The sequence below is a fragment of the Candidatus Omnitrophota bacterium genome, from assembly GCA_040755155.1.
Taxonomy (GTDB): domain Bacteria; phylum Hinthialibacterota; class Hinthialibacteria; order Hinthialibacterales; family Hinthialibacteraceae; genus JBFMBP01.
In genome coordinates, this window is the sequence record JBFMBP010000070.1 from 57672 (window position 1) to 115342 (window position 57671).

At 50.2% G+C, this 57671-nt stretch carries 26 protein-coding genes and 1 CRISPR repeat array (1 of these 27 only partly in view); of the genes, 14 read left to right on the plus strand and 12 right to left on the minus strand.

Translation table 11 applies throughout. The annotated features are described in order from the left end of the window. Window positions 1–15 precede the first annotated feature (15 nt). The 4 genes from AB1656_08965 to AB1656_08980 all read right to left on the minus strand — a co-directional run bounded on the left by AB1656_08965 (window position 16) and on the right by AB1656_08980 (window position 2842). The gene (locus tag AB1656_08965) at window positions 16–408 is read right to left on the minus strand and encodes a type II toxin-antitoxin system VapC family toxin (protein MEW6235502.1); all 393 of its coding nucleotides are present in this window, start codon (window positions 406–408) and stop codon (window positions 16–18) included. A 5-nt stretch (window positions 409–413) separates the two neighbouring features. After that, window positions 414–647, minus strand: coding sequence for a hypothetical protein (locus AB1656_08970; GenBank protein MEW6235503.1), 234 nt, complete (start codon window positions 645–647; stop codon window positions 414–416). 18 nt (window positions 648–665) lie between these two features. Further along, window positions 666–2378 (minus strand): glutamine--tRNA ligase/YqeY domain fusion protein, encoded by a 1713-nt coding sequence (locus tag AB1656_08975; protein MEW6235504.1) that lies wholly within the window; start codon window positions 2376–2378, stop codon window positions 666–668. Window positions 2379–2527: 149 nt separating this feature from the next. Beyond that, window positions 2528–2842 carry a nucleotidyltransferase domain-containing protein gene (locus tag AB1656_08980; GenBank protein ID MEW6235505.1) on the minus strand — a complete coding sequence of 105 codons (315 nt, stop codon included), beginning with the start codon at window positions 2840–2842 and terminating at the stop codon, window positions 2528–2530. A 230-nt stretch (window positions 2843–3072) separates the two neighbouring features. On the opposite strand from AB1656_08980, the gene AB1656_08985 reads away from it, so the two are divergent. Next, window positions 3073–3345: a DUF2442 domain-containing protein gene (locus AB1656_08985; GenBank protein MEW6235506.1), complete on the plus strand. Its 273-nt coding sequence runs from the start codon at window positions 3073–3075 to the stop codon at window positions 3343–3345. A 30-nt stretch (window positions 3346–3375) separates the two neighbouring features. Here the strand turns inward: AB1656_08985 and gltX are convergent, their stop codons facing one another. The 7 genes from gltX to gatA all read right to left on the minus strand — a co-directional run bounded on the left by gltX (window position 3376) and on the right by gatA (window position 12724). Next, on the minus strand, window positions 3376–5049 hold the full coding sequence (gltX, locus tag AB1656_08990; GenBank protein MEW6235507.1) for a glutamate--tRNA ligase: 1674 nt from the start codon (window positions 5047–5049) through the stop codon (window positions 3376–3378). A gap of 110 nt (window positions 5050–5159) precedes the next feature. After that, the gene (locus tag AB1656_08995) at window positions 5160–5702 is read right to left on the minus strand and encodes an STAS domain-containing protein (protein ID MEW6235508.1); all 543 of its coding nucleotides are present in this window, start codon (window positions 5700–5702) and stop codon (window positions 5160–5162) included. Window positions 5703–6010: 308 nt separating this feature from the next. Continuing rightward, window positions 6011–7933 carry a 6-hydroxymethylpterin diphosphokinase MptE-like protein gene (locus AB1656_09000; protein ID MEW6235509.1) on the minus strand — a complete coding sequence of 641 codons (1923 nt, stop codon included), beginning with the start codon at window positions 7931–7933 and terminating at the stop codon, window positions 6011–6013. A gap of 87 nt (window positions 7934–8020) precedes the next feature. After that, window positions 8021–8521 (minus strand): transcriptional regulator NrdR, encoded by a 501-nt coding sequence (gene nrdR, locus AB1656_09005; protein MEW6235510.1) that lies wholly within the window; start codon window positions 8519–8521, stop codon window positions 8021–8023. 21 nt (window positions 8522–8542) lie between these two features. Continuing rightward, window positions 8543–9814, minus strand: a complete 1272-nt coding sequence (gene glyA / locus AB1656_09010) for a serine hydroxymethyltransferase (protein MEW6235511.1) — start codon at window positions 9812–9814, stop codon at window positions 8543–8545. A 182-nt stretch (window positions 9815–9996) separates the two neighbouring features. Next, on the minus strand, window positions 9997–11022 hold the full coding sequence (locus AB1656_09015; protein MEW6235512.1) for an RpiB/LacA/LacB family sugar-phosphate isomerase: 1026 nt from the start codon (window positions 11020–11022) through the stop codon (window positions 9997–9999). 229 nt (window positions 11023–11251) lie between these two features. Further along, the gene (gene gatA, locus AB1656_09020; GenBank protein ID MEW6235513.1) at window positions 11252–12724 is read right to left on the minus strand and encodes an Asp-tRNA(Asn)/Glu-tRNA(Gln) amidotransferase subunit GatA; all 1473 of its coding nucleotides are present in this window, start codon (window positions 12722–12724) and stop codon (window positions 11252–11254) included. A gap of 725 nt (window positions 12725–13449) precedes the next feature. Here gatA and AB1656_09025 point away from each other — a divergent pair. From AB1656_09025 to cas2, 12 genes are all read left to right on the plus strand, one after another. Continuing rightward, window positions 13450–14862 (plus strand): sulfatase, encoded by a 1413-nt coding sequence (locus AB1656_09025; protein MEW6235514.1) that lies wholly within the window; start codon window positions 13450–13452, stop codon window positions 14860–14862. 423 nt (window positions 14863–15285) lie between these two features. After that, on the plus strand, window positions 15286–16515 hold the full coding sequence (locus AB1656_09030; protein MEW6235515.1) for an LL-diaminopimelate aminotransferase: 1230 nt from the start codon (window positions 15286–15288) through the stop codon (window positions 16513–16515). 231 nt (window positions 16516–16746) lie between these two features. Then, window positions 16747–18051: an aminotransferase class I/II-fold pyridoxal phosphate-dependent enzyme gene (locus tag AB1656_09035; protein MEW6235516.1), complete on the plus strand. Its 1305-nt coding sequence runs from the start codon at window positions 16747–16749 to the stop codon at window positions 18049–18051. 40 nt (window positions 18052–18091) lie between these two features. Further along, window positions 18092–19171, plus strand: coding sequence for a 3-phosphoserine/phosphohydroxythreonine transaminase (gene serC, locus AB1656_09040; GenBank protein ID MEW6235517.1), 1080 nt, complete (start codon window positions 18092–18094; stop codon window positions 19169–19171). A 242-nt stretch (window positions 19172–19413) separates the two neighbouring features. Further along, entirely contained in the window at window positions 19414–19539 is a 126-nt protein-coding gene (locus tag AB1656_09045; GenBank protein MEW6235518.1) for a transposase, read from the plus strand. A gap of 286 nt (window positions 19540–19825) precedes the next feature. Then, complete coding sequence (locus AB1656_09050; protein MEW6235519.1) at window positions 19826–20758, plus strand: WYL domain-containing protein; 933 nt, start codon at window positions 19826–19828, stop codon at window positions 20756–20758. A gap of 66 nt (window positions 20759–20824) precedes the next feature. After that, window positions 20825–23500 (plus strand): type I-U CRISPR-associated helicase/endonuclease Cas3, encoded by a 2676-nt coding sequence (gene cas3u / locus AB1656_09055; protein MEW6235520.1) that lies wholly within the window; start codon window positions 20825–20827, stop codon window positions 23498–23500. After that, a complete protein-coding gene (gene cas8c / locus AB1656_09060) occupies window positions 23497–24357 on the plus strand; it encodes a type I-U CRISPR-associated protein Cas8c (protein MEW6235521.1) in 861 nt (286 codons plus the stop codon). Before cas3u ends, cas8c begins: the two co-directional genes overlap by 4 nt. Next, window positions 24350–25930 carry a type I-U CRISPR-associated RAMP protein Csb1/Cas7u gene (gene cas7u, locus AB1656_09065; protein ID MEW6235522.1) on the plus strand — a complete coding sequence of 527 codons (1581 nt, stop codon included), beginning with the start codon at window positions 24350–24352 and terminating at the stop codon, window positions 25928–25930. The genes cas8c and cas7u overlap by 8 nt, the downstream gene beginning before the upstream one ends. Next, window positions 25927–27438, plus strand: a complete 1512-nt coding sequence (csb2, locus tag AB1656_09070; protein MEW6235523.1) for a type I-U CRISPR-associated protein Csb2 — start codon at window positions 25927–25929, stop codon at window positions 27436–27438. Before cas7u ends, csb2 begins: the two co-directional genes overlap by 4 nt. A 1-nt stretch (window position 27439) precedes the next feature. Next, entirely contained in the window at window positions 27440–29155 is a 1716-nt protein-coding gene (gene cas1, locus AB1656_09075; GenBank protein ID MEW6235524.1) for a CRISPR-associated endonuclease Cas1, read from the plus strand. A 6-nt stretch (window positions 29156–29161) separates the two neighbouring features. Further along, entirely contained in the window at window positions 29162–29452 is a 291-nt protein-coding gene (cas2, locus tag AB1656_09080; GenBank protein MEW6235525.1) for a CRISPR-associated endonuclease Cas2, read from the plus strand. A 177-nt stretch (window positions 29453–29629) separates the two neighbouring features. Beyond that, a CRISPR array of direct repeats spans window positions 29630–55355; the repeat unit is 36 nt; unit sequence ATTTCCACCGATGAAAGTCGGTGGCCCCATTGAAGC. A 193-nt stretch (window positions 55356–55548) separates the two neighbouring features. Here the strand turns inward: cas2 and AB1656_09085 are convergent. Further along, a complete protein-coding gene (locus AB1656_09085; protein ID MEW6235526.1) occupies window positions 55549–57135 on the minus strand; it encodes a transposase in 1587 nt (528 codons plus the stop codon). Window positions 57136–57511: 376 nt separating this feature from the next. Between AB1656_09085 and AB1656_09090 the strand changes: the two genes are divergently transcribed. Then, a protein-coding gene (locus AB1656_09090; GenBank protein ID MEW6235527.1) for an SUMF1/EgtB/PvdO family nonheme iron enzyme crosses the window boundary here: on the plus strand, window positions 57512–57671 show its 5' portion. Its footprint extends 38 nt past the window's final position; the window shows 160 of its 198 coding nt (coding positions 1–160); its start codon is at window positions 57512–57514; its stop codon lies beyond the right edge, outside the window.

A 57671-nucleotide genomic window follows, 5' to 3' on the forward strand; every position in this document is an offset into this window, starting at 1 on the left:
TAACTTTCGTTATCATCAAGATTCCCAATCTTCAATTTCCAAATTTGGAACTCTTTGAAATTCACGAGTATTATGCGTAATCAGAATCGCACGATTCACTACTGCAATGGAGGCAATCATCAAATCATTCGGACCTATAGGCGTACCTTGCGCCGCAAGTTGCGCGCGTATTTCGCCATACGCGTACGCCGCGGAGTCATCAAATCCAAAAGAAGCATAATTTACCAAAAAATGCCGCAATAACTCCAGATTCTGTTCCCGGCGTTGGCTTCTATATGCGCCATAGTACAACTCCGCTTTCACAACTGAACATAACCTGATGGTTTCAGGATCGGTATTATGAAAACGTTCTTTCACAGGCGAGGCAGATGGATTGAGTATTTTAATCCATATATTCGTATCCGGCATTAGAATCATTCTAGCGCCTCGCGTTCCTCATACGATCCTTGTTCTGGACGAACCAACGGCTCACCCTGCCAGGCGCCGATAAATTTATCGGCAGGATTGGCGGTTTTGCTCGTCTGCGGTTTATCCGATTCCTCTTCATCCAATGGCAGCAAGATCACTTCGACGCGGCGATTTTTTAGATGATCGGGAATCAGGATCACCGCCGGGAGATTTTCGTAAATTTTTCTAACGACATTCATCTTGCGCCTCCTATATTCTCATCCCTTCGCTTGAATCTTGCTCCAGGAATCTTTGAGCGGGACAGTGCGGTTGAAGACGGGACGATCCGGCGTACTGTCCGCGTCCTTGCAGAAATAGCCCAGCCTTTCGAACTGGCATTTGAAGCCGGGTTCGGTCTTAACCAGCATCGGCTCCAGATAACAATCGGTCAGCGTCTTGAGCGAATCGGGATTGAGGTTTTTTTTCCAATCCCGCCCTTCCTCAACATTCATCGGATCGGCTTTGGCGAATAGATAATCGTACAGCCGCACTTCCGACTTGACCGCATGGCGGGCGGAAACCCAGTGGATAGTTCCCTTCACCCGGCGGCCGTCGGGCGCGTCGCCGCCGCGCGTGGCGGGATCGTAGACGCAGCGCAGTTCGATAATCTGGCCTTGCGCGTCCTTCACCACTTCCTGGCAGGTTATGAAGTAGGCATACCGCAGCCGCACTTCCTTACCGGGAGCAAGACGGAAGAATTTCTTGGATGGAATTTCCATAAAATCGTCCCGCTCGATATAGAGTTCGCGGCAGAAGGGAACCTGGCGCGTTCCCGCCGACGGGTCTTCGGGATTGTTGACGGCATCGAGTTCTTCCTCTCGATCTTCAGGATAGTTGGTGATAACGACTTTGAGCGGATCCAATACCGCCATGACGCGGGGAGCGGCTTTGTTCAAATGCTCGCGCAGGCAATGTTCCAGCAGTTGGATATCGACGATGCCGTCGCCTTTGCTGACGCCGATGCGCTTGCAAAACTCGCAGATGGCTTCGGGAGCGTAACCCCGGCGGCGCAAGCCAAGCAATGTCGGCAAGCGCGGATCGTCCCAGCCTTGCACGATGTTCTCTTCCACCAGTTGGCGAAGATAGCGCTTGCTCAACACCGTGTAGGTCAGGTTCAAGCGCCCGAACTCGTATTGCTTGGAAGGAAAGATGCCCAGCTGCTCGATGTACCAATCGTATAACGGGCGATGGTTTTCGAAGCCGACGTCGCAAATGGAATGGGTGACGCCTTCGAGGGAATCCGATTGCCCATGCGTCCAATCGTACATGGGGTAAATGATCCATTGATTGCCGGTGCGGTAATGCTCCATGCGCATGATGCGGTACATGACGGGATCACGCATGTTGAGATTGGGATGAGCCATGTCGATCTTGGCGCGCAGGGTTTTAGCGCCGTCGGGAAATTCGCCCTGGCGCATCCGTTGGAAGAGATCGAGATTTTCTGCTACGGAACGGTTGCGGTAGGGGCTGTCCTTGCCGGGAGGAGTAACGCGCGCCCCGTTTTCGTCGAACTCGGTCGTGCCGCGATATTGCCGAATCTCTTCGTCGTTGAGATCGCAAACGTAGGCTTTGCCATCTTTAATCAGTTTAATCGCCCATTGGTAAAGTTGCTCGAAATAATCCGAAGCGAAGAAAAGACGATCCTCCCAATCGAAGCCCAGCCATTTGATATCGTTCTGAATAGCTTCGACGTATTCCATTTTTTCCTTGGCGGGATTTGTGTCGTCAAAGCGCAAGTTGCATTTCCCGCCGAATTCCTGCGCTACGCCGAAACTTATACAGATAGCCTTAGCGTGGCCGATATGCAAATAGCCGTTCGGCTCTGGGGGAAAGCGCGTATGCACCCGTCCGCCGTTCACGCTGGCTTCCACATCCGTCTTGACGATGTCGCGTATAAAATTCGAGGGGTATTTAATATCATTTTCCGCCATGAAGTTGCTCCGAGTTTGAAATATAATCAATTAATGACTCATGTCACGCAGTCTCATCCCAGCCTTGAAAGGCTGGGCGATTATCAAATGCCCCTTTAAAGGGGCAAACGACAATAGCCGTTTCAACGGCGGGTCTACTTTCAAATCGCTCACAATGGAATCCCCTCTTGGCTAACATTCTGATGGAAAGGAGTAATTTTCATTCGAGGGCGATTCCATTCTTCGCGGCTATGGATGACGGAAGAAATTACTTCTCCCATTTCCCATTCGATTTCGTAGAGACGATGGCGGATATTCATCTTCTCTTTATCATCGATCGATTTATCGACTAGAATCAAGAAGTCCCAATCGGAATCTGGGGCGGCGTCTCCCCGCGCGCGGGAGCCGAACAGAAGCACTTCGGCGTCCGGCTCCATTTCTTGCACCGTCCGTTTCACTTGTTGCAGAAATTGATCTTTATTCATAGCCAATCGAGTATTGAGTAAATGGATTGTAGATGATATTCAAAACGGCTTTCCAATCCCTCATTTTACGATATTATCTTAGGAAAAATTGGAATTCGATTATCTTTATCTTTATTCTATATCGGAACCTTGAGACCGAAAGTGGCGGAAAATTCTTGATTTGAAGGAAGACCTACATCAGTAAACTTTTAAATGACGAATCTCGCATTAAGTCCTTTGGAGTGAATCCCATGCTGGAAGTCGCGAGCGCCGAGTACGTCGAAGACTATAAAATTCGTCTTGTATTCAACAACGGCGAAACTGGTATCGTCGATTTGGAAAATTGTCTTTGGGGGCCGATGTTCGAACCGCTGAAGAATATCGACGAGTTTAAGCAATTTTCCGTATCTGAAATCCTTCATACTCTCTGCTGGAAAAACGACGCGGACTTCGCTCCTGAGTTCTTATACGAAAAAATGAGGGAATCGGCGCAAACGCCGGACGCTCTTACGCCTCGGCGATAATAAAAACGCCGAGGCTTATCCTTAATCATTCTACTCCCCAAAAAACCGTTCCAAGCAGCGCTTTATCCGGTTCACTGTCTTCGTTTTCCCCAAGATAATTAACGTTTCCACGATTTCGGGCGTAATCACGTTGCCGCTGATCGCCACGCGGATGGGCTGCGCCGTCTTTTTCATATTGATGTTATGAGTATTCAAAAAATCCTGCAAACAGGCGACGATAGAATCGTGCGTCCACTCCGCCAATGGTTCGAATGCGAAAAGCAATTGGCGCAGCGTCTGCAAACCCGCGCCATCGTTTTTGAGCAGGTTGTCCTTGACCGCTTTCTCTTCGAAGCTTACGTCCTCGTCTCGAATGGCGAAGAACTCGCCCAAATGCAGGGGATCGCGCAACGTTTTCGTCCGCTTTTGATAAACCTCGCAGAACAAGGGAAACGCCTCGCCTAATACTTCGATAACACGAGGCGCCTGTTCTTCGCAGAATCGCCGCAGCCGTTGAGCGAAATCCGGCAACGGCATTTTTTGCAAATATTCCGCATTGAAGGCAAGCAGTTTTTGACGGTCGAATCGGGCGTTGGAGGAACCGACGCGCATCAAATCGAAGCGTTCGACTAGAAAATCCAAAGAGAATATCTCCACATCGTCGCCGGGATTCCATCCCAACAGCGCCAAGTAGTTCAGCAGGGCTTCCGGAATATAGCCTGCATTGCGGAAGTCGGCGACGTCGATTTCCGGCAATTCGATCTTCAGCGCGTCGGCGATGCGAACGGCTATCGATGCGTCGTCGCTTTTCTTCTCCACGAAATCGTTCAATTCCGCAACGGCTAAGGAAGAGCGTTTCGCCAATTCATCCAACGAATGGTTTTGCAGCCATTCGCCAGCGGCGGTTCTGGCGGCTTTGGCTTTATCGCGCTTGGACATCTTCGATCCGTCAGGATTGAAGATGAGGGGAAAATGGCAGTATTCCGGATGCGGAAAGCCCAGCGCTTCCTGCAGCGGCCAATGGCGGAAGGTGTTAGTACGATGCTCCTGGCCGCGCAAAATATGCGTTACGCCCATCAAATAATCGTCAATGACGGACGCCAAATGATATGTAGGATAGCCATTAGAGCGCCGAATGACGAAATCCTCGAATTCTTCGGGCTGGCACGTTACTACGCCGCAAGCATGATCCGTGAAAAACACGGGCGCATCGGGCATTTTGAACCGTATCGCCGGTTCGCGCCCTTCGCTGCGATATTGGCGGATTTTTTCGGGCGGCGCCGAAAGCGCCCATTGACGATCGTACTTGCCTGGCTTTCCCGCCAGCGGAGCCTCGCGCCGCTTCTCGTCCAACTCTTCGTCGGTTAGAAAACATTCGTAGGCATGGCCGCTTTGAAGCAATATATCGACATACTTATTGTATATTTCCAGCCTCTGCGACTGAAAATAGGGACCATTCCCGCCCAATTGCTCCTGCATGGGATGGCTGGAATCGGGATTGGGGCCTTCGTCCCACTCAATCCCCAGCCAGCGGAAATCCTGCACGATTCCGAGCATGGAGGTTTCGGAAGAGCGAACGAGGTCCGTATCCTCGATTCTCAAGATAAACTTCCCGCCGGTATGACGGGCGAAGGCCCAGTTGAACAAGGCGGTGCGCACGCCCCCGATATGCAAATGCCCCGTCGGTGAAGGAGCAAAACGGACTACAACATTTGTTCCATACATAATTGCGATTTCGCCTTCCAGCATTCGTCAGTAAGACGATCCGTTCTACAATTCAAATACGGCGGGACTGGTTGTTCCCCGCTCAATTTATCAGCAATCGATAAATAGGATTAAAAGCGGCTGGCTTCGATCTGTTTTCTGAACAATCGGAGAACCAGATGGGTGGATTGCATAATCTCGCTGTTGAATTCGTTTAGATCGAATATTTCTTTCCGGATTAATATCTCCAAAAGACGCATCAAGATAAGGCGTTGGTTGCGTCCCGCCTGAGCTAAGGGATTGGTTTCCTCTAGCAGATTTTCCTTGCGCTTAATCAATTCGTCGAAGGCGTGAATCGCTTCGATCTTGGTTTCATATCGGTCGAAGAGTTCCAAAACATGGCCGATATTCATGAATTGCTGCACTACTTTTTTGGGACGGAATAGTTTGATGCCGCCGCCATATCCCAGCACTTCCCGATTGATGCGAAGCAGAGCGATGATCGCTTGGCTGTCCATGAAGCGGATTTGCTCGATGTCAAGGACGAAATAATACCGCTTTTCCTCCATCATTTTTTCGATAAACGTTGTCAGTTCCTTGGATTCGTTTTTACCAAGTTCTCCTTGCAGTTCAAGGATAGAGACCATATCGTGATCTTTGCGTATGATTCTCATAATGGCCTACATTTCGTTTATTCACTCAGGTTACGGGCCTGGGAGTGCGGGCGTCCCGCCCGCATCCCTCCATCCGCCGTTAAAACGGCGGGCTTTTGCCGTTTGTCCCTTTAAAGGGACATTTAGAATAGCCCAACCTTGAAAGGCTGGGATGGGAAATTTCGAGAAATTCGATTTATTTTATGCTTTTGCGATGCAAAAACGTAACAGATATCAAGCCCATTCGCTGCCCAGGATGATTATTCCACCCGCAGGCAGGATGCCTGCGCTCCCAGGTTGCGCAACACGAGTTGTTCATCGACGGCGATTTACCAGCTGGGCGCCGTCCAGGAAGCATTATCCATCGAATCGACGGTTTCTTGAATGATAAGAGAGTACTTTGCGCACAATTCCTTCATTCCCGAAAAATAATCCTGGTAGCGCTTGATGGTCATTTCTACATTTTTCGGAGTCGGTTCCGGCCCCTTGGGCCGGTTTTCCCTTTTGAGAAAAGGCGAAAGAACGCAATCGGCGGCTTCATCCAAAACGGCATAAACTTTGTGGTCTTGAGTCAGCGCTTTGTGGATTTTCAGAATCTCGTTCATCGTCTCTTCCAACAAAACCGGATTCGGAGACCGGCTGGAGGCGATGGCGCGCAAGGCGCCGACTTTTTGCAACCCTTCTTCCGCTTTTTCCACCGCTGTTTTCAAAATATCGCCAGATTGCCGTAGTAAAGCCTTGCCGCTTTCTTTATTCAATTCGAAAAAGAAGCCGACGGCCATTTGCAGCGTGCTTTGCGCCATCGCCTCATAGCGCGCGTATTCCTGTATCGTTTCCCGCAGCGTCCGGATCTCGGCGCCTTCCATTTTAGCGCCGCCTTCGGTGCAGTTAATGACGCGAGCGTTGGTTCGCTTGATCTCCTCTTCCATCGAACGTAGATAAGCCAGCCAAAATTTGTTGGTGGCGACTTCCCCTCCCAGGTTGGCGGGGACGATGATGGGATCGAATTCTTCCAGTTCCGGCTTGTCTCCCAACAATTCGACTTTCATTTTCCCCGGCGCGTCCGAGCGATAGATATTGCGGCGCAACGCGGTTCCCGACGCATGAGTCGAACCGCCATCGCGGGAAAAAGAGAGATCGAAGCCGACCAATACAATAGGATCGCAGCCCAAATAGCGCGCCAGGTTGAAGCAGGTCTGGCCGACGTTGATGCCGGGACTCATGGCGGCGCCTTCGCCGAAGAGTTGCTTCATGACGTTCAACAAACGCGACGAGGGCAATGAGATGGAGACTTTCGTTCCTTGCAATTGTTTGGGGATTTCATGGAAAACGCTTGGGGAAAACACGAGAATCGCCGCACCCAAATCCGTCACTCCCGCAAAATGGCGGGCGTTGAGCGGCGTCGGATCGGTAGTAGCGATAAGATGAGGCGTTATGCCTTTATTAAGCAAAAGTTTATAAACGGTATCGACTGCGATAATGACGCCTTTATCCCCCACCTGAGCCAACAGGTCAACGTTTTTATCCAACGACGGCCCTGCGCCCACGACGAACGCGGGAATCTTGGTCAAGGCGGAATTTAAAGCCGTCAACGATGGATTGGATAACATCTGAGGGATGTTGCGGATAATATTTTCCTGAATCATCCCCCCCAGCTGCACCTTGGTGCGTAATAGAATTTCTCCGCTTTGCAGAGACTCATCCACGATTTCCCGCACCCGGCGGTAAAAAGCTGGATCGATTTCGACGGAGGCCGGATGCTCTATAACGGTTAAACCATCCTGGATGAAAGGCGTAAGCAGCCGGTTCATGCAATCCCGCATCTCCGAATCCGTTGGTTCGATCAAAAAAAAGAAAGAACGGCTTTGCAGCAGCAAGGTCATATCAACATAAGTAAAAGCTGCATAAACAATGTCGATTTCGCGTTCGACGATAACAATATTACATAAATCCCGCTGGCATCTTTTAGCGAGTTCGAATACGTGATACAGCAAGCCCGAGCCGAAGATCATCAAATTATAAGCGATTGGCAACTCTAATCCATTTACCCAACGCTGGGCTTCCTGGATGGGATTTTTGGCGCTATGCAGCAGGCGGGCGGCGCCGCCGGATTGCAGGCGCAAGGAAGGAACGTTTGCCGGAGTTGCTATAATCTCGGCGCGATGGCAGGGAGTATATTGCCGCAAGCGATCCGCGGTCTTTGGATCGTAGGATTGCAGAATCTGTAAATTTTTCTCCAGAAAACCGCTCATAAGCCTGGTTCGAAACGCGGAAGTTCTCAGATCCGGCTATTGGTTCTCCGCGCCTTCTTCCCAAACGTGGAAAGGGAGCGGCTTGAATCAGGGGAGAGGAGTCGGCTCTTCGCCGGAAGGCGCGTCCTGCGCCTCTCCTTTCCCCATCAATTGCGAAAGTTCTTGCTGAAATTGATGCAGGTCTTTGAATTGGCGATAAACGGAAGCGAAGCGGACGTAGGCCACCTGATCCAGCTGCCGCAGTTCCTTCATAATATTTTCCCCGATGACGGAACTGGGAATTTCGCTTTCGTGCGTCATGTAAAGCCGCTGCTCGATCAACGTCGTGATCTGTTGCAGCTGCTCTTCCGATACCGGGCGCTTTTGGCAGGCGATGCGCATGCTTTTGCAAACCTTGTTCCGGTCGAACGCCTCCCGGCGTTCGTCCCTCTTGATAATCATGAGAGGAATCTCTTCATAGCGTTCGTAGGTAGTAAAACGCTGGTTGCACGCCAAACATAACCGGCGGCGGCGGATGCTCGCGCCGTCGGACATGGAACGCGAATCCACGACTTTATCTTCATCGACGCCGCAATAAGGACATTTCACAAGCTTTCCTCTCCCGGCGGCTTACGCCTGCGCCATAGGCAGTTTTCTCCATTCCGAATAGAGCGGGAAGGAGGCTGTAAGGTCTTTCACTTTCGCTTTCACCGATTCGATGACCGATTCTTCGAGTTTGGATTCGATGATGTCGGCGATCATATTGGCGACGGTTTTCATCTCAACTGGCCCCATCCCCCGCGTTGTCAGCGCCGGGGTTCCCAACCGGACGCCGCTGGCGACGAATGGAGTTTGCTTATCGAAGGGAATCATATTTTTATTGACTGTAATATAGGCGCGGTCAAGGGCTTTCTCGCAATCTTTGCCGGTTAGGCCGTTATGCCCCACGTCCAGCAGGAGCAAATGAGTATCCGTCCCGCCGGAAATCATGCGGATATTGCGCCCGGCGAACGTCTTTTCCATCGCCTTGGCGTTATCAAGAATGCGTTGTTGATAAACTTTGAATTCGGGCTGCATCGCTTCCTGAAACGCGACAGCCTTGGCGGCGATGACATGCATCAACGGTCCGCCCTGGCTGCCGGGAAACATCTTTCCGTTCACCGCTTTGGCGTGCTCCTCCTTGCAGAGGATTAGTCCGCCGCGAGGGCCGCGCAGGGTTTTGTGAGTCGTCGATGTAACGATATCCATGTGTGGTATCGGCGTGGGATGCAATCCCACCGCCGCCATTCCTGCGATATGTGCAATGTCCGCCAGCGATTTTGCGCCTACGCTGCGGATAATCTCTCCCAACCCTGCAAAATCGAGGCGGCGAGGATAAGCGGAAGCGCCCAGAATCACCAGTTCAGGCCGATACTCTTCCAATGCCTGACGGAATTCGCACAGATCGATTTGCTCAGTCTCGCGATTGACGCCGTAGGATTTCACCTGAAAGAGCTTGCCGGAAAAATTAACCGGGCTGCCATGCGTCAAATGTCCGCCTTGAGAAAGGTCTAAGCCCATAATCTTAGCGCCGGGTTCGACCAGTGCCATATAAGCAGCCATATTAGCCTGCGAACCGGAATGGGGCTGCACGTTGGCGTGATCGGCGCCAAACAGTTTCTTCGCCCGCTCGATTGCCAACTTCTCAGCGATATCGACGAACTCGCAGCCGCCATAGTATCGCTTGCCGGGATAGCCTTCGGCGTATTTATTGGTCAGAGGAGTTCCCATCGCTTCCAGAACCGCCTCGGAGACGAAATTTTCGGATGCGATCAATTCCAATTTTTCGTGCTGACGGCCTGCTTCCAACAAAATCGCATTATAAATTTCTGGATCGGCGGTCCGGACATGCTCTAACACTATTGGGTTCCTCCTTGTTTTACAATTATAATAAGTAAAGTAGTTTTAATATTTAGTCTCTTGCAAAATTCCAATATTCCTCCCCCAAGCCTGGGGGAGGTTAGGAGGGGGTTGTTTTAAGTCTAATAAAATCAACCCCCCTCTAACTCCCCCCATCTTGGGGGGAGAATTAAAAAAACCAGTCCTTACCCGGACAAATTCGAATTAGCGAACGATTTATAATAGGATTTCACTTGCATAGTTCCAGGATAGGAGACGGCGCAGGGCGCGAAATCCCGCGATTCGCACGCCATGATTTTACTGATGCGCCGCTGATATTTGCCGCCCAGGAAACAGCTTTCCATCCACGCTCTTACAATGCTGTCGATCCGGTCTCTCTCGAAATAATCCGCGCCCATCGCTAGCATGTTGGCGTTGTTATGGGTGCGCGACATTCTCGCATGTTCTTCGTCGTAGGGCATGACGCAGCGGATGCCGTGCACTTTATTGGCGGCGAGTAACATGCCATGTCCCGTCGAGCAGATCAACACGCCTCGATCCGCCTTGCCCCGCGCCACTAAACCCGCCGCCAGAAAAGCATAATCGGGATGATCGCAGGACGCACCGGAATCGGTTCCGCAATCGATCAACGCCGCCAATTCCTTTTCCCATCGCTCGATGAGGAAATTTTTCACCGCAAAGCCGCGATGATCGGCGCCGAATGCTACGACAAACTTTCGCGTCTCGTAAAATCGATGTCGGATATCGTCCCAATCATCCACGATGCGTTCGACGCCGCTCTCGATATACCCGGCAACCCGATCGAATACGGCGTCATCCCCTCCCACCGGATCGGAAATATCCAAAGGACCTTCGGGAAGCAAATATTGGCCTAAAATACGTACTTTATCCGAACATTCGGGATACATCTCATCCATAAAAAACTGTTGTTGCTGAGTCATGACGACGCAGAGATGAGCTTTATCGCACATTTCCCGCGTCAAGGATCGCGAACGGAAACCATCGAGCGAACCGCCTCTGCGGCGAACCTCATAAACCGCCCGGCTGGATGGAGCGGCGCCATCCACGGCGGAGATGCCAGCGGATTCCACGAGAACATCGTCATCCAATCCCTTTTCGGCCAAGCGCTTGCGCAATAAAGCCTCGGCGATCGGACTGCGGCAGCAATTTCCCATGCAAATCATTAAAATACGAAAGGGATCAGCGGTCATAAATCCTTAATCCTCAAATCATGTTACGCAGTTCCATTCCCTCGCCCTATGGGAGGGTTAGGGTGAGGGGGGCTAAGTTTAACCTTATCAACCCTCACTTAACCTCTCCCAATCTTGGGAGAGGGATTGGAAAAACAGCAAATTCAAAAGAAAATAGCTTTCGTGAGAAACATGAGTCATTAATATCAATTCAGCGGTTGCAATGGCTACGGTCAAAGCGAAAAACGAATCATTGGAGGGTTGGTCTCATTAGATGATGATTCGTCCCTTGCTGATAACAATAGGCAATATTCAAAAGCCGATCCTCGCTCAAAGCGGGGCCAATCAATTGAATGCTTATGGGCAATCCATCGGAGCTGAAGCCGCCGGGAATTACCAAGCCCGGCAAACCCGCCAGGTTGAGCGGCGCCGTAAACACATCCGACAGATACATCTCCAAAGGATCGTCCGTCTTTTCCCCGGCTTTGAATGGCGGCGATGGCGTAGCGGGACATAGTACGGCGTCCACCTTTTCGAAAGCGGCGTCGAAATCGTTTTTAATTAACGTCCGGACGCGTTGAGCGCGGCGGTAATAGGCTTCGTAATACCCAGCGCTTAAAACGAACGTGCCCAGCATAATCCGGCGCTTCACTTCTGGCCCAAAGCCTTCGCTGCGAGTTTTATTATACATCTCCACGATGTTGTCGTGCGGCCCTTGCGCCCGGTATCCGTAAACGACGCCGTCGTAGCGGGCAAGATTGCTGGAAGCTTCCGCCGTACAAATCATATAATACGTCGCGATGGCGTATTCGGTATGGGGAAGCGAAATCTCCAGGCATTCCGCGCCCTGGCTTTCGAAATAGCGCGCCGCCGCCAATACCGCATCTCGGATTTCCGGATTCAATCCTTCGATGAAATATTCTTTGGGGATGCCGATTCGCGCGCCTTTAACATCCCCGCTCAACAAGGCGGCATAATCGGGAACCGGCGTATCGATGGATGTGGAATCCAGGGGATCAAGGCCGGAGATAATCCGTAACAGTTCTGCGGCGTCGCGAGCGTCTTTCGCCATAGGGCCAATCTGATCCAACGACGAAGCGAAAGCGACTAATCCATAGCGCGATATGCGGCCATAGGTCGGCTTCATTCCCGTAACCGAACAAAAAGCGGCGGGTTGGCGAATGGAACCGCCCGTATCCGAAGCCAAGGCCAAAGGCGCTTCGTCAGCGATCACGGCGGCGGCGGATCCACCGCTGGAACCGCCGGGAACTCGCGAAAAATCCCAGGGATTCATCGTGCGTCCGAAAGCCGAATTTTCCGTAGACGATCCCATCGCAAATTCGTCCATATTCGTCTTGCCGATGGGGATCAATCCTTCGTTCAAGAGTTTGACGACGATGGTTGCGTCATAGGGCGGCTTAAAATTTTCCAACATTTTCGAACCGCACGCCGTCGGCGCCCCATTGTTCATGCACATATTATCTTTGATGGCGATGGGTACGCCCGCCCACTTAGGCAGCATTTCCCCCTTGGCTCGGCGTTCGTCGATCTTATCGGCTAGGGATAGAGCATAATCCCGCATAACCAAATGGTAAGCATGGATTTTCGCTTCGAGCTGGCCGATTCGATGCAAGAACGATTCGACGAGTTCCCTAGCGGAAAGTTTTTTCGCCTGCAATTCTTCCGAGGCTTGCCAAGCTGACAATTGGTAGGGTTCAGTCATTCTGTTATAGACTTTTTTCTGGAATATCCATCTCCAACGAATGGAGGAAAGATAGAACTCGCATTCCCTTTTTAAAATATTGAATCGATAGGATCAATATCTTGCTGTTCTTCAAACGAGAATCACCATATATTCCGGCTTGCCGGTTATATTAACCTGAGTTAGGGGTTTTCTGTCAATGTTTACGAACCTATCCACGGCAAATGAATCCCGAAATGGACTTTATCGCGCCATAGCCCCTACTTTTTTAATAGGATATTATCCCGGAAAGCGGAAAACTTAAGTCTTTCTTTCACTAAGCCAACGAACGTGGGGGTGGCAAGGGCAAGGTTGTTTCTGCCCTTGACTCGGCAAAAAAGTAGAAGAGCCATCTTGGCTCTTTCTTTTGACATTCAAGAGGCTGGAAATCTCTTCTACTTTGGTATTTCATAAGAGCAAGCCACTCGCTATTTGCGGGCTATATCAGGCAGAAAAAGTAGACCCGCGTGGGGAAGGATTTCTCGCTATCGCTCGAAATGACAGAGTCGCAGCTGACAGAGTCGCAGCAGGAGAAAGACCATGATTAACGATTTTTTCCCGCCGCGCCCGGCATTGCGGCATGTCATTTCGAGGGAGCGCAGCGACCGAGAAATCTTCAACCCCCTCTGTGCCATATTGGCTCTTTCCCTACTAAAGGCTGGAAGCCTCTTCTACTTTGGTATTTCATAAGAGAAAGGATTGGACTCATGAATTCATTAAATAGACGGTATTTCTTGAAAAATATCGGATACGGCGCAGGAGCGATAGCGGCGAGCGGTTTATTGACGGATGGATTAACCTTCGCCGAAGGCAAGAAGCCCAATTTCGTGATTCTCTTCGCGGACGATATGGGCTACGGCGATTGGAGCCGGGGCGGCAATCCCACTATCCGCACGCCCAACCTCAACCGTATGGCGGACGAGGGCGTACAGATGACGCAGTTCTATTGCGCCAATCCCGTCTGTTCCCCCTCGCGCTCCGCCCTACTTACGGGAAGGAATCCCATCCGCACCGGCGTCGTCCAGGTATTTTTCCCCGGAAACGGGCACGGCATGTCTTTGCAGGAAATTACGATCGCCGAAGCGCTCAAGCCATTAGGATATGCTTCCGCCTGCATCGGCAAATGGCACTTGGGAAGCACGCAGGAATACCGCCCCTTGCGCCAGGGATTCGATTATTACTACGGCATTCTCTACAGTAACGATATGGTTAATCCCGACATCTACCGCAATGACGAAATGATCGAGCATCCCGCGGATCAAACCACCTTGACGAAGCGCTACACCGAAGAAGCCGTTCGGTTTATCGAAAAATCCAAGGATCAGCCCTTCCTTCTCTATTTGCCCTACACCATGCCGCACGTCCCCATCGCCGCCTCCCAGGATTTTCTCGGCCAATCCCGACGCGGCCTCTTCGGCGACGTCATCGAAGAGATCGACTGGAGCGTAGGCCGCATCAACGAAACTTTGGATAACCTGGGACTGAGCGAAAACACCCTCGTGATGTTCACCAGCGACAACGGCCCTTGGATGATTAAAGATCAAAAAGGCGGTTCCGCCGGACTATTGCGCGGGGCTAAGGGCGATACGTGGGAAGGCGGGATGCGCGAACCCTTCGTCGCCCGCTGGAAAGGAACGCTTCCCGCCGGACGCGTCTGCATGGACGTCGGTTCCACGCTCGATTTCTTTCCCACTTGCGTTAAATTGGCGGGCGCTGAGATTCCCCAAGATCGCCCCATTGACGGCATCGATTTGATGCCAACGCTCCTGGGAAAGGAATCGCCTGAGCGAACCATCTATTTCTATCGCGGCGAACATCTGCGCGCCATCCGCAAAGGCAAATGGAAACTGCATTTCAGTTACTACGACCTCGATCATTACGATTTTCGCCTAGACGACTCCAAGAAAGGCTGGATCACGCCGGAAAAACCGCTGCTCTTCGATCTCGAGGCCGACCCTTCCGAACGCTTCGATCTCGCGAGTCAATTCCCGGAAGTTGCGAAGGATTTGACGGAAACCGCCGAACGCTATAAGGAAGAAATCCGTAAAAATGGCGAGAACCAAGACCTGATCGATTGGTTCGTTAAGGATTGGCCTACTGCATCAAGGAAAGGCGACTAATCGAAAAACGATCCATCGAGGATGCGGGGGTATTCCCTTCCCGCATCCTTCCTTTCGAAAAATAATGGCAATTATTTCCATTTTCGATGAAAGGGAAAATGACGGCATTTTCCTTTTTGCTTTTCATTAATCGCTAAAAAATCGGTTTTTTTGCAGATTTGATAAGAGATTCCCCTTTTCGCCTCTCCAACGCCACCGCGCCGCCGGTTATAATATTCGGATTATTAAGCGGTGGACGGGCGCAGCCAGTGGATTCCCGGCGAATCCCTTTCCTCTTACTCAAAGCCAATGATTTTTTGTTAGAGGCGGCGGAAACGAATTGGTTTCTTCCGAACGTTGCGCAATTACAACCAAACAAGTTGTAGTTGTAGGGTGGGATCAAAGCGAAGCGTAGCCCACCCTATAGTCTTAAAGGTGAATTCAATGAGTTTATTTATGGAGAAATTAATTTCGCAGCGTCTAGGCGGCCAACGATTCGGTAAGGACACAGCGATTTACAAGTTCGCAAAAATCAAAATCGCCAAAAGAGCCGCCATCGCTGCCCATCCCGGCGAGGAGTTGATCGATATGGGCGTCGGCGAGCCGGACGACCGGGCGGACGATTCCATCGTAGAAGTTCTTTACCGCGAAGCGCTTAAAAAAGAAAACCGCTTCTACTCCGACAATGGCATTCCCGAATTGAAAAACGCCGTTAGCGCCTACATGAAAAACCGCTTTCATGTGGATATCGATCCCGAAACGGAAGTCAATCACAGCATCGGCTCCAAATCGGCGTTGTCGCTTCTGCCCTATTGCCTCGTCAATCCCGGCGAAATCGCTTTGATGACCGTTCCCGGCTACCCCATAACCGGAACCATCAGCAAATATCTGGGAGGCGATGTTTATACTCTTCCCTTGAAAAAAGAGAATCGCTTCCTCCCCGATCTCGACGCCATTCCGGCGGAGATCAAGCGCAAAGCGAAAGTTTTATATATCAATTATCCCAACAATCCCACGGGAGCGCTGGCGCCGCAGGAGTTCTACGAAAAAGCCGTGCGCTTCGCTCAGGAAAACGGCGTCGCCGTCCTCCAGGATGGAGCCTATATGGAATTAACCTACGGAGAGAAGCCGCTTTCCTTTTTGCAAACGCCCGGCGCCAAGGATGTCGGCGTGGAATTGCATTCCCTCTCCAAATCGTTCAACATGACCGGCTGGCGCATCGGCTTCGTCTGCGGCAATCCGCTGCTGGTTAAAGCCTTCGCATCGGTGAAGGACAATAACGACTCCGGCCAGTTCATCCCCATTCAGAAAGCCGCCGTCTATGCGCTGCAACACCCGGAACTCACGGATAAAGTGCGAACGAAATATCAACGCCGCCTGAACGCTCTATGCGCCATCTTGCGAAAACTGGGATTCTTCGTCAACGAACCCAATGGAACCTTTTATCTCTATTTCGAAATTCCCAAGGGAACCAAGAGCGGACGCCAATTCCAATCCGCCGAAGAATTTTGCGACTATCTCATTCGGGAAAAACTCATATCTTCCGTGCCGTGGGACGATGTGGGCCATTTCCTGCGTTTCACCGTCACCTTCGAAGCCAAAGATATGGAAGACGAAAAGCGGGTGATTGGAGAGATCGAAAAACGGCTCTCCAGCGAGGAATTTTTATTCTGATTAGGTTTTTTCAAAATTCCTTTTTTTCCCTCCCCCAAGTTTGGGGGAGGTTAGGAGGGAGGGTCTTTAAGTCTAACCAAATCAACCCCCCTCTAACTCCCCCCAAGCTTGGGGGGAGAATAAAAAAGCAGACTTTATCAATTTTGCAATAGACTCTGCTTACCAACGAACCGCCTCTATGACGATTCGATACTATAACGCCATTCTACCAAACAAAATGGAGGAAGCGCCATGAATCCGTTGGCCAAAGAATTAAACGAAGCGATCGCCGCCGATAATCCGGCCGTACTGGAGATGCTCTCCAACCTGGGCAAAGAGCTCTTTATGCCGAAAGGGATTCTCACCCAATCGGCGGAGGCCAAAGAAAAAGCCCACAAATTCAACGCCACCATCGGCATCGCCACGGAAGGCGCCGGCCCCATGTATCTGCCCGCCATCCACGCCAAACTAAGCGCCTTCGCTCCCAAAGACCTTTTCCCTTACGCTCCCAATACGGGAAAACCGGAACTGCGCAAGTTGTGGAAAGAGAAGATGGTGAAGGAAAATCCCTCGCTGGCGGGCAAGACCATCAGCAATCCCCTCTGCACCAACGCGTTGACGCACGGCCTCAGCCTCGTCGCCGATATGTTCGTCGACCGGGGCGACTACATCGTTTTGACCGACAAGTTTTGGGGCAACTACAACCTAACCTTCGCCGTGCGCTGCGGCGGCGTCATGACGCCTTGCAATACCTTCACGCCTCAAGGCGGCTTCGACGTTCAGGCTTTGTTGAACAAAACGCGGGAATGCGGCAAGGAAAAAGGCAAAGTCATCGTCCTGCTCAATTTCCCCAATAATCCATCCGGCTACACGCCGACCGCCGCCGAAGGAAAAGCCATCGCCGACGGTCTAGTGGAAATCGCCGAAAGCGGCGTCAAAATCGTCGCCGTTACCGACGACGCCTATTTCAGCCTTTTCTACGAAGACAGCATGACGGAATCCATCTTCGGCCTCATCGCCAACCGTAGCAAAAACCTGCTCGCCATTAAACTGGACGGCGCCACCAAGGAAGAATTCGTCTGGGGCTTCCGCGTCGGCTTCATCACTTTCGCCGCCAGCGCTCCCGGAGCGGACGCCAACCTGTTGACCGCCTTGGAAAAGAAAGTCGCGGGCGATATCCGGGGCACCATCTCCAACTGCCCACATCCCTCGCAGACATTCGTCATCGACATTTTGCAGAATCCCGAATTCCCGGCGCAGAAACGGCAGAAATACGAAATATTGAAAGTGCGGGCGCTTACGGTGAAGGAAGTACTAAAGACCGGCAATTACGGCGATCAATTCGAATTCTATCCCTTCAATTCCGGTTATTTCATGTGCCTGAAATTGAAAAACGTCGAAGCGGAGCCGTTGCGAGTACATCTCTTGAACCAGTACGGCGTAGGGACCATTTCCGTCAACAAAACCGATCTGCGCATCGCCTTCTCCAGCGTGGAAGCCGATCAAATCCAGGAACTCTTCGATATAATTTATCAAGGATGCAAAGACCTGGCGTAAATTCCTATCGCCGTAAGCCGAATGAGAAAGGAATCATGACATGACGCGCATTCATAATTTCAGCGCCGGACCGGCGGGGCTCCCCCTTCCGGCGCTGCAAAAAGCCCAAGAAGAACTGCTCGATTTCAAGGGTCAGGGTATGTCCCTCATGGAGATGTCCCATCGCTCCAAGCCCTTCGCCGCCGTGATCGAATCCGCCGAGGCCAATATCCGCTCCCTGCTGGGCGTCCCGAACGATTACGCCGTGCTCTTTCTTCAAGGCGGGGCCAGCCTCCAATTCGCCATGATCCCCATGAATCTGCGCGCTAAGGGACAATCGGCCGATTATATCCATACCGGCAGTTGGTCTTCCAAGGCGATCAAGGAAGCGAAAATCACCGGCGCCGTCAACGTCGTTTGGGACGGCAAGGACGACAACTACATGCGCGTTCCATCCGATGGCGAGTTGCAATTCTCTCCCGCCGCCGCTTACGTCCATATTTGCTCTAACGAAACCATCGGCGGCATCCGCTATCCCTCCTTCCCCAAGACAGAAGCGCCGTTGATCGCGGATATGTCCAGCGAAATTCTCTCCCGCGCCATCGACGTAAAATCCTTCGGCCTTATCTATGCCGGGGCGCAGAAAAACATCGGCCCCTCCGGCCTGGCTCTGCTCATCGTCCGCAAAGACTTGCTTGAACGCTGCCCGGAAGACGTTCCCCTCTTCCTGCGCTACAAAACCCATGCGGCGGAAAGCAGCCTTTATAACACCCCCAACACTTGGGCTATTTATATCGTCCAATTGATTACAGAATGGATGATCCAAATGGGCGGCGTGGCGGCGATGCAAAAGATCAACGAAGAGAAAGCAGCCATCCTTTACAACGCCCTCGATTCCAGCGCTTTTTGGAAACCCTGCGCCCAAAAATCCAGCCGCTCCATCATGAACGTCACATGGCGTATGGCGACGGAAGAATTGGAAGCGAAATTCATCGCCGAAGCGACAAAAGCAGGTCTATCCGGCCTCAAAGGCCATCGTTCCGTCGGCGGCCTGCGCGCCAGCATCTACAACGCCTGCGCGAAAGAATCCGTCGAAGCGTTAGTTTCCTTCATGAAAGACTTCGAAACCGCGAATGGATGAAGTTGGCGGGATTCATTGTGCATAAACGATAAGGGGCGCTTTTCATCGCGCCCCTTTCTTATTTTGCCGTGCAGTTGAACACCGATCTTCACGGAGTGTTCAACCTTCAGAATTACACTTAAGAAAATAAGGGAAGATTCCAAGAATGGATAGGTTTAGGGGAACGTTATGCTAAAGCAATCATGAAAGAATATCGACGCGGAACATATACCGTATACGAAATACATCTGCATTTGGTGTAGATCACGAAATATCGCCGAGCGGTATTGACCGGGGAATTAGGGAATCGAGTGAGAAAATTGATCCGAGAAATATGTGGAACCCATGAGGTTAGCATAATGAACCTAAAAACGGCATTTGACAATTAGTTTGAGAATATTAATCCTTGTTTTTAATAAGGATGCGTAATAACATCCTTTTCACCAAAAGGTGAGCGGAATGTATTTCGTAACTCGCTTAATTTATTATACTTATCACTCGTCACTTGTCACTTATCACTGTTTTTAGGATCATATTTTCCCTCCAATCATTCTTATACGTATTCTTTCGATATAAAAATTTTTTGTATAAAAGTATTTTGTTGATTTTGAATGCAGAGGTTGAATATTTTCAGATGCTTTTGATATACTGTAAAAAAGATTCTATGGTATTTCTATGAATAAATTGACGCGATTGCGAAAATTACTCAATCTACTGGAATCAGGAGAGAAATATTTAACGGCCCCTGAATTGGCCAAAAGGCTGGATGTATCCGTAAGAACGATTTACCGCTACTTACAAGAACTGGATGAATTCGGCGTCCCTATCGATAACGAGTTCGGTTATCGAACCTCGAAAGGCTGCTCTTTTTTCCCTTTCAAACCTAGCAGCGGCGATCTGCGGATGATTCAGGATTTGATCGATACGTCGCCTCTCGCCAAGTTGCCCGATCTTAAAGACCATTACCAAAGATTGCGCGCCCAGTTGACCTTGCTTTTAAGCGGCGGGGATGAGGAGGAAGACATTATCTGCGATTCCGAACCGTTTGTAGGAGACCGTTTGGCGTTTTCCCTAGAAGAATTGGAGAACGCTTGTTTCGAGCGCCGGATTTGCCGCATTCTCTACCATGCGTTGGACGAAGAAGAACCCTCCTATCGGACCATCCATCCTTACGGGATCGCCATCCGGCTAGGGCAGTGGTACCTGATTGCGTTGGATGGGGAAAAGAACGAATTTCGCATTTACAAATTTCTCAGAATCAAAACGTTGTTCGTAACGAACCAGTCCTTTCAACGCGACGCCGACTTTTGTTTCGACCGTTTTTTCGAGGATAGTTGGAACGTCTTCCAAGGCCCGATGCAGACCGTCCGCCTTCGCGTCCGAGGCATGGCGGCGCGCTTGGCGTCGGAACGTTCGTTTCCCAAAAGAATGGAAGTCGATTGGCAAAGCGCGGATGAAGCGATCATTACGGCCACTATGCGCGGCGATCAAGAAATCGTCAATTGGGTATTAAGCATGGGCGCCGAAGCGGAAATCCTCGCGCCCCCAGAATTACGCGAGAAAGTGCGACAAATTCTGTCAGCCTCCTTGCGCCGCTACGAAGATTGAGTGACAGGTTTTGTCAGGGGGACGGGGTAAGATTTCCGTATTATAAGGAAGGATGGAACTAAAACAATGAGTTTTCCCAACGACTTTCATGATTTGACTGGTCATTGGCCATTTCCTTGGCAAGAGAAACTATATAAACGTTTTCTATCTAATGATATTCCTCCTTCATGCAACATACCAACTGGGCTAGGTAAAACGAACGTGATAGCTATCTGGTTAATTGCGCTGAAGGAAAATAAGAATTTACCTCGCCGTCTTGTGTATGTCGTTAATCGGCGCACGGTAGTGGATCAAACAACGGAAGAGGCGGTCAAACTCCGTATCAACGCTGCGAAGATCGGCATTCCAGACCTTGCCATTAGTACGCTTCGAGGTCAGTTCGCCGATAATCGCGAGTGGTCCGCCGATCCATCAAAACCCGCGATTATTTGCGGAACGGTGGACATGATCGGCAGCCGTCTTCTCTTCAGCGGTTACGGCTGTGGATTCAAATCCAAACCTCTTCACGCAGGTTTTCTTGGTCAAGACGCATTGCTCGTGCATGATGAGGCGCATTTGGAACCAGCGTTTCAAAAACTTATTGAAAGCATCCGAAGAGAACAGCACGAGCGCGAGCGTACGGATATTTTGCCCTGGTCTAAACTTCGCGTAGTGTCGCTCTCCGCAACATCACGGAATGATAAAAATAACGATAAGACAGAGTCAGATAAACCATTCGAGTTGACTGATGATGAAAAGAATCCACAGGGTAAAATACCCGATCCGCCGACTGAACCGATTCATCTCGTTTGGCTACGACTCACGGCGAAAAAACGGCTAGAATTTCATCAGATCGAAGACAAAAAAGATGCTCTCGTGAAAAAGTTTGGCGAGTTAGCGGCTAAATACAAAGACAAAAATTGCACCGTTCTGATTTTTGTTCGAACCATCGAAGATGTTTTCAATGTGGAGAAGGCGCTGAAAAAGACGGATCGACCAATCGTTCTCTTGACTGGTACTATTCGAGGTAAAGAACGCGACGATCTAGTCAACAATGAGTATTTTAAACGATTTCTCAAAGATGCCAAACCAGGGCCAACCGTATTTCTGCTCTGTACTTCTGCAGGGGAGGTTGGCATCGATATTTCCGCCGATCATATGATTTGCGATCTTACGCCTTTCGACAGTATGGCTCAGCGATTGGGGCGCGTTCACCGATATGGCGAACCGAGAGAACATAAAGCTGACATCGATGTGGTATATCCAATGGTGTTTAACGAGAAAGACAAACTAACGCCTGCTAGTATAAAATCCCTCGAATTAATAAAATCTCTCGATGGCGACGCCAGTCCGCTCGCATTGATGACTAAACTCAACGCCATTGAAAAAGCTGACGCCTTCACGCCAAAACCTACCATTCTTACTGCTACAGACATCCTCTTCGATGCGTGGTCGATGACAACCATCCGACAAAAGATGCCGGGCCGACCTCCTGTGGAGCCGTATTTGCATGGCATCCGTCGTGAATGGGAACCTCCGGAAACGCATGTGGCTTGGCGCGATGAAGTGGAAATTATCACCAAGGAACTAAGCGAGCGATACGAACTCGAAGACTTACTGGAAGATTATCCCCTCAAGCCGCATGAGTTGCTGCGCGATACGAGCAAAAGAGTATTTGGACATTTAAAAGGGCTTGCTGATGAATATCCCGATTCACATGTTTGGCTCGTGGATTTTAACGGTATAGTCGAAATCAAATCTATGAAAGAATTAGAAGAAAAAACCATTGAACAGAAGACGATACTGTTACCGCCATCCGTTGGAGGCCTAACATCAAGCGGAACGCTTGATGGAAAAGCCGTTCGTAAAAAGAGAAAAGATAACGACACGGAGAACGAGCAGTCTACCGAACCTAAAAATAATGTGATGTACGATGTGGCCGATGAGTGGTTCGTAGACAATGAGCGCAAGTCTAGGCGTCGCGAGCGTCTTTGGGATGATGCCGAGCCTCCTAAAGGTATGCGGCTGGTTCGGCGAATCGACGTTGATCCCGATGCGGATGAACGAGGTTCTAGCGACGAAGAATCGGCTCGAAAACGCTTCTGGCTTTGGTATGCACGTCCTCGTTCAGCGGATGACGACCTTTCCATGACGGCTGTCGAGGCGGTTAAATGGGATCGCCATACTAAAGATGTGGAAGAATGCGCTAAAAACAATACAGACGTTCTTTTAAAGGATTATCAGGAACTGCGCGATGCAGTCGTGCTTGCCGCCAAATTTCACGATCTGGGCAAAAAGCGCGAATTCTGGCAGAGAAGAATCGGTAATCCGAATCCCGCCGAGTGGTACGCCAAGTCAGGGAAAGATAGCAGTACAGGTAAACGATGGATTCCGCATGATATTTGTCCCAATTACAGGCATGAATTCGGCTCCTTGTTGGATCTATTGGATCCGAAAAAGGAATATCATACGGAATTCAACCGGCTTAGCGATGAGATGAAAGATGTTGTTCTGCATTTAATCGCTGCGCATCACGGTTTCGCCCGCCCGCATTTTCCCCATGAAAACGCTTACGATCTTAACTATTCAGAAGGAGAATCCAATCGCGTCGCCGTTGAAGTCATGCAACGATTCGCTCGGCTTCAACGCAAATTTGGCCGATGGGGCTTAGCCTACCTCGAATCCCTGCTCCGCGCCGCCGACTACGCCACCAGCGCCAATCCCTCTCCCTGCGAAACTGTAAAACAGGAGGCGTCATCATGACTTATCCCGAACCGAACATCCGCATCAACGTTGACGTAACCAATCCCGGCCAATTCTTCGCCTGCTGCGGGTTGCTGGAGCTGGCGGATCGGCTGTGGCCTGGGGCAGAGGGGTGGTTTAGTCTTTCTAATTTTCAGTTCTGTATCCGCCTTAAGAATCCCACTAATACATTACAAGAACTGCTTTATGAATGCAAGCAATTATCTTTTAACATTGATGATAACTCAAATGGTGATAATGATGATGAGAACGATAACGCACTAGTGCTACCAATTTTAATGAAATGGAAAGATGAAACAGATGCTATTCTTTTAGATTGGTGGAGCGATAAATCGATAAAACCTTGGGCTGGATCAATGAAGCATAAACATATTCTACGCGCTATGCTTGATGCAATTGATCCAGCACACAGTGATCCTTTTAATGATATGCGAAATGTGTACGACGCGCAGAGGGATACTGTTCCGCAAACTGATGGGAGAAAACAGCGTATCGGGAAATCGAAAAAGCGAGAACCTTTTTACTTCGATCCACGACGAGGAAATAAATCTCATCCGCTCGATTCAGGCTTCTCGCCAGATACGCATCATATGGAATCGGATTGCTGTCCAGTAGTCGAAGCGCTATGTTTTATTGGATTCCAGCGCGCCCGACCTGCCCCAACAGATACACCCAATAGATCCTGTTACTCTGTTTGGACTACTCCCTTAACCGCCAATGTATTGAATCCGGCAGTTTGCGGCATCTTGACTCTTCCTAATTCTATGACCTGCGTTTTCGAAAATTATTTTCGCACAGACCAACGCAAGCACAAAACATTTTCTCAATCTAAACTTGAAAGGAACTCCAATGTCTGAAATCACTTTCAACGATTTACTTAAAGAAGATGGACCCGTTGCCCTCATCATCAAGCAGCCACTAGCTCCAGTGGATAGTGAAAATCCAGTGATTTTCCCTCCTACTTATCCTTTAACCAAGTGGAATGGGAGGATTCACACAATTCAAGATGGCGAATACCGCGTCTCAGTTGAATTGCCACCGGATTCAAAGTCTGACAAGAGCAGCACGAAGGGAGATCAAAAATCTGGGTACAATATTGATCGATTTCCTGATGGAACCAACATTTGTGAGATTGATAGCCCTCAATCACAAAGCAACAGAATTGAACCTAAGTTCAAGACGATTGAGAAAGGGAAACTTGTCCCACAGGTGGAAATTCAAGTCGGCAAGGAGAAAGTAAATCTGCTTGATGTCGGTCACCGAGCAGGCGACGCGGTGGTTCGCATGTCGTCCATTGCCGCCAAGATACACGAAGCGTTTATCGCAGCAAAGTCACATGATTTTTTCAAACTAGCCACTATTGCGCCAACCTCTCTTGTGTTTGGGGTTTGGGATTCTCGCTCAACCTATGTGAAGGTTCAACGAGTTCTAAAAGCACAAATACGTGCAACTAACGTTCTTGAACTATCTCGTTCAGCACAATTCACGCCAGCAACTAATTATGTTGATGCCGAAGCAATTGGAGATGATGTGGAATTCGGGAAAGGCGAAGAAAGCAATCTTTCACAAGAGGGCATGCTGCATGCGCTTAGCACACAGGCTGTCGGAGGAGTACGGCTCACAAACAAGAGTTGTCTCGTTAGGACTGTAAACCTCAACTTGGCAGCAATTCGAACACTCAAAGGATCAACGGAGGAAGAGACGAAGGTTTTGCAGAAATACATTCTCGGATTAGCGTTAGTTGCAGCAACTGATGAACCTGACCTAAATCTCCGAGAGGGTTGTCATCTTGTTTTCTCATTAGATAAAATTAGCAATGATGAAGAAGTAAAAATGAATGAAGCAAGTCAACTAGTATATCGTTCTAAAATGCCCATAAATTGGTCTTGTAATCATGAAATGGCGCTAGTTTTTACTGATGAGGCAAAGAAAGAATTTCTTAAAGTAGCAAAAATTAATGAAGAACAGTGGAATCATCCTGATATCATCTTTGAGCGTGATGTTGCCGAAAACTTTTTGAGTAGAAAAAAAGAAGAGCGTGACAAGATTCGAAAATTAGGTCCAATCACGAAGGAAACACTTGCGAAGTTTGATGCTCAGGGGAAAGATCCTTTTAAACTAGTCAATGAGGAGATCAAGAAGATTAAAGGTGCGATTGGAAAAAAACCTGGACGTGGTAAGCCACCTTTAAAACAAGTCGAGGCTTTTCATGAAATAGCAGAGTTATTGAAATTAATGGCCGTTGACGAGACTATGCCTGCTAGTGTAAATGAAATTGCCCAAGAACTACAAGAAATTGCTGGAAATCACGAAGATTCTCATGCGGCAATAAAAGAAATCGATGAATGCATAAAAAAATATAAGAGAGAAGTGAAATCAAACTCTGATTCGGCTTCCGATACCGAAGGCTCCTCGGAGGCTTCTCAATGACGCACCTTCTCCTCACAGTCCGCTGGCTCGACGACCGATATCACGGTCTTTTGGATCGCAACGGTCCTCAAGAGTGGCCGCCATCGCCTTTTAGGTTGTTTCAGGCTCTTGTTGCAGGCGTTGCTCAGCGTGGAGAACTAGATTTCTCTCTTGGTCTGGCGTTTGGATGGCTTCAAAAACTTAAACCTCCAGTCATCATTACACCACAGGCCAAAGGAGGACAACCCATCACTCGTTTTGTACCAAACAACGATGGCGATGAAAAGTTTGATCGAGAGAAGCGATTAACAGCGAAACTAACCATGCCGATGCTCTTGCTTGATAGACCTGAAATCCTTTACCTCTGGGAAATACGAGACATACCAAATCCCCCGATAATACATATTCGAAATGCGGCGCGATGTTTGGTTTGTTTAGGGTGGGGAATCGATATGGCGTTTGCCGATGCTCGAACTGTATCTCAAACTGAGGTGAAATCTCTTCAAGGAATTAGGTGGTATCCTAAGCCTGATGTATGGCGTGATGAAGGAATGTTGAGAACTCCGACGTATGATCCAGTGACCAAGCAGAATACACTGTATGACTTAATGCATTGTTACGAAACAGCGATGAATCGTATTGAACATGGTAAGCCGCTAAAAACAGTGGATAAACCCAAAGTCTTCAAAAAGATTTTTTACGCCAGTATAGAACGTCCTATCTCCCGCCCATACGTCGTCTTCGAACTTCGCGACGACGATGGAATGTTTTTCCGATATCCGCAAAGTAAACTCATCCATATTGCCGGCATGGTTCGCCATCTCGCCATCGAAACAATGAAAAACTCGCCTCCTGAAGGCATTCCAGAAGATTGGATTGAAAAGTACGTCGCCGGTCATATTAGTAAGAATGGTCCGAAGGAATCCTTAGATGAATCGTATATACATAGACAGTTTTCTTACATTCCATTGCCTTCCATCGGATACGTCCATACCGATCCCTCCATACGGCGGGTGATGATCGTCGCGCCATTGGGCGACGATCGATATCTGGAATATCTAGCGCGACGCCTGGAAGGCGCGCAACTTATCCCGACATCAGAAACGAAAATCAAAACGCCCCCAACATTAGTTCGAGTACGCCATGACAAAGTAGCCCATTATTATACGCAACCAGCCAATATATGGGCCAGCGTAACGCCGGTCATTCTTCCAGGTCATGACGACCATAAACCGGAAAAGACTTGTAAACTGATAGAGAAAGCTTTAGCCCAAGCCGGAATCGAGCAGGCTTGCGAGTATGAATGGAGCGCCGTCTCGTTTTTTCCTAAATCTCTTACAGCGCATAAGAACAACCGCGAAAAGAAAATCCAAGGATATTGGCGTCCAGACTACTTGCAAAGCCTGACGGCTGTACATTTGATATTACGGTTTAAAGATAACGTAAAAGCGACTGGCCCACTCGCCATAGGCGCGGGGCGCCATTGCGGTTTGGGAATTTTCGCCGCTGCGGATGCGTTGGAGCGTTAATATGAATGAAGCCGAATCGTCTTTTCCCGTTATTCTATCCCTCCCCGACTTCATCCCGGCGCGGATGCTTAACGAGTTCGCGTATTGTCCCCGGCTTTGTTATTTGGAATGGGCGCAGCAGGAGTGGGACGACAACGAGTGGACGATGGACGGGAACTTTCAGCATCGCCGGGTGGATCGTCCCAGCGGCGATCTGCCCGATGCGGACGAAATGGAGGAGCAGGCGCCGGAAGCCGTCCATGCGCGTTCCGTCATGCTCTCGGCGGAAGGATGCGGCTTCATCGCCAAGATGGATTTGATCGAAGCCGAGGCGGGCGCCGTCCTTCCCGTGGAATACAAGCGGGGAAGCGTGCCCGACAATCCGGAGCGCTCGTGGGAGCCGGAGCGCGTGCAACTCTGCGCGCAGGCCATGATCCTGCGCGAAAACGGCTACGTTTGCCCAACCGGCGTCCTCTATTACGCCCAATCGCGCCAGCGGGTGGAGATCGCCATTACGGACGCCCTCGCCGCCCGTACGCTGGAGATCGCCCGCGAGTTGCGCTGCGTCATGCAATCCGGCGAGACGCCCCGTCCTCTGCAAGACAGCCCCAAATGTCCCGGCTGCTCGCTGGCGGGCATCTGTCTTCCCGACGAAATTCTGCACGAGGCGGCGCATCCCAACGCGGAGGCGGAAGAAGACGCCATCCGCCGCTTGTATCCGGCGCGGGACGACGCCGCGCCGCTCTACGTGCAAGACCAGGGCGCCTACGTCGGCAAATCGAACGAGGAATTGGTAGTCAAACTCAAAGGAACCAAGGTCGCCGATATCCGGTTCATCGATTTGTCCCATGTTTGCCTTTACGGAAACGTTCAAATCAGCACGCAAGCCATCCAAGAATTGTTAAAGCGATCCATCCCCCTTCTCTACTTTTCTTTTGGAGGCTGGTTCAACGGAATTTGCGGAGGGATGCCGCATAAAAACGTGGAATTGCGGCGGCGGCAATACCGTGCGGAATACGGAAAAGAATCGCTGGAAATCGCCCGCGTCCTCGTGCAAAATAAAATCCAAAACAGCCGGATTTTGCTGCGGCGCAATAGCGCGGAAGGAAACGAGGACGCTATCGAGGACTTACGGCGCGCTGAACAACAGGCGGGAGAGGCCGCCAATATGGAATCGCTGCTGGGATTCGAAGGCAACGCGGCGCGGATTTATTTCCAGCATTTTTCCTCCATGCTCAAACCGAAAGAGAGCGATGGTGGATTATCCGGATTCGATTTCACAACCCGCAATCGTCGTCCGCCGCGCGATCCGGTCAATGCCATGCTTTCGTTCGCCTATTCGCTGTTGACGAAAGAATTCGCCATCGTCTTATTGCGCGTGGGCTTCGATCCGTTTATGGGATTTTATCATCAACCCCGCTATGGACGCCCGGCGCTTGCGTTAGACATGATGGAGCCGTTTCGCCCGCTGATCGCCGATTCCGTGGTGATTTCCGTTATCAACAATGGCGTAATTCAGTCCAAAGATTTTGTACGTTCGGCGGGCGCTTTCGCGCTAAAACCGGATGCGCGGAAAGCATTTATTATGACCTACGAACGCCGCATGGATTCTTTGATTACTCATCCAATTTTCAATTACCGAATCAGTTACCGCCGCGTACTCGAAGTGCAAGCGCGGCTGCTGGCCCGCTATCTGTTGGGAGAGCTGCCCACTCCCCCCGAATTCTGTACGAGGTGAATCGACATGCGCCGCTTATATATCGTCATGTACGATATCAGTCATCCGAAACGGTTGCGGAAGGTGTTCAAGATCATGCGCGGCTTCGGCGACCGGATTCAACTCTCGGTATTCCGTGCCGAATTGACGCCGAAAGAACGAATTCAAATGATGATGAAGATCAATCCCGTGATTCATCACAACGAAGACCAAGTTTTGATGATTCCGATTGGCCCTGCGGGAGGCGAGATTGAAAAAGAGATCGAAGCCCTTGGACGCCCTTACGAACCTTGCCCTCATGGAGCCGTAGTTGTATAAAATATGGTGGCGAGAGGTGAAGTGACGCGCGCCGCCCAAGGAAGCGCTCGCTCTTTGAAAATAAAGGATTTAGGGTGAAATGGCGCAAAAAAATAAATTACATTGGCTAAAATCTGAAGGCGGCGCTCGCAAAACAGCACGTAAACACATTGAAATCAAAGCCTCCAAAAGGGGGCTATTTCCACCGATGAAAGTCGGTGGCCCCATTGAAGCTGTTTAGTTCGCTGCTGTTGGCGGGAGCCAAAGGATATTTCCACCGATGAAAGTCGGTGGCCCCATTGAAGCCCGCAATGACGTTTCCCGCCCGCTCTATGCCTTCGATTTCCACCGATGAAAGTCGGTGGCCCCATTGAAGCAATGGCAAAAATTAAGGATCCTATATACCTTACCTGGATTTCCACCGATGAAAGTCGGTGGCCCCATTGAAGCAGGATAATGGACGGCGGCGGTAGTTAATCCTTTTTCTGATTTCCACCGATGAAAGTCGGTGGCCCCATTGAAGCGCTGGTTGTTTCTATCTTACGCATATCTCTCTCAAAATTTCCACCGATGAAAGTCGGTGGCCCCATTGAAGCGATTTGACGACGTAAATATTGGAGGCGGTTCCCAACATATTTCCACCGATGAAAGTCGGTGGCCCCATTGAAGCTATGCCGGATATGTAAGAAATCCCGCCGCCATTTTGATTTCCACCGATGAAAGTCGGTGGCCCCATTGAAGCGCTTTCGATGGAGTGTAGAACAATCCTTCCCCTGGAACATTTCCACCGATGAAAGTCGGTGGCCCCATTGAAGCATAATCGCTGGTCCCCATCGCTTTTTCCTCTTTTTATTTCCACCGATGAAAGTCGGTGGCCCCATTGAAGCCACTTGTATCTGATTGGGATACAAAAACCTAAAATTAATTTCCACCGATGAAAGTCGGTGGCCCCATTGAAGCGTAATGATTCGTTCCTTCCCAATCAGCCTCTAGCGTATTTCCACCGATGAAAGTCGGTGGCCCCATTGAAGCGACAGTGATGGGGTTAAGCATCGCCATAACCAACCAAATTTCCACCGATGAAAGTCGGTGGCCCCATTGAAGCTCCAAAAATGCTTGCACGTTCCCTTGCGCCTTGCGAGCATTTCCACCGATGAAAGTCGGTGGCCCCATTGAAGCTTGGCCGATCGTTCTGCAAACCGACCACGATCCATTTTATTTCCACCGATGAAAGTCGGTGGCCCCATTGAAGCAGATAACCCTCGGTATCATCTGATGTCGCATCCAACATTTCCACCGATGAAAGTCGGTGGCCCCATTGAAGCCCCTCTCTTGCGATTTCCTACACCGCTGCCGGTTACTCATTTCCACCGATGAAAGTCGGTGGCCCCATTGAAGCTTGGTCCGCGCGTTTCTCCCCGCGCCGTAGCTTCGTATTTCCACCGATGAAAGTCGGTGGCCCCATTGAAGCAGCATGGTGGTTACTGGGAGCAATATCAAATGTTAATTTCCACCGATGAAAGTCGGTGGCCCCATTGAAGCTCGATGGCCGCCTTCGTGAATAGATCGATGTAATTTCCATTTCCACCGATGAAAGTCGGTGGCCCCATTGAAGCCCTTCGAAGTCATACGTAGATATTTTTCCTCGCTCATTTCCACCGATGAAAGTCGGTGGCCCCATTGAAGCTCCAAAGATTCATGTCCTTCATGCACTCGGAAATTTTATTTCCACCGATGAAAGTCGGTGGCCCCATTGAAGCGTGAGGTGGTCTTGCGTAGGGTGCGGGCCGCTCTCATTTCCACCGATGAAAGTCGGTGGCCCCATTGAAGCTGCAGGGCATCCGCGATGGTTCACTGGCTTACACGCCGGAGCATTTCCACCGATGAAAGTCGGTGGCCCCATTGAAGCCTGGTGCAAGACGCCGGAAGGACATATCGCATTTGTTGATTTCCACCGATGAAAGTCGGTGGCCCCATTGAAGCTCGTATTGCTTAAGTTGTTCGGCGAACCATTGCTCTATTTCCACCGATGAAAGTCGGTGGCCCCATTGAAGCTATCGCCCTGCAATTGGGGGAGAAGAAGATGGCTAAATTTCCACCGATGAAAGTCGGTGGCCCCATTGAAGCCGCCGTATCCGTCGAGGTTATGCACAATGCGGATACATTTCCACCGATGAAAGTCGGTGGCCCCATTGAAGCTAATATTCTCCCTATCGATTTGATTGTCCGTCTGTGGATTTCCACCGATGAAAGTCGGTGGCCCCATTGAAGCTTGAATCGATCGAGTCTTTAGAGCAATGGTTCGCCGAATTTCCACCGATGAAAGTCGGTGGCCCCATTGAAGCTTACTTTACAAGAGAAAATACAACAGCGAATAATCTCATTTCCACCGATGAAAGTCGGTGGCCCCATTGAAGCGCCAATATTCATCCCGTAATTTAGGAGATAGGCTTTATCCATTTCCACCGATGAAAGTCGGTGGCCCCATTGAAGCTGCTCAAGGTGGATATATCAGTTTTGATGATTCCGGTCTATTTCCACCGATGAAAGTCGGTGGCCCCATTGAAGCAAAAAAAGAGGTATAATATAAATATAAGGTTAAGAGAATTTCCACCGATGAAAGTCGGTGGCCCCATTGAAGCGAAAAAATCGATCAACCGTTGTACGAAAAAATTACAATTTCCACCGATGAAAGTCGGTGGCCCCATTGAAGCCATCAGGCGTTTGCGCTCTTCCGCATCCGCCTTGATCTTATTTCCACCGATGAAAGTCGGTGGCCCCATTGAAGCCTCAAGAGGGTTGGTTCAGCATGGTGGTTACGGGAAATTTCCACCGATGAAAGTCGGTGGCCCCATTGAAGCTTTTTAGCATGGATTATTTCGAATACGATCCCAAAAATTTCCACCGATGAAAGTCGGTGGCCCCATTGAAGCATAGAAGCATATGATGTTCCAGGCCAGCTATCATCTATTTCCACCGATGAAAGTCGGTGGCCCCATTGAAGCATAAATCCTTCAAACTCCGAAATATCTTCAATCCTAATTTCCACCGATGAAAGTCGGTGGCCCCATTGAAGCGCCGCCTTGCGGCGCCGCTAGCGCTGCCGGTCCCGGAATTTCCACCGATGAAAGTCGGTGGCCCCATTGAAGCCGGTTGGTGTTCATCGCGGCGAGCAATCGATCATAGAATTTCCACCGATGAAAGTCGGTGGCCCCATTGAAGCAAAAAACCTGGATATTTTTCCCCGTTCGCAAAGGTTCATTTCCACCGATGAAAGTCGGTGGCCCCATTGAAGCTCTCCTTATGGCGTAATTCGGATATCCGGCGTAATCATTTCCACCGATGAAAGTCGGTGGCCCCATTGAAGCAGGAACGGGCTGGCCGGTATTTTCCATTTCCTTGATATTTCCACCGATGAAAGTCGGTGGCCCCATTGAAGCTTTCCCAGTAAGAAGTTTTAAAAGCCCCACCAATTATTTCCACCGATGAAAGTCGGTGGCCCCATTGAAGCAATACGGGTATCGTTCCGGTAAGCAAAAGTTCCGACCAATTTCCACCGATGAAAGTCGGTGGCCCCATTGAAGCACTTAGGCGCCGATATCGACGGCGTGGAACCTATTTATTTCCACCGATGAAAGTCGGTGGCCCCATTGAAGCCAGATAAACTCGCAGTCTTGGGCGCTTTTTCCCTGCTATTTCCACCGATGAAAGTCGGTGGCCCCATTGAAGCGCATCCTTACATAATCTCCGATTATCCACGAAAAGATTGATTTCCACCGATGAAAGTCGGTGGCCCCATTGAAGCTTTTGCTTTATCATCGCCGGATGCGCCGCATTTGGCTTATTTCCACCGATGAAAGTCGGTGGCCCCATTGAAGCGAATCGACTCGCGCCCGCTCTCCCGTCCCATGCGCGCATTTCCACCGATGAAAGTCGGTGGCCCCATTGAAGCGTTTTCCAGCATTCCATCGTCCAGCCGCGGGCTAGTAAATTTCCACCGATGAAAGTCGGTGGCCCCATTGAAGCCTTTCACCCTTCGGGTTTTTTTTCTTGACTTTTGATTATTTCCACCGATGAAAGTCGGTGGCCCCATTGAAGCGATCCTAAAAAAGTAGCGATTGTGTTAGCCACAATCGATTTCCACCGATGAAAGTCGGTGGCCCCATTGAAGCTGCGCTCCGATTCGAGTATTTCCTTGTTGGCATCTTGCGATTTCCACCGATGAAAGTCGGTGGCCCCATTGAAGCCGCCCGCCAAGCGGATCGTCGATTATTGGCCAATCATAAATTTCCACCGATGAAAGTCGGTGGCCCCATTGAAGCATAAAAGTGAGTTAACAATGTCTGATAGTACCTTAAATTTCCACCGATGAAAGTCGGTGGCCCCATTGAAGCCGCCGGGGATCGCGGAGCGATGGACTGCGGTAACGAAATTTCCACCGATGAAAGTCGGTGGCCCCATTGAAGCGGAGCATGGCAACAAACAGCAGGATTGTTTTTCTATATTTCCACCGATGAAAGTCGGTGGCCCCATTGAAGCAAGTATCGATGCGTTGAATGCGGCGTCAAAGCCCAAATTTCCACCGATGAAAGTCGGTGGCCCCATTGAAGCGCGCCCTCTTAGGCGTAGATAGTCCATCCTGTAGATGATTTCCACCGATGAAAGTCGGTGGCCCCATTGAAGCACGATAATAGCAAACGAATCTTGCACTTGCTTTTCAATTTCCACCGATGAAAGTCGGTGGCCCCATTGAAGCACGGTTGAATAGTTTTCTTCCGTCGTCGTTACCGAACATTTCCACCGATGAAAGTCGGTGGCCCCATTGAAGCGACGTATCGATTGAGACGACTCTTGTAACCGGCTCGGCTATTTCCACCGATGAAAGTCGGTGGCCCCATTGAAGCTGTCAGTCCAGACGGCCAACTGCCGGGCATCTTGCATTTCCACCGATGAAAGTCGGTGGCCCCATTGAAGCTACGTGATCCGAATGCACGTCATAGAACGCTTCATTATTTCCACCGATGAAAGTCGGTGGCCCCATTGAAGCCGGTTTTGGCGGCGTCGTGAATCTTGCGCATTTCCGCATTTCCACCGATGAAAGTCGGTGGCCCCATTGAAGCTTAAGGATCGATAAATGGAGATGGCAATGTCTATAATTTCCACCGATGAAAGTCGGTGGCCCCATTGAAGCTGGTATTCTTCCGGCCATAATTCCGGCGGCTTGATCATTTCCACCGATGAAAGTCGGTGGCCCCATTGAAGCTATGCGGTTGACGCTGAGAGCGATAGCCGCACTTATTAATTTCCACCGATGAAAGTCGGTGGCCCCATTGAAGCCCGTTTGAAGGGGAATCTATCGCCGCGTGGGTGGGCGCATTTCCACCGATGAAAGTCGGTGGCCCCATTGAAGCCGGTCGCCGTATGCTCAATGAACCGCAAAACGGAAACAATTTCCACCGATGAAAGTCGGTGGCCCCATTGAAGCTATCCTTAATAAAATCAATGGTTTACGCCGCATAGCCAAATTTCCACCGATGAAAGTCGGTGGCCCCATTGAAGCACCTATAGCGGGGTTGCGTTTTGCTTCTTCATTAGCAATTTCCACCGATGAAAGTCGGTGGCCCCATTGAAGCATCGCTGCGGAAAAACCATGTCCGTCGCGTGTTTGCATTTCCACCGATGAAAGTCGGTGGCCCCATTGAAGCGAGGCAGCTGTCTGGCTTCCAGACGTCGGCATACCAGAATTTCCACCGATGAAAGTCGGTGGCCCCATTGAAGCTTCGACAACTACACTCAAATTTGGATTCCTTCAAATCCTATTTCCACCGATGAAAGTCGGTGGCCCCATTGAAGCTTGTTGGACCGAATGGGCTCCTGACTGGTATTACTATTTCCACCGATGAAAGTCGGTGGCCCCATTGAAGCTTGACGTGGGCTAGGGGATTGCTATTCTTTTACTTATTTCCACCGATGAAAGTCGGTGGCCCCATTGAAGCGAGCTTCAGGTGGCACGACTGTCTACAACGTAGATACATTTCCACCGATGAAAGTCGGTGGCCCCATTGAAGCGTTGAATACCCATTTTTGTCCAGCAGGCTAAGGATATTTCCACCGATGAAAGTCGGTGGCCCCATTGAAGCAACGTCACCTTGTACATTGTAAGCCTCCTAGCGCTAGATTTCCACCGATGAAAGTCGGTGGCCCCATTGAAGCGATAATTTATCCACCGTAAAATATCGCGCTATAATGAATTTCCACCGATGAAAGTCGGTGGCCCCATTGAAGCAATCTATTTTATCCAGGAGGGTTGTCTCATGCCGCACTATTTCCACCGATGAAAGTCGGTGGCCCCATTGAAGCCTTAAGATGGCGCTTGATAATTGGAAGCATCTGGATCATTTCCACCGATGAAAGTCGGTGGCCCCATTGAAGCGCAAATTTTGCGTCCGTATCTGTCCCTCTCTGTCCAATTTCCACCGATGAAAGTCGGTGGCCCCATTGAAGCGAACAGTCAAGATTTGCCCCTGGCCGTTGAGCCTTGAATTTCCACCGATGAAAGTCGGTGGCCCCATTGAAGCTAAACGGAATCAATTCGGGTTTTATAGTTACGAAAAAATTTCCACCGATGAAAGTCGGTGGCCCCATTGAAGCAGCCGCTTGATTTCAGCCTCGCACGCCGCTATCTCTATTTCCACCGATGAAAGTCGGTGGCCCCATTGAAGCCGATGCGATCCGAACGAACTCCGACATCCGTTTCATTATATTTCCACCGATGAAAGTCGGTGGCCCCATTGAAGCTTATCAATCTCGCCCCTAATCCTTTTTCTAAATACTATTTCCACCGATGAAAGTCGGTGGCCCCATTGAAGCTTTTAAAAGACGCTCGCTCTTCTTCCGATAAACTCATTTCCACCGATGAAAGTCGGTGGCCCCATTGAAGCTAATGCGGGGCTAGGGGATTGCTATTCTTTTTCATTTATTTCCACCGATGAAAGTCGGTGGCCCCATTGAAGCTTACCATCGTCGATAATTTGGGATTATGATTTTCCAATTTCCACCGATGAAAGTCGGTGGCCCCATTGAAGCCCATTGGCCCATACCCTACGACGGTAGCCGCTGACATTTCCACCGATGAAAGTCGGTGGCCCCATTGAAGCCTCCATATAACGGCCACGATTACGACGGTCATCGAATTTCCACCGATGAAAGTCGGTGGCCCCATTGAAGCCCTACTCCACCAGCGGCGTACCTCAATCGCCAAGCTGTTATTTCCACCGATGAAAGTCGGTGGCCCCATTGAAGCGGGCGACGATAAAGGCAGAGCTTCTTCGAGACGCCTTATTTCCACCGATGAAAGTCGGTGGCCCCATTGAAGCGGATCGACTCCATCCGCAACGCCGGAAGCCGACTTCATTTCCACCGATGAAAGTCGGTGGCCCCATTGAAGCCTGTCAGCGGCGTGTGAAATTGCAAGTAATATTTTTATTTCCACCGATGAAAGTCGGTGGCCCCATTGAAGCCTCATGCCGCACTGTTTCAATCGTACTATCGACCGTCATTTCCACCGATGAAAGTCGGTGGCCCCATTGAAGCGTACTCAGCCAGTATATTTCTTTGGCGCTTGAATTAATTTCCACCGATGAAAGTCGGTGGCCCCATTGAAGCATTGCGCGGGGAGTCGTCCAGAATTTCTACCGCCAATTTCCACCGATGAAAGTCGGTGGCCCCATTGAAGCATTTCGAACGCTTACTACAATAACATCCTCGGCTCGCATTTCCACCGATGAAAGTCGGTGGCCCCATTGAAGCCAAGCGCCAAGCCGATCGAAAACTTGACGCCTTGAATAATTTCCACCGATGAAAGTCGGTGGCCCCATTGAAGCTTCCATGTCGACAGTAAACTCATCAGCGGATGCAGTAGATTTCCACCGATGAAAGTCGGTGGCCCCATTGAAGCGTCGTTATTAGTCAACCCCGTCAAGAGCGATAAACAACATTTCCACCGATGAAAGTCGGTGGCCCCATTGAAGCGATCGGCAAGGGAATCGAAGCGGTTGCCGGACTGTCTATTTCCACCGATGAAAGTCGGTGGCCCCATTGAAGCATATATACTGTACTTCGTTACCAGCAGAATCTAAAACATTTCCACCGATGAAAGTCGGTGGCCCCATTGAAGCCCGCAATGGTAGCAGAGGTTTTTTTTAATCCAGTATTTAATTTCCACCGATGAAAGTCGGTGGCCCCATTGAAGCCGGTTGTTGCCCACGCCGAATAAGTTAATAATCCAGCATTTCCACCGATGAAAGTCGGTGGCCCCATTGAAGCTATCGGTCTGGTCATAGGTTAGCCCCGTTATATTGATATTTCCACCGATGAAAGTCGGTGGCCCCATTGAAGCGGCGGCATGGAAGGGGATGATTATGCAGTTATTACTTCTATTTCCACCGATGAAAGTCGGTGGCCCCATTGAAGCCGGGAAAGGCGCGGGGATTTCGGCTTCTGCCACATCATTTCCACCGATGAAAGTCGGTGGCCCCATTGAAGCGATGAACCGGCCTGATATTTTGGCGTAATCATTCTTTCATTTCCACCGATGAAAGTCGGTGGCCCCATTGAAGCTGTCGTCTACGAAATCGATCGATTCGGTGACTGTTGCGATTTCCACCGATGAAAGTCGGTGGCCCCATTGAAGCGTTTTAAGACCATCTACAGCGTCGGGTTCTCCTGATCATTTCCACCGATGAAAGTCGGTGGCCCCATTGAAGCTGTTCAGTGTAGCGTTTTTCATCGTCTTTCTCCTTTATTTCCACCGATGAAAGTCGGTGGCCCCATTGAAGCTTCGCGAATGTCCTTTACTTCTGCAATTAATGGCTCTAATTTCCACCGATGAAAGTCGGTGGCCCCATTGAAGCGGGGCGCGGTTTCATGGGGCGATTATCTTGTTGCCTTATTTCCACCGATGAAAGTCGGTGGCCCCATTGAAGCGAGATGCCAATCTTCGAGATGCCGATCTCCAAAATGCCATTTCCACCGATGAAAGTCGGTGGCCCCATTGAAGCCTGTGTTCTTGGTTGTATGGTAGAAAATCTTTCTGAGAATTTCCACCGATGAAAGTCGGTGGCCCCATTGAAGCCATACCAGCTACTATCTCATCCGCGTCGGATATAGCCATTTCCACCGATGAAAGTCGGTGGCCCCATTGAAGCGAGTTTTGGGAGTACATGGCGGCGGCAGTCGTCATATTTCCACCGATGAAAGTCGGTGGCCCCATTGAAGCAATTTCGCTTCCGATTTTCTGACCGCCGGTTTCTCATTTCCACCGATGAAAGTCGGTGGCCCCATTGAAGCGTTTTGGTTCGCGTTTGAGAAGTGGCATTTTATTGTTCCATTTCCACCGATGAAAGTCGGTGGCCCCATTGAAGCTTACCGTATCAATTTCCCAAACCACCGTTGGATACATTTCCACCGATGAAAGTCGGTGGCCCCATTGAAGCTGACGATAAGGCAATCCTTGATTTGATTAACAAACAATTTCCACCGATGAAAGTCGGTGGCCCCATTGAAGCATATCGATAATTCCAGAAACTAACCAAGACTGTAAATCATTTCCACCGATGAAAGTCGGTGGCCCCATTGAAGCACATGTTTGCAGACGTACAATTCGATGGTAAACAGTTATTTCCACCGATGAAAGTCGGTGGCCCCATTGAAGCTGTTGTCAATCTCTAGTGGGATGATTTGTCTAATCTTATTTCCACCGATGAAAGTCGGTGGCCCCATTGAAGCATTATGCCCCTTCATCTCACTCGCCCATGCCCATCCCATTTCCACCGATGAAAGTCGGTGGCCCCATTGAAGCTCTAATACGCTCATGCTGTCAATCGGCTCCTCTGTAGATTTCCACCGATGAAAGTCGGTGGCCCCATTGAAGCCTGTCGATGAAGTGGATGGCTGGATATGCGTGAAGCATCATTTCCACCGATGAAAGTCGGTGGCCCCATTGAAGCGATTTGCTTGGGTTCACGCTTATGATTCGACATTTATTTATTTCCACCGATGAAAGTCGGTGGCCCCATTGAAGCCGTTTTCTGCTGATTGGCGAGAGTTCCCGTAGTTTTGATTTCCACCGATGAAAGTCGGTGGCCCCATTGAAGCGACGTTGTAGCGAATATCACTCGCAGTCGCACCCGAAAATTTCCACCGATGAAAGTCGGTGGCCCCATTGAAGCGCATTGCTCTCCGTGTTGGAAGTGTATCAAAACAGTAAAATTTCCACCGATGAAAGTCGGTGGCCCCATTGAAGCGTATGAGTGCGGGGTGATGCTAAGAATTTCGGTCACATTTCCACCGATGAAAGTCGGTGGCCCCATTGAAGCCCATCCAAGTCAATAATCATAATACTCCTCCTTCTATTTCCACCGATGAAAGTCGGTGGCCCCATTGAAGCGAGCGAATCGGCGGCGCAGCGGATTTTAGACGCGCAATTTCCACCGATGAAAGTCGGTGGCCCCATTGAAGCTGCAATAATAAGATCGGCATCGTATCCCGTATAACGATTTCCACCGATGAAAGTCGGTGGCCCCATTGAAGCTGGTCTTTAAAATTTGTTGTTTGCCGGCGGCCACCCGAATTTCCACCGATGAAAGTCGGTGGCCCCATTGAAGCGGTTCGTTGCGCGTGAAACTTGTTCGGCTTCGTCTTTATTTCCACCGATGAAAGTCGGTGGCCCCATTGAAGCATCGGAATCATAGCCAACGCATTCCCATTGTTCAACTCGATTTCCACCGATGAAAGTCGGTGGCCCCATTGAAGCACTTGGGTTTTTCTTTCAACCCAAAACCAAAACGAAATTTCCACCGATGAAAGTCGGTGGCCCCATTGAAGCGATACTTTCGGAAATATACAAGAATACTTGACTGATAATTTCCACCGATGAAAGTCGGTGGCCCCATTGAAGCAACGGAATGACGCTCGCCCATGAACGAATTTTTGTTATTTCCACCGATGAAAGTCGGTGGCCCCATTGAAGCAGTCAACGGATGGCCACTAAGTACGGATTTAAGGATATTTCCACCGATGAAAGTCGGTGGCCCCATTGAAGCGTTTCACTGGTTTCTTTCTCGCGCTCGGTCTTTACGATTTCCACCGATGAAAGTCGGTGGCCCCATTGAAGCTTTTAGTCCCACTGTTTTTTGCTCCTTTCCTTGCCTTTATTTCCACCGATGAAAGTCGGTGGCCCCATTGAAGCAAGGAGAACCGTTGCGGTAATGGCGAATATCTATAAATTTCCACCGATGAAAGTCGGTGGCCCCATTGAAGCAGCATTGACTTGAGAAATAAGGGTTAAGTACCTTAGCCATTTCCACCGATGAAAGTCGGTGGCCCCATTGAAGCGATTTGAGCGGCCGTTAAGTCCTGGAACGAACGAGTGAATTTCCACCGATGAAAGTCGGTGGCCCCATTGAAGCGATAGATCGCATAAACCGCATGACGCAAGATGCCAAATTTCCACCGATGAAAGTCGGTGGCCCCATTGAAGCCCGCAATGATAGCATAGGTTGTTTTTTATCCAGTATTTATATTTCCACCGATGAAAGTCGGTGGCCCCATTGAAGCGGTTATCGGCGGCGCGGCGTCTGGAGCCGCAGGAATTATTTCCACCGATGAAAGTCGGTGGCCCCATTGAAGCCGGTGGATGGCGGTGTATCAACAGGAGGAGTTGGAGAATTTCCACCGATGAAAGTCGGTGGCCCCATTGAAGCCAGATTGAGGCTAATGGGTCAAATACCGGAACTCCAGATTTCCACCGATGAAAGTCGGTGGCCCCATTGAAGCATTTCTCCTTTTCGGTTTCTTCCGCCAGGATGTCTTCCTATTTCCACCGATGAAAGTCGGTGGCCCCATTGAAGCTGGGACGTGGATTTCAATCTGGAATACGCCCTTGCATTTCCACCGATGAAAGTCGGTGGCCCCATTGAAGCATGCGGTATTTTTGCATAGTATAGCACCTATTGTAGATTTCCACCGATGAAAGTCGGTGGCCCCATTGAAGCGGATACCTTAACGATTGTTCGCACCAATACAAAGATACATTTCCACCGATGAAAGTCGGTGGCCCCATTGAAGCCCTGCCGACATCTGGGTCAAGTACTCCCCCGCACTCGACATTTCCACCGATGAAAGTCGGTGGCCCCATTGAAGCCGTGGCTAGCGTATGGGCGCGCTTACAGGCCATCGCTATTTCCACCGATGAAAGTCGGTGGCCCCATTGAAGCGGCGCGATCAAGACGGAATACAACGGGCGGATTTACGAATTTCCACCGATGAAAGTCGGTGGCCCCATTGAAGCTTTTTTATCCAGTATTTATAGCGTTCTCGGCACCACATTTCCACCGATGAAAGTCGGTGGCCCCATTGAAGCTAAAGGACAACAGAGATACTTTAAGCAGATATCCTCATTTCCACCGATGAAAGTCGGTGGCCCCATTGAAGCTCGCCGGTGCATGGCGCCTTAATGCGTCCAATCCGCCATTTCCACCGATGAAAGTCGGTGGCCCCATTGAAGCAGAGGAAGCGACATGCAAGGGGCATGACAATTCGTGCATTTCCACCGATGAAAGTCGGTGGCCCCATTGAAGCGAGACTTATTCAGAAGCGGATTCTTTTCATAAGGCGATTTCCACCGATGAAAGTCGGTGGCCCCATTGAAGCTAGTAAAGACGCTATAAAGTGATCGTGAGTGTAATCATTTCCACCGATGAAAGTCGGTGGCCCCATTGAAGCTCTCTCCTGTTTCAGTGTCAACAGACACAACAGAGATAGCATTTCCACCGATGAAAGTCGGTGGCCCCATTGAAGCTTCTAGTCAGTGCTCTGGCCGTATTGGTGCTCTTGTCATTTCCACCGATGAAAGTCGGTGGCCCCATTGAAGCCTGAAAGTTGTTGAGCCACAAAAGGAAGGCGATAACAACATTTCCACCGATGAAAGTCGGTGGCCCCATTGAAGCTTGACTTTAATACCAGCCTTGCAAGCGGCGACAGCATATTTCCACCGATGAAAGTCGGTGGCCCCATTGAAGCTTGGCGGCTTTCCGCTTCTAATCCGCCCGTTGGCAAATTTCCACCGATGAAAGTCGGTGGCCCCATTGAAGCTTTTCTGTCATTCAATTGAATGGCTAGCCCATCCTCTCCATTTCCACCGATGAAAGTCGGTGGCCCCATTGAAGCGACGACTCGTAATCCCATTGCTTTGTACTCCCTTCTTTCTATTTCCACCGATGAAAGTCGGTGGCCCCATTGAAGCATCGCAAACGTGATCCTCTTGGCTCGTCTCCAGGTCGATTTCCACCGATGAAAGTCGGTGGCCCCATTGAAGCGTAGTTTTGTGGGCAAGCCCGGTTCCCGCGATGACTATTTCCACCGATGAAAGTCGGTGGCCCCATTGAAGCCGCTCTTTTTTTTCGCCCTGTAGCCCGCGTACGGCCATTTCCACCGATGAAAGTCGGTGGCCCCATTGAAGCAGGGATGGACGAGGGGTATAGACTTGAGCTTTAGGTTCATTTCCACCGATGAAAGTCGGTGGCCCCATTGAAGCGAGATGAATATACCATTGACCGTCGGCGTCGTCTTTATTTCCACCGATGAAAGTCGGTGGCCCCATTGAAGCGTTTCCCGCTGCGCCTTGTCCCGCTCAATACGGTTCAACATTTCCACCGATGAAAGTCGGTGGCCCCATTGAAGCCTCAAAGTGGATTTCAATCTCGATCCGCTGTTCGGCATTTCCACCGATGAAAGTCGGTGGCCCCATTGAAGCAATGCGCTCTGCGATATCGTTGGACGCCCGAAAGCCATTTCCACCGATGAAAGTCGGTGGCCCCATTGAAGCTTTTGATACCCATTACGATTTTCTCCTTTTGTTATACATTTCCACCGATGAAAGTCGGTGGCCCCATTGAAGCCTGCAGACAAGAAAAAACTCTCCAAAGAAACATGGGAAATTTCCACCGATGAAAGTCGGTGGCCCCATTGAAGCTTCCCATCCTGTATAGCAAAAAGACGCGACCCACAAATTTCCACCGATGAAAGTCGGTGGCCCCATTGAAGCTAGATAGAGTGAGCTTATTTTTAAGTTCTGATAAAATTTCCACCGATGAAAGTCGGTGGCCCCATTGAAGCTGGGGTACGTGTAAACTATTCAGATTACTATACTTAATTTCCACCGATGAAAGTCGGTGGCCCCATTGAAGCCGACGGCAAGCAGGAGGAAAGAGAAATATGACGCAAGATTTCCACCGATGAAAGTCGGTGGCCCCATTGAAGCCTAAAAAGTCATTCGATTCGCATGGAGGAGGTGGCCATTTCCACCGATGAAAGTCGGTGGCCCCATTGAAGCGAGATATCAAATAACCGCATTCGTCATTCGGGTATTCATTTCCACCGATGAAAGTCGGTGGCCCCATTGAAGCTGCTGATTTTGCCATCGGCGTCCCAATAATACGTATATTTCCACCGATGAAAGTCGGTGGCCCCATTGAAGCTGCTGATTTTGCCATCGGCGTCCCAATAATACGTATATTTCCACCGATGAAAGTCGGTGGCCCCATTGAAGCTTAAAAAAAAAGGACGGCGCCGCCCGACAGGGCGGGATTTCCACCGATGAAAGTCGGTGGCCCCATTGAAGCATCGAGGATCATAACTTAGGTAAATTTGGATATACATATTTCCACCGATGAAAGTCGGTGGCCCCATTGAAGCCATGATTGTTTCTCCTTTTTGTGTGATTTCCGAAGTTATTTCCACCGATGAAAGTCGGTGGCCCCATTGAAGCATTGAGAATCCTCCTGCGTCAGGGCGGCGTGACCGGATTTCCACCGATGAAAGTCGGTGGCCCCATTGAAGCCCGCAATTAATGGTTCTAACTCCTCAAAGGTAGTCGTCATTTCCACCGATGAAAGTCGGTGGCCCCATTGAAGCTGATGCGGAAAATATTCGATCATGATTCTTACTCCCTTATTTCCACCGATGAAAGTCGGTGGCCCCATTGAAGCAAGAGCCAACCCGCGCCGATTTGCGCGGGAGTCTATTTATTTCCACCGATGAAAGTCGGTGGCCCCATTGAAGCAGCTCAAGGAGCGCTTTCCATTCCGTACCCGCCGCCCACATTTCCACCGATGAAAGTCGGTGGCCCCATTGAAGCTTCAGCAATTGGAAGAGAAGCCGAAACGCTTCAACGCATTTCCACCGATGAAAGTCGGTGGCCCCATTGAAGCCCGTCGAGACGGCGAAGTCGGTAATCGGCTTATGCTCATTTCCACCGATGAAAGTCGGTGGCCCCATTGAAGCTCAAGGAGTCGCAGCGATCTGGGCGGGTGATTCTCCGCATTTCCACCGATGAAAGTCGGTGGCCCCATTGAAGCCCACTAAGCGCAAATCTTTTCTGCTATCATGGTCGACATTTCCACCGATGAAAGTCGGTGGCCCCATTGAAGCCCGAAAGCGAGAATGTTTATCCTGCCAGGAATGGTTCTATTTCCACCGATGAAAGTCGGTGGCCCCATTGAAGCGTGTAAGGAAATATCATTGTTTTTCCGTATAATTTATTTCCACCGATGAAAGTCGGTGGCCCCATTGAAGCTGATCTGCCTTGGTTTATCCAGAGATAATCCCCCGCTATTTCCACCGATGAAAGTCGGTGGCCCCATTGAAGCGGTATGCTTTTGCAACCAAACCGGCATATCCAATAATATTTCCACCGATGAAAGTCGGTGGCCCCATTGAAGCTGCAGAACCCAATGAGAAAACGGCTCTTTAGCGGGCTATTTCCACCGATGAAAGTCGGTGGCCCCATTGAAGCAGCGTTCCAGTTACTTCCGTTACCTCGATGGAAACGAATTTCCACCGATGAAAGTCGGTGGCCCCATTGAAGCGAGAAAGAGCGGGAAAAGTCTCATGGGGCGATTGAATTTCCACCGATGAAAGTCGGTGGCCCCATTGAAGCCTTGAAATCGATACTAGTTAGTCCTGATATAGCATTATTTCCACCGATGAAAGTCGGTGGCCCCATTGAAGCCGTCAGGACAAATGACGCCAAAAGGAAAAGCGGAGATTTCCACCGATGAAAGTCGGTGGCCCCATTGAAGCGACTGTATCGGTAATTTTCTCGCTTACATTACCTACAGTATTTCCACCGATGAAAGTCGGTGGCCCCATTGAAGCTTGATAATACCCCTTAGTAAGTTCGAGCGCCCTAAAAATTTCCACCGATGAAAGTCGGTGGCCCCATTGAAGCAATTAGTCTATTATTTTCATTTAGCCAATTTAATTTATATTTCCACCGATGAAAGTCGGTGGCCCCATTGAAGCCAATGGTCTACCAACTTGCCTAAATCTTCTTTATTTATTTCCACCGATGAAAGTCGGTGGCCCCATTGAAGCCTGCCTCAATTCGCTGTCTTTCGTGATATCACCATTGAATTTCCACCGATGAAAGTCGGTGGCCCCATTGAAGCGCGGCGAGAAGTTGAAGAGTTGAAGGCGCGGCTGGATTTCCACCGATGAAAGTCGGTGGCCCCATTGAAGCTTGAGTAGGATCCCTTGATCGACATAATATCGGATAGATTTCCACCGATGAAAGTCGGTGGCCCCATTGAAGCAGGGCGGCAATAATTTCATCCGCAGTGGAATCGTCAATTTCCACCGATGAAAGTCGGTGGCCCCATTGAAGCGGGCGGGGTTGGCAACAATCGCCGCACTCTCCTATATGATTTCCACCGATGAAAGTCGGTGGCCCCATTGAAGCTTTTACGTCCACGAGCCGCCTTACGGGCTTTTTTTTATTTCCACCGATGAAAGTCGGTGGCCCCATTGAAGCAGGAGAATGCGCAACTCATCGCGGCGGCGCCGGGCAATTTCCACCGATGAAAGTCGGTGGCCCCATTGAAGCTCATCTCCTTTTCTATTTTCTTCTTTTCTCTTCTCTATTTCCACCGATGAAAGTCGGTGGCCCCATTGAAGCGCGGGGGACGGGAATGCGCCAATGACCGAAAGTGAATTTCCACCGATGAAAGTCGGTGGCCCCATTGAAGCGTATCTCCTCTTTCGTTTAATAGCCGTTATCTTCCAGATTTCCACCGATGAAAGTCGGTGGCCCCATTGAAGCTTAAGAATGCGCGCAATAGAAGGCGACGCCTTTAATATTTCCACCGATGAAAGTCGGTGGCCCCATTGAAGCAGCAACCGCTGCGCAATGTTATGACGCATTACAATAAATTTCCACCGATGAAAGTCGGTGGCCCCATTGAAGCCATGCGATGCGCCGGCGTGGCCGACACATCGATAGAATTTCCACCGATGAAAGTCGGTGGCCCCATTGAAGCCTTCCGCCGCCGCTTCCCACATATCCTCTATATGATCTGATTTCCACCGATGAAAGTCGGTGGCCCCATTGAAGCTTCCGCCTGTTTCACGAGTTCGGCATTCCACTCCGGCAAATTTCCACCGATGAAAGTCGGTGGCCCCATTGAAGCGGGTGTTGTTGCAAGACGCGGAGGGAGTTGATCAAATATTTCCACCGATGAAAGTCGGTGGCCCCATTGAAGCCGCGAATGGCGTTCCCTATTCAGGAACGGGGATAACTGATTTCCACCGATGAAAGTCGGTGGCCCCATTGAAGCCGATAAATCGGATTGGTATCTCTACGCTCTAGTTAAGATTTCCACCGATGAAAGTCGGTGGCCCCATTGAAGCAGCAAGAAGCGCAACCCGAAAAAAGTATCATCAGGCCATTTCCACCGATGAAAGTCGGTGGCCCCATTGAAGCAAAAAATTTTAAAAAAAATTTCTGGACTGGCAACATTGTTATTTCCACCGATGAAAGTCGGTGGCCCCATTGAAGCGATTGATAGCATAATCCGCAGCTATTGTCGGTAAATCATTTCCACCGATGAAAGTCGGTGGCCCCATTGAAGCAAAGACTCTTAAACAATTTTGCACATCAAGACTGTCATCTATTTCCACCGATGAAAGTCGGTGGCCCCATTGAAGCATTTTATCCAGGAGGGTTTTCCAATGCCTAATTGTTATTTCCACCGATGAAAGTCGGTGGCCCCATTGAAGCTACGATTCTAACCTTACTAGTTTTGCTTCCTCTTCTAAATTTCCACCGATGAAAGTCGGTGGCCCCATTGAAGCCCGTTACGGCGAAGTCGGCAGGAGACGCTTTTACGGCGATTTCCACCGATGAAAGTCGGTGGCCCCATTGAAGCCATCATTATAATCAGAAATAGCTTTTTCAATATTTCCTATTTCCACCGATGAAAGTCGGTGGCCCCATTGAAGCCTCTTTTCCTTCTCAATCTGAGCAAGCGCCATATCCTTATTTCCACCGATGAAAGTCGGTGGCCCCATTGAAGCATTCTTGGATACGATGTAATTTGAGGGCATTCTAACGGATTTCCACCGATGAAAGTCGGTGGCCCCATTGAAGCGCATATTTTTCTCCCGTACCTGTCCCTCTCCTTCCATTTCCACCGATGAAAGTCGGTGGCCCCATTGAAGCATTCGAGCAATGCCAATAGAACCCTCTCTGATTATTATTTCCACCGATGAAAGTCGGTGGCCCCATTGAAGCATACAAGTATGGCGTGAAACCTGCCCGCGCTGCGGGCAATTTCCACCGATGAAAGTCGGTGGCCCCATTGAAGCATGTCGGGCAAAACTTCGTGCATCCACCCCCCCATGCCATTTCCACCGATGAAAGTCGGTGGCCCCATTGAAGCAATTAGGTAAGTTAGAGGCAGAATTGCCTCAAGAATATTTCCACCGATGAAAGTCGGTGGCCCCATTGAAGCCGTCGGGGCATTGATATCCCCAGATTCAAGGACGTGATTTCCACCGATGAAAGTCGGTGGCCCCATTGAAGCGCCCCTGTTCCCGCTGTCAGCGTCGCGGCTGATCCCATTTCCACCGATGAAAGTCGGTGGCCCCATTGAAGCAAGTGTCGTCAAGATAAAAAGTTCCCCCGGTCGGAACATTTCCACCGATGAAAGTCGGTGGCCCCATTGAAGCTTGTGATAATTTTGCAAATTCGCCAGGCGTAGGAATATTTCCACCGATGAAAGTCGGTGGCCCCATTGAAGCGCTTTTGCCGCGTGGGGTGTGGGGACAGTGACGCGAAATTTCCACCGATGAAAGTCGGTGGCCCCATTGAAGCTCCCATACGCTCATGCTATCTATTGGCTCCTCTGTGGATTTCCACCGATGAAAGTCGGTGGCCCCATTGAAGCTTGCAGTTTATCCACCGCTTCCCATAATGCTTCTTCAAATTTCCACCGATGAAAGTCGGTGGCCCCATTGAAGCGTATCGGAATTTCTTTTATTTTTTTTCCTCTCGCTATTTCCACCGATGAAAGTCGGTGGCCCCATTGAAGCAGAGAATGTATGGCTCAACAGCCAAGTTTTTGATGGATTTCCACCGATGAAAGTCGGTGGCCCCATTGAAGCAAAGAAATAGCCCGCACGACTTCCAGCCCGTCGATCCTATTTCCACCGATGAAAGTCGGTGGCCCCATTGAAGCTTTCAACTTATATCGAAGTTCGCGGTCGCCATAAGGGATTTCCACCGATGAAAGTCGGTGGCCCCATTGAAGCTTATTGGACAAGTTCCGATTGAGGTGAGATGAATGAATTTCCACCGATGAAAGTCGGTGGCCCCATTGAAGCCGGGATCAGAAAAGCAAAATGCTTAGCCCCATCGCCGTATTTCCACCGATGAAAGTCGGTGGCCCCATTGAAGCCAAGATACCTATCCCAACCTCAATATCCTCCAAGAAATTTCCACCGATGAAAGTCGGTGGCCCCATTGAAGCATCAACAGCTGCGGCAAATAAGGCCTCATGGTTAAATGATTTCCACCGATGAAAGTCGGTGGCCCCATTGAAGCAAATTCAATACTGCACTTTGCCAAGACGCGAAACTTCATTTCCACCGATGAAAGTCGGTGGCCCCATTGAAGCCTCGTTCCAGCCGCGCCTCTTCCGCGCATTGATTATAGATTTCCACCGATGAAAGTCGGTGGCCCCATTGAAGCTCCTCCTCAGCGGCTTTGATCCGCCGTTCCCATGATATTTCCACCGATGAAAGTCGGTGGCCCCATTGAAGCTTTATTTATGGCGTCCCGATTATTACGTCAATCGCGAATTTCCACCGATGAAAGTCGGTGGCCCCATTGAAGCTGTCTAGCAAGTCGTTCTTTCACGATTTCATTAGTTTTATTTCCACCGATGAAAGTCGGTGGCCCCATTGAAGCGTGCTTGGCCATGCGTTCGGCCGCTGCTTTTTCGAGTGCATTTCCACCGATGAAAGTCGGTGGCCCCATTGAAGCCATTCGTTGCGATCTCCATGAGCCGAAAATCGCGCGTATTTCCACCGATGAAAGTCGGTGGCCCCATTGAAGCTCGCTTCTGCAATCGACAACGGGCGGCGTCCAGATATTTCCACCGATGAAAGTCGGTGGCCCCATTGAAGCTTTTGGCGTTGCCGACGCCCATTCATCAAAGGCAAATTTCCACCGATGAAAGTCGGTGGCCCCATTGAAGCTGCAGCAAAATTTGCTCTCACAGCCCGCACGGGTATACATTTCCACCGATGAAAGTCGGTGGCCCCATTGAAGCCCTCCAGCAGCCCGCGCGCTTCGGCGTTGATTTTCTATTTCCACCGATGAAAGTCGGTGGCCCCATTGAAGCTCCATCGGCAAAGACCGAAAGCCATCGGTTCATCATATTTCCACCGATGAAAGTCGGTGGCCCCATTGAAGCGACATAATTTGGAACATTGCCGAAACGCTCCCATACATTTCCACCGATGAAAGTCGGTGGCCCCATTGAAGCCCTAAAACAGCAATGGATTTAAGCCTTCCCTAGCCGCCATTTCCACCGATGAAAGTCGGTGGCCCCATTGAAGCTTATATACCCCGACGATGCCTATTACTGCCACCTTCATTTCCACCGATGAAAGTCGGTGGCCCCATTGAAGCATGTCCCGAAACGAAACGATCAATTATCCGGTTCAGGGGATTTCCACCGATGAAAGTCGGTGGCCCCATTGAAGCCTGGGAAGCCCGCTTCCTCTCTCAAATAAGCTTCTAATTTCCACCGATGAAAGTCGGTGGCCCCATTGAAGCATATCTTTATCCGTCGATGGGCGCAGATCATGCGGAATATTTCCACCGATGAAAGTCGGTGGCCCCATTGAAGCGGCGTTAGTTGGCGGATTGCTTATATGATTGGTTGGATTTCCACCGATGAAAGTCGGTGGCCCCATTGAAGCATTATCCGCGCCTCAATAGAATGCAGCAGTGGATATTGATTTCCACCGATGAAAGTCGGTGGCCCCATTGAAGCTGTTAATAAGCGCAGAATAAACATCATTGTCAAATCCATTTCCACCGATGAAAGTCGGTGGCCCCATTGAAGCGGAAAACGTGGAAACCCAATGAAGGAATACGAATGTTAATTTCCACCGATGAAAGTCGGTGGCCCCATTGAAGCCCGTTGCAAGAAGGTTATCCCCATTAGCAAGCGTTGTAGATTTCCACCGATGAAAGTCGGTGGCCCCATTGAAGCTAATAGAACGCTCCCGTTTTGGGAACGTCCTATCATATATTTCCACCGATGAAAGTCGGTGGCCCCATTGAAGCTCCACATAACGGCCACGATTACGACGGTCATCGACGACATTTCCACCGATGAAAGTCGGTGGCCCCATTGAAGCCATTTCCCTCACCCTGGGGGCTGCGCCCCGGCTCCTCATTTCCACCGATGAAAGTCGGTGGCCCCATTGTAGCGGATTGATAGCGAAGACAAAACAAGGAGAAAACCAAATTTCCACCGATGAAAGTCGGTGGCCCCATTGAAGCTTTTCTCTTGCCGATCATCCGAGGCGGCCACATTCCGCATTTCCACCGATGAAAGTCGGTGGCCCCATTGAAGCAATATCGCAGAGGAAATAACCGTCGAGACGGTAAGGATTTCCACCGATGAAAGTCGGTGGCCCCATTGAAGCTTACGAAAATAGGAATTAAGGTTTTAAGAGAATTTGATTTCCACCGATGAAAGTCGGTGGCCCCATTGAAGCGATCGTAGATGCGGTTTCACCCGCTGAAGATTATTGATTTCCACCGATGAAAGTCGGTGGCCCCATTGAAGCCGCGTCCTGGAATATGGCGGCGCCTGGAACGAGGCAATTTCCACCGATGAAAGTCGGTGGCCCCATTGAAGCCCGCCTCTAACGTTCTGAATCGCTTGCCGCCTGGACAATTTCCACCGATAAAAGTCGGTGGCCCCATTGAAGCCTAGTTTGTCCTTTCCAATCGACTCTAGCCATTCCTCATTTCCACCGATGAAAGTCGGTGGCCCCATTGAAGCTGGGGGATTAAATAGTTTGGCCACAAGGGGGATATGGCCATTTCCACCGATGAAAGTCGGTGGCCCCATTGAAGCCATTTCCCTCACCCTGGGGGCTGCGCCCCGGCTCCTCATATTTCCACCGATGAAAGTCGGTGGCCCCATTGAAGCTTAAATTAGTCCGTGTTCCTTGTTGTACCGCTCGAAATTTCCACCGATGAAAGTCGGTGGCCCCATTGAAGCTTACTTACATATTGCACCGTTCCAGCCGTCCATGCCGAAATTTCCACCGATGAAAGTCGGTGGCCCCATTGAAGCCGAGTTATCGCCGTGGGAAAAATTCATACTCTGGAATATTTCCACCGATGAAAGTCGGTGGCCCCATTGAAGCAGCATCAATAATCCTTTGTGCATCCGGCGCTCCACCAATTTCCACCGATGAAAGTCGGTGGCCCCATTGAAGCAGGCTCAACCGGGTGCAAACATCGGACGGCAATCCGCGAATTTCCACCGATGAAAGTCGGTGGCCCCATTGAAGCCAACCGCACTTCCGCCCGCGCCTTACACCTTTGTTTATTTCCACCGATGAAAGTCGGTGGCCCCATTGAAGCGGCGCAGCTCCGAGCGATGGCCGAACCGATCTATGGATTTCCACCGATGAAAGTCGGTGGCCCCATTGAAGCCATTCGAATCCAGGTACTTAATCGAAGACACGGATTATTTCCACCGATGAAAGTCGGTGGCCCCATTGAAGCAAAGGGATGCGCAATAAAAAAAGGCGCAGCCCTGAACATTTCCACCGATGAAAGTCGGTGGCCCCATTGAAGCATATTGAAGAAAAGGATGAAATAAAAAAGCGCTTAAAGCATTTCCACCGATGAAAGTCGGTGGCCCCATTGAAGCAAGCAAATCAATATTATTTGAGGGTGCGGCATTTGGATTTCCACCGATGAAAGTCGGTGGCCCCATTGAAGCAAAAATATAAAGATTCCAGAAGGCAAGTTAGTTTTATTTCCACCGATGAAAGTCGGTGGCCCCATTGAAGCATACTAGAATTAGACATAATAATTGAGTTAGAAATTATTTCCACCGATGAAAGTCGGTGGCCCCATTGAAGCATACTAGAATTAGACATAATAATTGAGTTAGAAATTATTTCCACCGATGAAAGTCGGTGGCCCCATTGAAGCGCTCATAATCCTTCTCCTTTTTTGAATTTTCCCCGCCGATTTCCACCGATGAAAGTCGGTGGCCCCATTGAAGCTACGTAAGCCATATGCTTTACGGCGTCAACAATTCTTCATTTCCACCGATGAAAGTCGGTGGCCCCATTGAAGCCTTGATAAAGTTGAACTAACGCATCACTTCCCAGTTTATTTCCACCGATGAAAGTCGGTGGCCCCATTGAAGCTCGGTTCTTATAACCGTTTCGAATCCCATTTTTTCATTTCCACCGATGAAAGTCGTTGGCCCCATTGAAGCGTTTATCTTCAAAAATGGCATGGTATTTCCTTGTGTATTTCCACCGATGAAAGTCGGTGGCCCCATTGAAGCTCCGCCGCTATGACCCAAGAAAATTCGTGGGAAATCATTTCCACCGATGAAAGTCGGTGGCCCCATTGAAGCGCGTGCGCCGGAAGGATCAAGAGCGAAGATACTTCCATATTTCCACCGATGAAAGTCGGTGGCCCCATTGAAGCGGAGAGTTCGTCCAGATTATAATCCGGCATCTCAATATTTCCACCGATGAAAGTCGGTGGCCCCATTGAAGCGGCCAATTCTGCTACGGGCAAGTATCCCATCTTCGGCGATTTCCACCGATGAAAGTCGGTGGCCCCATTGAAGCGTCAAAGGATTTTCGCCGTTTTTGACGCCATTGACGAATTTCCACCGATGAAAGTCGGTGGCCCCATTGAAGCCGAAAATGGAGCCGGTTCTTTGGCGAATCCGGCTTCCATTTCCACCGATGAAAGTCGGTGGCCCCATTGAAGCTGATGGAGAGGCCATGTTTCTGGGTTGCCGTTTTGGTGAATTTCCACCGATGAAAGTCGGTGGCCCCATTGAAGCGTGGTTTCCGGCGGATTTGGGAGCAACGACGGGACTTAATTTCCACCGATGAAAGTCGGTGGCCCCATTGAAGCCCGTTTGCCGCTTTATAGATTACCCAGTCGTAGAAGCATTTCCACCGATGAAAGTCGGTGGCCCCATTGAAGCATGATGACCTGCGCCTTACCCGCCAGGCGCTGGAGTTATTTCCACCGATGAAAGTCGGTGGCCCCATTGAAGCTCCCGTTGGTTTCGTTTGGAGCGGAGATTACCGTTACATTTCCACCGATGAAAGTCGGTGGCCCCATTGAAGCGATAATCCGCCGCGATCCACCCAGCGGCGCAAATGGCATTTCCACCGATGAAAGTCGGTGGCCCCATTAAAGCTGCATTTATGACGGGATGGATGCTCGCGGCGTCGATATTTCCACCGATGAAAGTCGGTGGCCCCATTGAAGCATCTCGATATCCGCGATACCGGTGCCACCCGATGGGATTTCCACCGATGAAAGTCGGTGGCCCCATTGAAGCCCCTGAGTTAAACGATCAGCGTGCGGAACGTAGAAAACATTTCCACCGATGAAAGTCGGTGGCCCCATTGAAGCATCGCCAGGTCGGTCGGAACCTTGTCCCACTCTTCCATTTCCACCGATGAAAGTCGGTGGCCCCATTGAAGCAAATAGGCTCCCGCGCAGGTCGGCGCGGGTAGGTTCATTTCCACCGATGAAAGTCGGTGGCCCCATTGAAGCTCCTTTATAAATCGATCATAAAGTACCAGAGAAACCGATTTCCACCGATGAAAGTCGGTGGCCCCATTGAAGCAGCGCATCCGCGCCCGCGAGCGAAAGACGTTTAGCGGATTTCCACCGATGAAAGTCGGTGGCCCCATTGAAGCCACAAGGTATGGATCGGCTTGCGGCGCTTGCTCGGCATTTCCACCGATGAAAGTCGGTGGCCCCATTGAAGCTCTACGGTGCCTTGGGTGCTCTCCTAATAACCCTCATTTCCACCGATGAAAGTCGGTGGCCCCATTGAAGCGATCCTGGATTGGGTTGGGTATCATTAAACGCAAGCATATTTCCACCGATGAAAGTCGGTGGCCCCATTGAAGCGTTATCCGGCCAGGGAGCTTCTTCAACCTTAACGTCATTTCCACCGATGAAAGTCGGTGGCCCCATTGAAGCCTCGATTACGCGGGGATCGGTTGGTGGTGTTCCAAAAAAAATTTCCACCGATGAAAGTCGGTGGCCCCATTGAAGCTTGGTGAATTTTACATACTTCGTTTTCTGTTGATTTGCATTTCCACCGATGAAAGTCGGTGGCCCCATTGAAGCCGGATATTTCACCTGGTTATCGTGATAGACTTAAAGCATTTCCACCGATGAAAGTCGGTGGCCCCATTGAAGCTAAGTAATCCTGAAATAATATATGCACTAAAAATAATTTCCACCGATGAAAGTCGGTGGCCCCATTGAAGCCTTGCATATTAGTAGTTGCTTCAATAATTGACGCTCCGGAAAAAAGTCCGATTTGGGATTAATACCGAAAATCCGTTTTGTCATCCGCTGGATAGCCTGTCGGCCATACTTTATGAAGGATCGAATTCCCCATGTTGGTTTTGACGGCGTTACGGGCGGCTCTCCCTTCGAAAATAGCAAAAAACAGGGCTTTTTACGCCCGCGCCGCCTGAAAGATGTTCCATCCCAGCGCTTTCAGCGTGACCGCCAGGCGCACTCTCGCCCGCCCTCTCACTCGCAAGCGCCCCTGGCCCATCATCCGTTTCAGTTTGGCGTTCACCGCTTCGATCCCCGAACGCCATCGGTATTTCTCGCGAAACTCTTCCGATTCCTCCGCCACCCGCCGTTGCGCCAATCTCCGTTGTTTCGGCGTATACTCCAACTTATGGCCGCCGTCCAAGCCTACGCAGCAATAGTCGCGATGATCGCAGTCTTGGCACGTCGCCGGATCGAAGTAAATTTTCAGTCCATCGTCTTTTATTTTTCGGATTGCACAAGGCGCCGCCCCGCCCGGACAGGAGGTCACTTCCCCCGTTGCTTCATCCACCGTAAAATCGTCCAAGACGAGCTGGGTCTCTTTGCTTTTGGGCTTCCCCATCGTGGGCGCGATTAAGTTTACCCCTTCTTTCGCCGCCTTGCTTACATTGTCATCGCTTCCATACATACTGTCGGCCAACAACTCCTCCGGGGCGCAGCCGCGTTTCTTCGTCTCTTCGATGGCGCGCGGCGGCGCATCGCTATCGCTTACATTCGCCGGTTCGACATGAATGTAAGTGATCAAATTCGGCGGCGCGGATTTTTCCTCGGATTTCTCCTCCTGATAGGTTTCCATCAACTGCACTTGATAGCCTTCCCCCTTGTGTCCGCTATACGCCGCATCCTCGTCGGAAGGATTCTGCAGACTGCCGGAAGAAACGTCCTTGGGATCTTTGATCTCCACTTTCGCCGCTTCCCCCTCGCCGCTTACATTGCATTGTTCGTTCAACACCCGCTGCATTAGCTTAAATACTACCATTCCGCTTATCTTGTTATGCGTCCGGAATGTTTCCACCAATGTCAGCAGGTCTTCCGCCGCTTGCTTCAGCGCCTCCTTCGCTTCCGACGGCTTCACTTGGGAAAAATAGCCCTTCTTCTTCCCCAGATAGCGCTCCACCAACTCTTCCGCCACGCTCTTCTTCAACAGACGCGCGTGTTCCCGGCGCATCACTTTCAAAAACTTCTCCATGGTTCGGCGAAACAACTCCAACCGGGAGAGGCGCCGCATGGCCGAACGAATGTGCGTCGAATCCAGGCGCTGCTTCTTCGTCGATAACTTCAGTTTGTCCAGCAGTGCGTCGGTCAACAACCGAAAAAGAAGCGAGTCGATTTCCTGTTCCATCACCAGCGAGCGATACGTTCGCAACGTTCGTTCGCTCAGATATTTGGTATCGTCGTCTTCCCATGACAGATTCAACGCATAATGCCATTCGGCGTTGAAGGCCAATTGATGGACGGTCTCTTCGTCGGTCAAGTCGAACATGTACTGCAAGAGCAGAACGCCGAGCATCGTCCGCAATTCCTTGGTGGGACGCCCTATCCGATCATGAAAGCAGGCTTTGATCTCATTGACAGGAATTTTTTCGAGCAAGGATTTTTGAAAAAGGTCAGCCCAACCGGATTCCAAAAGGGTTTTTCGCTTAGGGCCAAGATAATCGAAGGGGTCGATCAAGAGGGTTTGCCGGCAGTCGTCGATTCGTCGCATCGCTCAACCTTATCAATTGTATTTACATGACTTAAGTATAGCATAAGCCAACGCTTTTTTCAAGCAAAATCCCCCTTGCAAAGATGAATTTTCCAGTTTTTGACGCAGACTTTTTGCCGCTTCGTCAAGTAATGACATGAGCCTGTCGTCGCGTGGCGGCAACTGGAGCGCTCATCCTAGGGACTGCCGTTCTGCCTTTCGCAATAGTCGCGCTTCGGACGACAGGGATGGCACTCAGGGTTTTCGGATTGCGGCTTCTAGTCAGAATTTGCCTCCCGCATTAACACCTACGCCGACGATAACAGCTACACCGATATCTCCCGCAGAAGAAATAACCATTCCGCTGGATTATCCCAAGAAAACGATATTGTTACTCATGAAATTGATCCCAGCGGGAACGTTTATGATGGGATCGCCGGAAAGTGAGAAGGATCAAGACCCAGATGAAGGGCCGCAGCATCAGGTTACGCTTACTAAGCCGTTCTATATGGGGAAGTATGAAGTAACCCAAGCGCAATGGCAGGCGATAATGGGGA

What these genes read in the sequence shown, in the direction of transcription:
- AB1656_08965 (MEW6235502.1), bottom strand. Translation starts at nt 408, where the DNA reads ATGCCGGATACGAATATATGGATTAAAATACTCAATCCATCTGCCTCG.
- AB1656_08970 (MEW6235503.1), bottom strand. Translation starts at nt 647, where the DNA reads ATGAATGTCGTTAGAAAAATTTACGAAAATCTCCCGGCGGTGATCCTG.
- AB1656_08975 (MEW6235504.1), bottom strand. Translation starts at nt 2,378, where the DNA reads ATGGCGGAAAATGATATTAAATACCCCTCGAATTTTATACGCGACATC.
- AB1656_08980 (MEW6235505.1), bottom strand. Translation starts at nt 2,842, where the DNA reads ATGAATAAAGATCAATTTCTGCAACAAGTGAAACGGACGGTGCAAGAA.
- AB1656_08985 (MEW6235506.1), top strand. Translation starts at nt 3,073, where the DNA reads ATGCTGGAAGTCGCGAGCGCCGAGTACGTCGAAGACTATAAAATTCGT.
- gltX (MEW6235507.1), bottom strand. Translation starts at nt 5,049, where the DNA reads ATGTATGGAACAAATGTTGTAGTCCGTTTTGCTCCTTCACCGACGGGG.
- AB1656_08995 (MEW6235508.1), bottom strand. Translation starts at nt 5,702, where the DNA reads ATGAGAATCATACGCAAAGATCACGATATGGTCTCTATCCTTGAACTG.
- AB1656_09000 (MEW6235509.1), bottom strand. Translation starts at nt 7,933, where the DNA reads ATGAGCGGTTTTCTGGAGAAAAATTTACAGATTCTGCAATCCTACGAT.
- AB1656_09015 (MEW6235512.1), bottom strand. Translation starts at nt 11,022, where the DNA reads ATGACCGCTGATCCCTTTCGTATTTTAATGATTTGCATGGGAAATTGC.
- gatA (MEW6235513.1), bottom strand. Translation starts at nt 12,724, where the DNA reads ATGACTGAACCCTACCAATTGTCAGCTTGGCAAGCCTCGGAAGAATTG.
- AB1656_09025 (MEW6235514.1), top strand. Translation starts at nt 13,450, where the DNA reads ATGAATTCATTAAATAGACGGTATTTCTTGAAAAATATCGGATACGGC.
- AB1656_09030 (MEW6235515.1), top strand. Translation starts at nt 15,286, where the DNA reads ATGAGTTTATTTATGGAGAAATTAATTTCGCAGCGTCTAGGCGGCCAA.
- AB1656_09035 (MEW6235516.1), top strand. Translation starts at nt 16,747, where the DNA reads ATGAATCCGTTGGCCAAAGAATTAAACGAAGCGATCGCCGCCGATAAT.
- serC (MEW6235517.1), top strand. Translation starts at nt 18,092, where the DNA reads ATGACGCGCATTCATAATTTCAGCGCCGGACCGGCGGGGCTCCCCCTT.
- AB1656_09050 (MEW6235519.1), top strand. Translation starts at nt 19,826, where the DNA reads ATGAATAAATTGACGCGATTGCGAAAATTACTCAATCTACTGGAATCA.
- cas3u (MEW6235520.1), top strand. Translation starts at nt 20,825, where the DNA reads ATGAGTTTTCCCAACGACTTTCATGATTTGACTGGTCATTGGCCATTT.
- cas8c (MEW6235521.1), top strand. Translation starts at nt 23,497, where the DNA reads ATGACTTATCCCGAACCGAACATCCGCATCAACGTTGACGTAACCAAT.
- cas7u (MEW6235522.1), top strand. Translation starts at nt 24,350, where the DNA reads ATGTCTGAAATCACTTTCAACGATTTACTTAAAGAAGATGGACCCGTT.
- csb2 (MEW6235523.1), top strand. Translation starts at nt 25,927, where the DNA reads ATGACGCACCTTCTCCTCACAGTCCGCTGGCTCGACGACCGATATCAC.
- cas1 (MEW6235524.1), top strand. Translation starts at nt 27,440, where the DNA reads ATGAATGAAGCCGAATCGTCTTTTCCCGTTATTCTATCCCTCCCCGAC.
- cas2 (MEW6235525.1), top strand. Translation starts at nt 29,162, where the DNA reads ATGCGCCGCTTATATATCGTCATGTACGATATCAGTCATCCGAAACGG.
- AB1656_09085 (MEW6235526.1), bottom strand. Translation starts at nt 57,135, where the DNA reads ATGCGACGAATCGACGACTGCCGGCAAACCCTCTTGATCGACCCCTTC.